The 57,671-nt window shown below is 72.3% G+C and carries 41 protein-coding genes and 1 pseudogene (2 of these 42 only partly in view); 23 read left to right on the top strand and 19 right to left on the bottom strand.

Annotation, left to right across the window (positions count from 1 at the left end; genetic code table 11):
• From WMF44_RS23150 to WMF44_RS23135, 4 genes are all read left to right on the top strand, one after another.
• A protein-coding gene (locus WMF44_RS23150) for a glycosyltransferase (protein WP_437301282.1) crosses the window boundary here: on the top strand, positions 1 to 1,244 show its 3' portion. Its footprint begins 22 nt before the window's first position; 1,244 of the gene's 1,266 nt are visible here — the last part of the coding sequence; its start codon lies beyond the left edge, outside the window; its stop codon occupies positions 1,242 to 1,244.
• Positions 1,245 to 1,575: 331 nt separating this feature from the next.
• Positions 1,576 to 2,847: a glycosyltransferase family 4 protein gene (locus WMF44_RS23145; protein ID WP_437301281.1), complete on the top strand. Its 1,272-nt coding sequence runs from the start codon at positions 1,576 to 1,578 to the stop codon at positions 2,845 to 2,847.
• An 89-nt stretch (positions 2,848 to 2,936) separates the two neighbouring features.
• The gene (locus WMF44_RS23140; protein ID WP_437301280.1) at positions 2,937 to 3,254 is read left to right on the top strand and encodes a tetratricopeptide repeat protein; all 318 of its coding nucleotides are present in this window, start codon (positions 2,937 to 2,939) and stop codon (positions 3,252 to 3,254) included.
• A gap of 31 nt (positions 3,255 to 3,285) precedes the next feature.
• A complete protein-coding gene (locus WMF44_RS23135; RefSeq protein WP_437301279.1) occupies positions 3,286 to 3,903 on the top strand; it encodes a thiamine phosphate synthase in 618 nt (205 codons plus the stop codon).
• A 34-nt stretch (positions 3,904 to 3,937) separates the two neighbouring features.
• Here WMF44_RS23135 and WMF44_RS23130 read toward each other — a convergent pair whose 3' ends face one another.
• Positions 3,938 to 4,531, bottom strand: coding sequence for a Uma2 family endonuclease (locus WMF44_RS23130; protein WP_437301278.1), 594 nt, complete (start codon positions 4,529 to 4,531; stop codon positions 3,938 to 3,940).
• Between the two features lie 97 nt (positions 4,532 to 4,628).
• On the opposite strand from WMF44_RS23130, the gene ileS reads away from it, so the two are divergent.
• Genes ileS through WMF44_RS23115 form a run of 3 tightly spaced genes read left to right on the top strand, consistent with a single transcriptional unit; the run spans position 4,629 to position 10,408 of the window.
• Positions 4,629 to 8,528, top strand: a complete 3,900-nt coding sequence (gene ileS / locus WMF44_RS23125) for an isoleucine--tRNA ligase (protein ID WP_437301277.1) — start codon at positions 4,629 to 4,631, stop codon at positions 8,526 to 8,528.
• Between the two features lie 34 nt (positions 8,529 to 8,562).
• The gene (locus WMF44_RS23120; protein ID WP_437301276.1) at positions 8,563 to 9,789 is read left to right on the top strand and encodes an AAA family ATPase; all 1,227 of its coding nucleotides are present in this window, start codon (positions 8,563 to 8,565) and stop codon (positions 9,787 to 9,789) included.
• Positions 9,782 to 10,408, top strand: a complete 627-nt coding sequence (locus WMF44_RS23115) for a DUF4276 family protein (protein ID WP_437301275.1) — start codon at positions 9,782 to 9,784, stop codon at positions 10,406 to 10,408. The genes WMF44_RS23120 and WMF44_RS23115 overlap by 8 nt, the downstream gene beginning before the upstream one ends.
• Positions 10,409 to 10,456: 48 nt before the next feature.
• Here the strand turns inward: WMF44_RS23115 and WMF44_RS23110 are convergent, their stop codons facing one another.
• Positions 10,457 to 11,542, bottom strand: a complete 1,086-nt coding sequence (locus tag WMF44_RS23110; protein ID WP_437301274.1) for an aldo/keto reductase — start codon at positions 11,540 to 11,542, stop codon at positions 10,457 to 10,459.
• Positions 11,543 to 11,675: 133 nt separating this feature from the next.
• Here WMF44_RS23110 and WMF44_RS23105 point away from each other — a divergent pair, with 133 nt between their 5' ends.
• Complete coding sequence (locus WMF44_RS23105; protein ID WP_437301273.1) at positions 11,676 to 12,524, top strand: helix-turn-helix domain-containing protein; 849 nt, start codon at positions 11,676 to 11,678, stop codon at positions 12,522 to 12,524.
• 618 nt (positions 12,525 to 13,142) lie between these two features.
• Positions 13,143 to 14,405 (top strand): AAA family ATPase, encoded by a 1,263-nt coding sequence (locus tag WMF44_RS23100; protein ID WP_437301272.1) that lies wholly within the window; start codon positions 13,143 to 13,145, stop codon positions 14,403 to 14,405.
• Positions 14,406 to 14,421: 16 nt separating this feature from the next.
• Here WMF44_RS23100 and WMF44_RS23095 read toward each other — a convergent pair whose 3' ends face one another.
• Positions 14,422 to 15,114, bottom strand: coding sequence for an HAD family hydrolase (locus WMF44_RS23095; RefSeq protein WP_437301271.1), 693 nt, complete (start codon positions 15,112 to 15,114; stop codon positions 14,422 to 14,424).
• 137 nt (positions 15,115 to 15,251) lie between these two features.
• Between WMF44_RS23095 and WMF44_RS23090 the strand changes: the two genes are divergently transcribed.
• Both WMF44_RS23090 and WMF44_RS23085 read left to right on the top strand, forming a co-directional pair.
• Complete coding sequence (locus WMF44_RS23090) at positions 15,252 to 17,087, top strand: ImmA/IrrE family metallo-endopeptidase (protein WP_437301270.1); 1,836 nt, start codon at positions 15,252 to 15,254, stop codon at positions 17,085 to 17,087.
• A gap of 33 nt (positions 17,088 to 17,120) precedes the next feature.
• Positions 17,121 to 19,601, top strand: coding sequence for a hypothetical protein (locus tag WMF44_RS23085; RefSeq protein WP_437301269.1), 2,481 nt, complete (start codon positions 17,121 to 17,123; stop codon positions 19,599 to 19,601).
• A 27-nt stretch (positions 19,602 to 19,628) separates the two neighbouring features.
• On the opposite strand, the gene WMF44_RS23080 is transcribed toward WMF44_RS23085, so the two are convergent.
• Positions 19,629 to 20,183, bottom strand: coding sequence for an exonuclease domain-containing protein (locus WMF44_RS23080; protein WP_437301268.1), 555 nt, complete (start codon positions 20,181 to 20,183; stop codon positions 19,629 to 19,631).
• A gap of 308 nt (positions 20,184 to 20,491) precedes the next feature.
• On the opposite strand from WMF44_RS23080, the gene WMF44_RS23075 reads away from it, so the two are divergent.
• Both WMF44_RS23075 and WMF44_RS23070 read left to right on the top strand, forming a co-directional pair.
• Entirely contained in the window at positions 20,492 to 21,559 is a 1,068-nt protein-coding gene (locus tag WMF44_RS23075; RefSeq protein WP_437301267.1) for a serine/threonine-protein kinase, read from the top strand.
• Between the two features lie 153 nt (positions 21,560 to 21,712).
• Positions 21,713 to 22,279: a hemerythrin domain-containing protein gene (locus WMF44_RS23070; RefSeq protein ID WP_437301266.1), complete on the top strand. Its 567-nt coding sequence runs from the start codon at positions 21,713 to 21,715 to the stop codon at positions 22,277 to 22,279.
• A 3-nt stretch (positions 22,280 to 22,282) separates the two neighbouring features.
• Here the strand turns inward: WMF44_RS23070 and WMF44_RS23065 are convergent, their stop codons facing one another.
• From WMF44_RS23065 to WMF44_RS23055, 3 genes and pseudogenes are all read right to left on the bottom strand, one after another.
• On the bottom strand, positions 22,283 to 22,666 hold the full coding sequence (locus WMF44_RS23065) for a DUF2752 domain-containing protein (protein WP_437301265.1): 384 nt from the start codon (positions 22,664 to 22,666) through the stop codon (positions 22,283 to 22,285).
• Positions 22,667 to 22,759: 93 nt separating this feature from the next.
• Positions 22,760 to 24,067, bottom strand: coding sequence for a hypothetical protein (locus WMF44_RS23060; protein WP_437301716.1), 1,308 nt, complete (start codon positions 24,065 to 24,067; stop codon positions 22,760 to 22,762).
• Between the two features lie 39 nt (positions 24,068 to 24,106).
• Positions 24,107 to 24,172 (bottom strand): annotated as a pseudogene (locus WMF44_RS23055) (zinc-ribbon domain-containing protein); the annotation flags it as partial.
• A gap of 601 nt (positions 24,173 to 24,773) precedes the next feature.
• Between WMF44_RS23055 and nuoE the strand changes: the two are divergent.
• From nuoE to WMF44_RS23015, 8 genes are all read left to right on the top strand, one after another.
• Positions 24,774 to 25,256 (top strand): NADH-quinone oxidoreductase subunit NuoE, encoded by a 483-nt coding sequence (gene nuoE, locus WMF44_RS23050; RefSeq protein WP_044965469.1) that lies wholly within the window; start codon positions 24,774 to 24,776, stop codon positions 25,254 to 25,256.
• Between the two features lie 4 nt (positions 25,257 to 25,260).
• Positions 25,261 to 26,613, top strand: coding sequence for an NADH-quinone oxidoreductase subunit NuoF (nuoF, locus tag WMF44_RS23045; protein ID WP_437301264.1), 1,353 nt, complete (start codon positions 25,261 to 25,263; stop codon positions 26,611 to 26,613).
• Positions 26,610 to 27,248: an NADH-quinone oxidoreductase subunit J family protein gene (locus tag WMF44_RS23040; RefSeq protein ID WP_437301263.1), complete on the top strand. Its 639-nt coding sequence runs from the start codon at positions 26,610 to 26,612 to the stop codon at positions 27,246 to 27,248. Before nuoF ends, WMF44_RS23040 begins: the two co-directional genes overlap by 4 nt.
• A complete protein-coding gene (gene nuoK, locus WMF44_RS23035; protein WP_272093012.1) occupies positions 27,248 to 27,559 on the top strand; it encodes an NADH-quinone oxidoreductase subunit NuoK in 312 nt (103 codons plus the stop codon). The genes WMF44_RS23040 and nuoK overlap by 1 nt, the downstream gene beginning before the upstream one ends.
• A 1-nt stretch (position 27,560) precedes the next feature.
• Complete coding sequence (nuoL, locus tag WMF44_RS23030; RefSeq protein ID WP_437301262.1) at positions 27,561 to 30,125, top strand: NADH-quinone oxidoreductase subunit L; 2,565 nt, start codon at positions 27,561 to 27,563, stop codon at positions 30,123 to 30,125.
• The gene (locus WMF44_RS23025; RefSeq protein ID WP_437301261.1) at positions 30,122 to 32,137 is read left to right on the top strand and encodes a complex I subunit 4 family protein; all 2,016 of its coding nucleotides are present in this window, start codon (positions 30,122 to 30,124) and stop codon (positions 32,135 to 32,137) included. The genes nuoL and WMF44_RS23025 overlap by 4 nt, the downstream gene beginning before the upstream one ends.
• Positions 32,134 to 33,660, top strand: a complete 1,527-nt coding sequence (locus tag WMF44_RS23020; protein ID WP_437301260.1) for an NADH-quinone oxidoreductase subunit N — start codon at positions 32,134 to 32,136, stop codon at positions 33,658 to 33,660. The genes WMF44_RS23025 and WMF44_RS23020 overlap by 4 nt, the downstream gene beginning before the upstream one ends.
• A 264-nt stretch (positions 33,661 to 33,924) precedes the next feature.
• Positions 33,925 to 34,899, top strand: a complete 975-nt coding sequence (locus tag WMF44_RS23015; RefSeq protein ID WP_437301259.1) for a hypothetical protein — start codon at positions 33,925 to 33,927, stop codon at positions 34,897 to 34,899.
• A gap of 36 nt (positions 34,900 to 34,935) precedes the next feature.
• Here WMF44_RS23015 and WMF44_RS23010 read toward each other — a convergent pair whose 3' ends face one another.
• Positions 34,936 to 36,144 carry a tetratricopeptide repeat protein gene (locus tag WMF44_RS23010; protein WP_437301258.1) on the bottom strand — a complete coding sequence of 403 codons (1,209 nt, stop codon included), beginning with the start codon at positions 36,142 to 36,144 and terminating at the stop codon, positions 34,936 to 34,938.
• Positions 36,135 to 37,238, bottom strand: a complete 1,104-nt coding sequence (hisC, locus tag WMF44_RS23005) for a histidinol-phosphate transaminase (protein WP_437301257.1) — start codon at positions 37,236 to 37,238, stop codon at positions 36,135 to 36,137. Before hisC ends, WMF44_RS23010 begins: the two co-directional genes overlap by 10 nt.
• Before the next feature lie 88 nt (positions 37,239 to 37,326).
• Between hisC and WMF44_RS23000 the strand changes: the two genes are divergently transcribed.
• Together WMF44_RS23000 and WMF44_RS22995 are read left to right on the top strand one after the other, a co-directional pair.
• Positions 37,327 to 38,256: a hypothetical protein gene (locus tag WMF44_RS23000; protein WP_437301256.1), complete on the top strand. Its 930-nt coding sequence runs from the start codon at positions 37,327 to 37,329 to the stop codon at positions 38,254 to 38,256.
• A 149-nt stretch (positions 38,257 to 38,405) separates the two neighbouring features.
• The gene (locus tag WMF44_RS22995) at positions 38,406 to 39,494 is read left to right on the top strand and encodes a hypothetical protein (protein ID WP_437301255.1); all 1,089 of its coding nucleotides are present in this window, start codon (positions 38,406 to 38,408) and stop codon (positions 39,492 to 39,494) included.
• Here the strand turns inward: WMF44_RS22995 and WMF44_RS22990 are convergent, their stop codons facing one another.
• The 10 genes from WMF44_RS22990 to mvk all read right to left on the bottom strand — a co-directional run.
• Positions 39,495 to 43,775, bottom strand: coding sequence for a PAAR-like domain-containing protein (locus WMF44_RS22990; protein ID WP_437301254.1), 4,281 nt, complete (start codon positions 43,773 to 43,775; stop codon positions 39,495 to 39,497).
• 137 nt (positions 43,776 to 43,912) lie between these two features.
• Positions 43,913 to 44,677: a phosphoenolpyruvate--protein phosphotransferase gene (locus tag WMF44_RS22985; RefSeq protein ID WP_437301253.1), complete on the bottom strand. Its 765-nt coding sequence runs from the start codon at positions 44,675 to 44,677 to the stop codon at positions 43,913 to 43,915.
• A gap of 309 nt (positions 44,678 to 44,986) precedes the next feature.
• Positions 44,987 to 46,690: a hypothetical protein gene (locus WMF44_RS22980; RefSeq protein WP_437301252.1), complete on the bottom strand. Its 1,704-nt coding sequence runs from the start codon at positions 46,688 to 46,690 to the stop codon at positions 44,987 to 44,989.
• A 332-nt stretch (positions 46,691 to 47,022) separates the two neighbouring features.
• The gene (locus WMF44_RS22975; protein WP_437301251.1) at positions 47,023 to 50,682 is read right to left on the bottom strand and encodes an RHS repeat-associated core domain-containing protein; all 3,660 of its coding nucleotides are present in this window, start codon (positions 50,680 to 50,682) and stop codon (positions 47,023 to 47,025) included.
• A 567-nt stretch (positions 50,683 to 51,249) separates the two neighbouring features.
• A complete protein-coding gene (locus WMF44_RS22970; protein WP_437301250.1) occupies positions 51,250 to 52,047 on the bottom strand; it encodes a hypothetical protein in 798 nt (265 codons plus the stop codon).
• Entirely contained in the window at positions 52,044 to 53,306 is a 1,263-nt protein-coding gene (locus WMF44_RS22965; protein ID WP_437301249.1) for an AAA family ATPase, read from the bottom strand. Before WMF44_RS22965 ends, WMF44_RS22970 begins: the two co-directional genes overlap by 4 nt.
• A gap of 119 nt (positions 53,307 to 53,425) precedes the next feature.
• Positions 53,426 to 54,313, bottom strand: a complete 888-nt coding sequence (locus tag WMF44_RS22960) for a hypothetical protein (RefSeq protein WP_437301248.1) — start codon at positions 54,311 to 54,313, stop codon at positions 53,426 to 53,428.
• Between the two features lie 528 nt (positions 54,314 to 54,841).
• On the bottom strand, positions 54,842 to 55,843 hold the full coding sequence (locus tag WMF44_RS22955) for a hypothetical protein (protein ID WP_437301247.1): 1,002 nt from the start codon (positions 55,841 to 55,843) through the stop codon (positions 54,842 to 54,844).
• On the bottom strand, positions 55,840 to 56,847 hold the full coding sequence (gene mvaD / locus WMF44_RS22950) for a diphosphomevalonate decarboxylase (protein ID WP_437301246.1): 1,008 nt from the start codon (positions 56,845 to 56,847) through the stop codon (positions 55,840 to 55,842). The genes WMF44_RS22955 and mvaD overlap by 4 nt, the downstream gene beginning before the upstream one ends.
• Positions 56,844 to 57,671: the 3' portion of a mevalonate kinase gene (gene mvk, locus WMF44_RS22945; protein WP_437301245.1), read on the bottom strand. The gene runs 201 nt beyond the window's last position; 828 of the gene's 1,029 nt are visible here — the last part of the coding sequence; the start codon falls outside the window, past its right edge — the gene reads right to left on this strand; its stop codon occupies positions 56,844 to 56,846. The genes mvaD and mvk overlap by 4 nt, the downstream gene beginning before the upstream one ends.

Below are 57,671 nucleotides of genomic sequence, written 5' to 3'. Positions count from 1 at the left end.
TGGTCGTGAACAACCTCGAGGTCGGCGGGCTCGAGAAGGTGGTGCTGAGCCTCCTCGATCGCCTCGGCGATCACGGCTTCGACCTCTCGTTGATCTGCCTCGACGGCGAGGGACGGCTGTTCTCGGAGGTCAAGCTCCCCCGCTCGAAGTGCCTCGTGATCACGAAGGACCTCCGGCCGGTGCTGCCGGGCCTCAAGAGCGATCCAGAGGCGCTGCTGTGGATCCGGCGCTTCTTTCACCAGCGCTCGGTCGATATCGTCCACGTCCACAACCGTGCTCCGCTCATCTTCGCTGGCTTCGCGGCGCGCCTGCTCCGCAATCGGCCGCTGGTCGTCTACTCGGAGCACAACCAGATCAACCGGGCGAAGGGCTTCGATCGGCGCAAGTTCGGCTACTACGCTCACCTCGCCGACGAGATGGTCGCCGTGTCGCACGACCTCAGGCGCATCCTTGTCGACGACGTGAAGGTCCGCGCGCCGGTCCGCGTCATTCACAACGGCATCGACGGGACGCGCTTCGCCCGCGCCCGCGAGAGCGGCGCGGGCGCGCGCGTCCGCGCGGAGCTCGGCATCGGCGAGCGGGAGTTCGTGTTCGGGTGCGCCGTGGTGCACATCGAGCAGAAGGGGCTCCGCTACCTCCTCGAGGCGGCGCCCGAGGTGCTGCGGCGCGCGCCGGAGGCGCGCTTCGTCATCGCCGGCGACGGCCCGCTCCGGCCGGAGCTGGAGCAGCGGGCCAGGGACGCGGGGCTCGGCGACCGGGTGATCTTCCCCGGGTATCGCTCGGACGTGCCGGAGCTCGTCTCCGCGTTCGACGCCTACGTGCTCCCGTCGCTCTGGGAGGGGCTGCCGCTCGCGCTGCTCGAGGCGCTCGCGCTCGGCAAGCCGATCGTGGCGAGCCGCGTCGGCGGCGTCCCCGAGATCGTCGAGCACGGCGTCGACGGGTTCCTCGTCCCGTCGAAGGACCCTGGTGCGCTGGTCGAGCACCTCTCGCGGGTCGCCCGCGACGGGGAGCTCCGCGAGCGAGCGCGCGCGCGCGGCCCCGCGAAGTTCACCGAGCAGTTCAGCCTGGAAGCGATGGTCGACGGGCACGTGCGCCTGTTCGACGAGCTCATCGCCAGGCGGCGCGGGGGCGACGCCCCGTCCCGGGCGCGCGCGTGGTCGACCCCCGCGGGGGCCTCCGGGCCGGCCGCTGGACGGGACGACGGCAACGGACGGGTCGGTCATCGGGTCGGTCTGGACGTGTAACGACATACGACACCAGGTGAGACTGAATCGAACCTGACCAGGGCGAATACGATGCTGAGCGAGGCAAAATGGGACATCGAACGATGCCGAGCGAGGCAAAATGGAACGCTGAGCCAGGCTGAGCGATGCTGAGCGATGCTGAGCGATGCTGAGCGATGCTGAGCGAGATGAGCGATGCTGAGCGATGCTGAGCGTAGATTGGCGACATTGACGAGACCGAGCGAGACTGGCGAGACTGGCTAGACCGAATACGAGACCGAGCGCGAGCGACGTCCTCTTTCGAGGCGCTCGCTGGTCCGGCTCGCTCGGAGAGGAGGAGCTCTTGCGGCGGATGCGCGTTTTGCTGATCACGAAGATCTTTCCGAACGCGGTTCACCCGGACGAGGCGCCGTACAATCGGCGGCAGTTCGCCGCGCTGTCGCGCTACTGCGACGTCCGGGTGCTCGCGACGATCCCGTGGTTCCCCGGGATAGAGCGCCTCTCGAAGTGGCCTATCGGCGCCAGCGCGCCGCGCGAGGAGGTCATCGACGGGCTGCCGGTCAGGCACCCGCGGTACCTGTACGTGCCGAGGATCGTGCCCGCCCTGAACGGCCCGCTGTATGCGGCGTCGATGCTCCCGGAGCTCATCGGGCGCGGTCCGTTGCCCGACGTCATCGTCGGGGCCTTCGCCTACCCGGACGGCTTTGCCGCGGTCTGCCTGGGGCGATTGCTCGGGGTGCCGGCCGTGATCAAGACGCACGGCTCGGACATCGACGTGATCCCGCGCGACCGGCGGATGCGGCGGCCGCTCGGCTGGGGGCTCACGCGCGCCGCCCGGGTGGTCACGGTCAGCCGCAAGCTCGCGGACGGGGTCGCGGCGCTCGGCGTGCCGCGCGATCGCATCGACATCGTCATGAACGGCGTCGACGTGAAGACGTTCCAGCCTCGCAACCGCGCCGAGGCGCGCGCCGCGCTCGGCAAGTCGCCGAGCTCGCGGCTGATCGTCTTCGTCGGCCACCTGAGCCGCGACAAGGGCGTGCTCGATCTGATCGAGGCGTTCGAGCGGCTCGCGCCGGTCCACCCGGACATCGAGCTGGCGCTCGTGGGCAGCGGCGCCGAGGAGCAGGCGTGCAGGGCCGCCGCCGCCCGTCTGGGCGGCCGGCTGACGGTGACCGGCTACTTGCCGCACGATCAGGTGTCGCTGTGGCTCGGCGCGTGCGACGCCCTCGCCCTCCCGAGCAAGCACGAGGGCACGCCCAACGTCCTGCTCGAGGCGCTCGCCTCGGGGCGCCGCGTGGTCGCGACGAGCGTGGGGGGCATCCCCGACGTCCTGCGCAGCGCCGAGCTCGGCGAGCTCATCCCGCCGGGGAACCAGGGCGTGCTGATGGAGGCGCTGCTCCGCGCCGCCCGGGCCGACTACGATCCGGCGCGGATCGCGGAGCTCGCCGGCAGGCGCGACTGGGATGACAGCGCGCGCGCCCTCCACGAGTCGCTCCTGCGCGCCTGCGGCGAGCCCCTGTCGAGCTCCGGCGGTCAGGACGCGAGCGACGCGCCCTTCGGCGCCCCGGCCTCGAAGGGCGGGCTCGAGAACGGCGCCGCCCGGACGGGCGCCTCCCTGAACTAGCCCCGTCACCGGCCGCCCGGCCGAGCGGGCCCGCGCGGCTCGGCCGGGGCCGCGGCGTCCTCTTGACGCTCGCGCTCGTTCATCGGCGAATGCCGCTCGTGTTCACCGGCTTCCGCGCGGCCTTCGGCTCGATCGCGATCTTCGCCGCCGTCGCACAGGCGCCTTACCAGTGCGCGAGCGAGGTCGACCCGGATCGTCGCGTGTACGAGGACCCGAGCGAGGCCCTGTATGCGCTGGCCGAGCGCTTCAAGGCGAGCGGCGATCGCCGCGCCCAGGTGGACACCTTGCGTTTCCTCGTCGAGCGGTATCCTTCCAGCCGGTTCGCCCGGATGGCCCGGCAGGATCTCGAGGCGCTCGGCGAGGCGGGCGCCCCGGCGGAGCGCCCCCCGGGCGACGGAGCGCGATGACGCGCCGCCGCCGGCGCGCTGGAGGACGGCCATGCTCACCCCGAGGTTGACCCTCATCACCCAGGCGGCGGACGTCCCGGAGCCGGTCTTGCTCGCGCGGCTCTCGGCGTTCGGCGCCCTGCCCCCCGAGGCCCGCGCCCGCGTGGCGGTGCAGCTCCGCGATCCCGAGCTCTCCGGCGCGGCGCTCCACGCGCTCGGCAGGCGCCTGCGCGACGCCACCGCCGCGCTCGGCGCCTCGTTCCTCGTCAACGATCGCCTGGATCTCGCGCTCCTCCTCGGCGCGGACGGCGTCCACCTCGGCCGCCGCTCGGTCGCGGTGGCCGACGCGCGCGCGCTGCTCGGGGCGGGCGCCTTCGTCTCCGTCGCGTGCCACGGCATCGACGAGGTGCTCCGGGCGGCCGAGGCCGGCGCGGACGCCGCCGTGCTCTCGCCGATCTTCGCGACGCCCGGCAAGGGCCCGCCGCTCGGCCTCGCGGCCCTGCGCGAGGCGCGGGCGCGCCTTGCCGCGGCCTCGCGCAATGTCGCGCTCCTCGCCCTCGGCGGCATCGACGCGGCGTCGGCGCCGGCCTGCCTCGCAGCGGGCGCGGACGGGGTGGCCGCCATCCGCGCCGACTTCTGCGGCGTGCTGCCGGCGCCGCGCGCTGGGTGAGCTGCGGCTCCGCGCCGCCCGGCCCGGCCGGCGGTTACCGCGCCCAGAGGTCGGCGAGCGGCAGCTCGATCGCGTCGAACGGCTCGGGCCGTACGATCTCGTCGCCTTCGTGCGTGTCGAGCAAGGACCACCGCCCGTCGTCGATCCGGTAGACCTCGAGCGTCTGCGCGACCGGGTTGAGCAGCCAGGCGTGGCGGACCCCTTCGCGCCGGTAGATCCGCGTCTTCTTGCCCCGATCGACGCGCTCGGTGCGCGGGGAGATCACCTCGCAGACCCAGTCCGGCGCGACGTTGTAGTGTGCGGGCGCGTCCTCGGGCCCGATCGCGTCGGGCATGCGCTCGCGGCGCCAGCCGGCGAGATCGGGCACGACCTTGTCGGGCCGCGGTCCGAGGTGGAGCTCGGGCTCGTCGAGGATGACCCAGCCGCCAGGTCCGCCTCTACCGCGATCGAAGGGGCCCGTGAGACTTGAGCCCAGGAGCGACGCCGTCCGCGTGTGCGGCCGCGCCGGCCGCGGGAACGTGTACAGCTCCCCGTCGAGGATCTCGGCGACCATCTCGTCCGGCACGGCCTGGAACGCGGCCTCGACCTCGGGCGCGTTGCCTGGAAATCGCGGGTGCTGCGCGCTCATCGGCAGATCCTAGCACCCCTGCCGTTCGTCGCGCGCGCTCCGCGCCGGCCAGCGCTTCCCTCGACGCTGGCAATGGGCCTTGCTACTAGGCCGGGCCATGTCCGAAGCGTCCTCGAAGAACCCGACCGACGGCCCGCCCGAGCCCCTGTTCGACAGGGTGGCGACCGAGCTGAACTTCCCCGCCGACGAGGCGAAGATCCTCGCCTTCTGGAAGCAGCGCCGCATCTTCGAGAAGACGCTCCGCGCCGAGACCCGCGCCACCGGCCCCTCGCGGGGCACGTTCGTCTTCTACGAGGGCCCGCCGACCGCCAACGGCATGCCGCACAACGGCCACGTGCTCACGCGCGCCGTGAAGGACATCTTCCCCCGGTACAAGACCATGCGCGGCTACGACGTGCCGCGGAAGGCCGGCTGGGACACGCACGGGCTGCCGGTCGAGGTCGAGGTCGAGAAGGAGCTGCGCATCCACGGCAAGGCCGACATCGAGCGGTACGGCGTCGAGCCGTTCATCTCGCGCTGCGTCGACTCCGTCTTCCGGTACACCGAGGCGTGGGAGAACCTGACCGACAAGATCGGCTTCTGGGTCGACCTCGACAGCGCCTACGTCACCTACCACCGGAGCTACGTCGAGAGCGTCTGGTGGGCGCTCTCCCAGCTGCACAGGAAGGGGCTGCTCTACCGCGGCCACCGCGTCTGCTGGTGGTGGCCTCAGGGCGGGACGGCGCTCAGCGCGGCCGAGGTCGGCTCGAACTACAAGACGGTCGACGACCCCAGCGTGTTCGTCGCGTTCCCGCTCGTCGACGAGCCGGACACCGCGCTCTGCGCCTGGACGACGACCCCGTGGACCTTGCCCTCGAACGGCTACGCCGCGGTCCGGCCCGAGTTCGACTACGTCGTCGTGGACGCGGGCGCGCCCGCGGGGGGCGCGGCGCCCGTGGCCGGCAAGCTCATCGTGGCCGCGGCGCTGCGCGAGGAGCTCGCCAAGAAGTTCAAGCGGGACCTGCCCGTCCTCCGCGAGCTCAAGGGGAGCGAGCTCGTCGGCAAGCGCTACCGCCCGCCGTTCGACGCCTTCACGAGGTCGCTCGAGGGCGCCTCCCTGCGCAGGAAGGACGGCGAGGCGGAGCCGCTCTACTGGGTCGTCCTCGGCGCGGATTTCGTCACGCTCGACTCCGGCACCGGCATCGTCCACGTCGCGCCCGCGTTCGGCGAGGACGACTGGAGCGCGCACCGGCGGCGGATCGCGGAGCTCGCCGAGCCGGGCGCCGACGTCCCGATGCTCTGCGCGGTGCGGCCGGACGGCACGTTCGAGCCGGGGCTCACGGCGTTCTCGGGCCTCTGGGTGAAGGACGCCGATCCGCTGATCATCAAGGATCTCGCGGCCCGCGGGCTGCTCGTCCACGAGGAGAAGTACCGCCACGACTACCCGTTCTGCTGGCGCGCGGACGACGACCCGCTGATCCAGCTCGCGCGGCCGGCCTGGTACATCAGGACCCGGGACAACATCGACAAGGCGATCGCCAACAACCGCGCGGTCCGCTGGCACCCGTCGCACATCCAGGAGGGCCGCTTCGGCGACTTCCTCGCCAACAACGTGGACTGGGCGCTCTCGCGCGAGCGGTACTGGGGGACGCCGCTCAACGTCTGGGTCTGCGCGAACGACGAGGAGCACCAGCTCGCCCCGGCCTCGGTCGCCGAGATCGAGGCGCTGAACCCGCGCGCCTTCGACCACTTCCGCGACGCCAAGAAGGCCGACCCCGGCCTGAACGATCACCTCATCGTCCACAAGCCGTGGATCGACAAGGTGACGTTCCCGTGTCCGACGTGCGGCGGCGAGATGCGCCGCGTGACCGAGGTCATCGACGCCTGGTTCGACAGCGGGAGCATGCCGTTCGCGCAGTGGGGCTACCCTCACGCGGAGGGCTCGAAGGAGCTGTTCGATCGCGCGTTCCCGGCGGACTTCATCAGCGAGGCGATCGATCAGACGCGGGGCTGGTTCTACTCGCTGCTGATGGTCTCGACGCTGGTCTTCGACGAGGCGACGCAGGAGAAGCTCGGGCTGTCGCGGGTCCGGAGCTACCCGCACCCGTACCAGACGTGCGTCGTGCTCGGGCACGTCTGCGACCGCGAGGGCAAGAAGGAGAGCAAGTCGAAGGGCAACTACACGCCGCCCGAGGTCATCCTCGAGCGCGTCCGGATGGAGTTCGCGGCGGCCGACGGCGGAGGCGCCGGCATCGGCGCGATGAAGGACGGCGTCGCCTACATCGCGCGCGAGGACTACGAGGGGCTCGATCTCACGGGCGACTCGGCGAAGGTGCGGGTCTACCGCGCCGATCGCGAGGGCGCGGCGGTGACGCTGGAGCTCAGGCCCACGACGGGCAACAAGCGCCTCCCGCGCCGCATCGTCGCGCTCTCGCGCGGAGACCTCGATCGCCTGGGCCTCTCGCCGGCCGACAAGGCGCTCTCGGTGATGCCCAACGACGTGCCCAGGCTGCCGCAGGACCAGCGCGTCTTCATCGAGGACCCGGCGACGCCCGCGCCCGGGGCCGACGCGTTCCGCTGGTTCTTCTACGCGTCCTCCCCGCCGTGGACGAACACGCGCCACTCGCTCACGAACGTGCGCGCGTACCAGAAGGAGTTCGCGGTCAAGCTCCGGAACGTCTACTCGTTCTTCACCATCTACGCGAACATCGACGGCTTCTCGCCCGCGGAGGGGAACCCGGGCGCGACGGACACGTCGCCCGCGGCGCTCGCGGCGAGCGCCGGTTACCGGCCGGCGCGGGAGCGGTCGCTCCTCGACCGGTGGATCCTGTCGGAGCTCGCGCTCGCGACGCGGGAGGTGACGGCGCACCTCGACGAGTACCGGCTGTACGAGGCGGCGCAGCGGCTGGTCGACCTCGTGGACGCGCTCTCGAACTGGTACGTCCGCCGGAGCCGCGCGCGCTTCTGGGCCCCTTCTCCGACGTGGGTCGAGGATCGGCGTTCGCCGTCCTCTCCCGGCGATACGCTGGAGGTTGCGCCGGGGACTGTGCGCGCTGCCCAGGACAAGCGCGACGCGTACTTCACGCTGTACGAGGTGCTCGTCGCGCTCGCCAAGCTGAGCGCGCCGTTCACGCCGTTCCTCGCCGAGGCCATGTACCAGAACCTGGTGCGGCGGCCGTGGCCCGCGTCGCAGCCGGAGAGCGTCCACCTCGTGGCGTTCCCCGAGGCGGACGCCGCCGCGGTGGACGAGCCGCTCGCGATCGAGATGCGCGCGGTGCGCGAGCTCGTCTCGCTCGGCCTGCAGGTGCGCACGGCGAACAAGCTCAAGGTGCGGCAGCCGCTCTCGCGGGCCGACATCGTGCTGTCGCAGCAGGGGCTCGCGGCGGCGCTCGCCGAGCACGTGCCGCTCATCGCCGAGGAGCTCAACGTCCACGAGGTGCGCTTCCTGAAGCCCGGCGAGGAGGGGAGCGCGGTCCGCTACGTGCTCAAGCCGAACTTCCGCGCGCTCGGGCCGAAGCTCGGCAAGAAGGTGCAGCTCGCGAAGCAGGTCCTGGCGAAGGCCGACGCGGCGGCGCTCCGCGCGGCGCTCGCGACCGAGGGCAAGATCGCGATCGCGCTCGACGGCGAGCAGGTCGAGCTCGGCCCCGAGGAGATCGACGTCGCGGTCGAGGCGGGCGAGGGGTTCGCGGCGGCCGGCGGCCGCGCGGGGGTCGTCGTGCTGCACACGGCGCTCACGGACGCGCTCCGCGACGAGGGGCTCGGCCGGGAGATCCTCTCGCGGGTGCAGGGGCTGCGCAAGGAGCTCGACCTCGGCTTCACCGAGCGGATCCGGCTGGCGCTCGACGGCGGCGAGCGGGCGCGCAGGGTCGCCGAGGCGGCGCGCGAGATGCTCATGCAGGAGGCGCTCGCCGCCGAGCTCGTGCTGGGCGCGGCGCCCGCGGCGTGGGGGCAGGCCGAGCGGCGCGAGGTCAACGTCGACGGCGAGGCGCTCGCGATAACGCTCGCGCGGACGGCGTGAGGGGGCGTGGACGAGCCCTCGCCATGAGCCAGCCATGATCACCAAGGTCTTCGCGAGAAACTACCGCAGCATCGGCGAGGTGGAGCTGCCGCTCGCGGAGCTCACGACGCTCGTCGGGCCGAACGCCTCGGGGAAGAGCAACATCGTGGACGCGGTGCGGTTCCTCGCCGATTGCCTACGGGCGCCGCTCGGATTCGCGATGACCATGCATCAGCGGCAGGGGTTCGGATCGCTCCTGCATCAGGGCGACACGGGCTCGTTGGGGCTGACCGTCGGTGCGGAGGTATGCACTGACGGCGGCCTGGGTGTCTGGGCCTTCACGCTTCAGCCGGCAGGCGGCGACGGCGGTTTCGAAGTGAAGAGCGAGCGAGCCGCGTGGGTACAAGGGGGAGCACCTGGCACCTGGGCAGGTCAGGAGCTGGAGAGACTGCTGCGCCTAGAGGACGTGCCCGATCCGCAGGAGGCCTTGAGGAGCCAGCAAGGCTCCGGTTTTGTTCGGTTCGGAGGACTTCATGTCAGCAAGGTCGGCGACATCGTCGGGCTGCTCTCCCCGCCCACCCAGGCGGCGCTGGCGCTGCCTCAAATCTCTCACGAGGCTCTGAGGCCGCTCGTAGACGAGCTCAATCGGGTGGCGATGTACTCGCTGTTTCCTAACGAGCTGCGCCCGCCGCGTGCGCCGAATCCCGAGCGGCCGATGATGGCGAACGGCGAGAACTGGGCCTGGACGCTCTCGTCGCTGGACAAGGAACGCTGGGGTGACGAGCTTCTTTGTTCCTTGAGCCGCATCGCCGGGGATGTCGACGACTACCGTGTCATTCGCGCCGGCGGGTTCTTGATCCCAGAGTTCCGCCACGGCGTTGATGCGTCGGGCGGCGGGCGCTGGCGCGGCGCCGCGCAGGAGTCGGACGGGACGCTGCGCGTCGCGGCGATCCTCACGGCTCTCTTCCAGGAGCCGCCGCTGTCGCTCATCGGCGTCGAGGAGCCGGAGCTTGCCGTCCACCCTGGCGCCCTTCCGGTGCTCTTCGATTTTCTGAGCGAGGCCTCACGCCGCAGCCAGATCCTCCTCACGACGCACAGCCCTGATCTCCTCGATCTGCTGCCAGTCGATAGTCTTCGCGTCGTGGAGCGGCGAGGCGGTGCGACCACCGTCTCGCGGGTGGACGAGCGGCAGCGCGAGCTCGTGCGCAAGCGCCTGATGTCGACGAGCGACCTTCTCCACGCCGAAGGACTCCGCTCCGAGGGATCCGTGGGCGATGGCTAAGGCCTACCTGGTCGTCGAGGGACACGGCGAGGTCGAGGCGGCGAGGAACCTGGTCATCCGGCTCTGGGCCGACCTCGGGCTGCCGCACGCCGTCTGGGGTGCTCCCAAGCGCGGCAAGGCGCTCAACACCCGCGCCGGCGTGCTGCAGGCCTGCGAGCTCCTGCGAAGCGAGCGCGATTGCACGTTCGCCCTGCTGCTCCGTGACGAGGATGACGGATGCCCGGCCACCGCCGGCCCCGAGACCGCGGCATGGATGGCGGCAGCGAGCCTTCCGTTCCCGGTCGCCGTGGTGCTGGCGCACCGGGAGTTCGAGGCGTGGTTCCTGCCGTGCATCCACCTCATGGCGGGGCGGGAGATCCGGCCTGGCGTGCTCATCGCCGAGGGCACGGCGTGCCCGGAAGATCCCGAGGGCATCCGCGACGTGAAGGGGTGGCTCTCGAAGCATTTCCCGAGAGGCAAGGCGTACAAGCCGACGCTCGATCAGCTCAAGCTCACCCAGTGGGTCGACTTCGGCGGGCTCCGCACCTCCGGGGCAAGGTCGTTCCGCACGCTCGAGAACGCGCTGCGGTTCCTCGCCGCGCCCGCCGCGCTCAAGGTCTATCCGCCTCCGCGGCCCTAGCGTCAGACGCCCCGTACGAGCGCCCCCGCCGGGGCGCTCGGCGCGTGTTCAGTACCGCTCGCCGTCGTTCTTCGGCGCCATCGGCCACGCCGGCGCGCTCTCGCCGTTGATCGTCATGCCGCCGTTCGTGAACGCGCCGGCCATGCGCAGGAAGCCGGCGGGGAAGTCGAGCGCCGGCGCCGAGAGCGCGTCGAGCGCGGCCACCTGATCGGGCGCGAGCTCGACCTCCAGGGAGGCGAGGTTGTCGTCGAGCTGCGCCAGCGTGCGCGCGCCGATGATGGTGGACGTGACGCCCGGCCGGGCCACAACCCAGGCGAGCGCCACGCGCGCGGGCGTGGTGCCGAGAGCGCTGGCGATCTCGACGAGCTTGTCGACGATGGCGTACGCCTTGTCGGTGAGCGCGGAGAGCACGAACGGGCCGCGATCGGCCTTGTGCTTGCCGGCGTTCTCCCGCGTGTACTTGCCGGTGAGCACGCCGCTCTTGAGGGGCGACCAGGGCGTGACGCCGAGGCCCAGCTCGCGCGCCATGGGGAGGAGCTCCCCCTCCACCGTGCGCTCGAGGAGCGAGTGCTCGATCTGCAGCGCGATGAACTGCGCCCACCCGCGGAAGCCTGCCAGGCCGTGCGCCTGCGCCACCTTCCACGCGGGCGTGTCGGAGACGCCGACGTAGCGGACCTTGCCGGCCGCCACCAGATCGTGGAGCGCTCGCACGGTCTCCTCGATGGGCGTGTGCTTGTCCCAGACGTGCATCCAGTAGAGGTCGATGTAGTCGGTCTGCAAGCGGCGCAGCGACTGCTCGCACTGCGCGAAGATGGCCTTCCTCCCGGCGCCGCCGCCGTTGGGGTCGCCGAGGTAGAGGTTCGCGGTGAACTTGGTGGCGATCACCGCCCGGTCGCGCTTGCTCGGGTGGCGGCCGATGTGATCGCCGATGATCTTCTCGGAGTGGCCCTTGGTGTAGGCGTTGGCGGTGTCGATGAAGTTGCCGCCGCGCTCGATGAAGCGATCGAGGATCGCCTCGGACTCCTTGACGCTGGATCCGAAGCCGTGGTCTTCGCCGAAGGTCATGGCGCCGAGGCACAGGGGGCTGACGCGCAGCCCGGAGCGGCCGAGGGTGACGTAGTGGTCGAGGTTCATCGTGGTCCTCCTGGGGGCTCGGGCTGAAGAGCCCTCGCTGGACCGCACCGTGCGCCCGTGCCGGCGTGCAATCTTGGAGGAAACGGCCGGGACGGGGCCGGCTGGGTTGATGGCGGCCCGAGGCGAGCGCACGATGGCGAACGTGGTGGGATCGATCGAACAGGCCGTCGCGCGGCGCGCCCCGCGCCCGGAGGCCGGCGCGCCGGCGTCGCGTGTGCTCCGCAACTTCGTCGTCGCCGTCCGCGCCATCGCGCCGCCGATCACGAACCTCGACCTGCTGCCCGACGGCACGACGTCGCTGGTCTTTCGCCTGCTCGACGCGGAACGCGCCGACCTCGTCGTCCTCGGGCCCAAGACGCGCGCCGTGTACAAGCGCGTGCCGCGCTTCCTGCTCGCGGTGCAGGTGGTCTTTCGACCCGGCGGCGCGTACCCCTTCTTCGGCGTGCCGATGCACGAGCTCGCCGATCGCATCGTCCCGGCGCGCGATCTCTGGGGCCGGCGCGCCGACGCCCTGCTCGAGCAGCTGGTGGCGGTCGGGACCGGCGTCACGCGGGACCCCGCGCGAGCTCGCCTGGAGGCGATCGAACGCGCCCTCGAGGGACGCATGCTCGGTCCCGACGTGTTCGAGCCCGCTTCGGCGGCCGTCGCGCGCGCCGCGCTCCGGAAGCTCTCGCTCGGAGGGATCACCGTGGAAGAGACGGCGAGCGCGCTCCACGTCAGCCCGCGGAACCTGCGGCGCGCCTTCGTTGCGACCGTCGGCGTCTCGCCGAAGCAGTACGCGCGCATCGCCCGCTTCCAGCGCGTCGTCTCGAACGCGCAGGTCGCCCGCGGGTCGTGGTCGGAGATCGCCCTTGCGAGCGGGTACTGCGATCAGCCGCACCTGGTCAGGGAGTTCCGCGAGCTCGCGGGGCTCTCGCCGGTGGCGTTCATGAAGCGACGCTCGACCGGCGAGCTCAGCGGCTCCGGCGGAAGCCGTGGGTGAACGCTCCAGGGGCTCCAGGGCGTTCGAAGAGAGCGCGTGGGTCGCGGGGCTCCGGCGCGACTACGTGCCGGGCCTTACGATCCTGCGCGGGTGACCGCCTTGCATCGCGGGGCGGTGCTGCTTCCGCAAGGATCTTGTTGCGGACATCGCTGGCGAGGCGTTCGATGATCTTCGTCGGGTGGGGCGCATCGGAGATTTTCAGGACGGTACCGAGACCGAGGGCCGCGCATCGCCGGCCCGTGACGGGCGACAGCCTGCCCGGGCGGCAGGATCTCTCCGTGGCGTGAAGGAGATGGCGCTTCCGGGACCTCTCCCACGCCGTCCGGGTGTCCCTGGAGCCCGGCGTGCTGTCCCTGGAGCCCGGCGTGCTGTCCCTGGAGCCTGGCGTGCTGTCCCTGGAGCCCGGCGTGCTGTCCCTGGAGCCTGGCGACACGTCCCGGAAGCACGGTGCCATGTCCCGGAAGCGCGATGCGACGCGCCCCAGGAGTGCAGCGGCGTGTCCCGGGGGCTCGTTCGAGCGTCCCGGGAGGTCGTTCGAGCGTCCCGGGAGGTCTCTCCAGCGTCCCGGGAGGTCTCTCAGGCGCGCCTGGCCAGCGGACCCGCGGCGCGGGCAGGGGGGTGGACGTCCTCGAAGCGAGGCTCCGCGCCGCGATGATCACCCACGTCTACGTCAGCAACTACGGCAGCGTCGGGGCTGGGCTCGAGCTCACGCTCGGGTCGCTGACCGCGCTCGTCGGTCCGCCCGGCTCGGGCAAGGGTTGCCTGCTCGACGCGGTGCGGTTCCTCGCCGAGTGCGCCAACGGGGCGTTCGATCTGGCGGCGGCGAACCGGCGCGGCGGCGGCGCGCTGGGGGGCGCGCGCGGCGACGGCGCGCTCACCACGCTCGGGGTCGCGGTCTCCAGGACCGAGGGCCACGGGTTCTGGCTCGTGCAGCTCGCGCCGGGAGAGCGGGAGGGCGAGGCGCGCGTCAAGAGCGAGACGGCCGCGTGGTGGCAGCGCAGCGCGCTCACGCGGCTCGTCAAGCCGGGCCTGCGCGAGGTCTTCGACGCCGGCAGCGACGCGCCCGAGGTCTCCTTCGACCGGCTGAAGGGCAGCCCGAAGGGGTTCTCGCGCAAGGACAAGGGGCGCAGCGGCACGCTCGCGTACCGCGGCGTCGCCCCCATCGCCGTGAGCGGCACGAAGCTCGTCCTGCCGCTGCTCTCCGATGGACCGCTCACCCCGATGCTCGACGAGCTGCGCCGGGCGGTCCTCTACTCCCTCGCGCCGCGCACGCTGCGCTCGCCCCAGAAGCTCAGCGCTTCCCGGCGCCTCAAGGCGAGCGGCGACAACTGGGGCTCGGTCCTCCGCGCGCTCGCGAAGGAGCGATGGCAGGACGAGTTCCTCGCGGGGCTGTCCCAGGTGATCGGCGACGTCGACGGCGCCCGCGCGTCGTCGTCCGGCGGGTTCCTCGTCCCGGAGCTGCGCCACGGCGTCGACGGCGACGGGCGCGAGCGCTGGCGCGCCGCCGCGGACGAGCCGGACGCCACGCTGCGGCTCGCCGCCATGGTCACGGCGCTCTCGCAGGAGCCCCCGCTCGTGCTCGCCGGCTTCGAGCACCCCGACGCGGGCGTCGATCGCGCCGCGCTCCCGGCGCTCCTCGAGTACCTGCGCGGCGCGTCCGCCCAGCGCCAGCTCCTGCTCACGACCGAGAGCCCCGCGCTCCTCGACCTCCTGCCGCCCGACGCCGTCTACTCGGTGGAGCGCCGCGACGGCGCGACCGCCGCGTCGTCCATCGACGAGGCGCAGCGGAGGGCGCTCCGGGATCGGCTCGGCGCCCCGGAGAGCCAGCGCTCCGTGGCCGCGCGCGCGGCGCGCGCCGGGCGCCCGCCCGGCGCCCCCTGAGCCCGCCCGAGCGCCGCTACGACGCGAGCCGCTCTCCCGGCGGCGCGAGCGGCGACGCGCCGTAGCGCGCGAGGAGGTCCTCCGGATCGAGGTAGATCGCCGCGCACCCGGCCTCGAGGAGCTCCATTTCAGGGAAGCCTCCGCAGAGGAGCCCCACCGAGAGGAGGCCGAGCTTCGCCGCGGCCTCGGCGTCCGACGGCGCGTCGCCGACGAGCACGACCTCGCGAGGATCGACGCTGCCGAGCCGGTCGAGCGCCGCCTCGATGACGTCGGGGCGCGGCTTCGACCTGTCCGCGTCGTCGGCCGAGACCGTCCACGAGACCAGATCGCCCACCCGGGCGAGCTCGACGCTGGCGTCGAGCTCGCCGCGCGGCGTCGGCGAGGCGAGCACGATCCGGCGCCCGTCGCGCGCGACGCGCTGGAGCAGCTCGCGCACGCAGGGGAACGCCCGGGCACCCGGGAGGAGCTCGCGCCCGTAGATCTGGTCGCGCAGCGAGGAGATCCCGGCGCCGATCCAGCCGAGCTCCTCGGGCGAGAGGAACGTCTGCAGCAGCTCGTCCGCGCCCTTGCCGATCTGGCCGCGCAGCTTCTCCCGCGGGACCTCGCGGCCGAACCGCCGGAAGGCCTGCTGCCAGGCGGCCGCGTGCAGATCGACGGTGTCGAGGATCGTGCCGTCGACACCGAAAATGACGGCGCTGACGCTGACCATGGCGCGACACGTGGCGCAGGGCGGGACGCACCGCCATCGGAGGGCTCCCGACGGCCCCTCCCGCGCCGCGCCGGCTGCGCTCGGCCGGAGTCGCGATAGACTGGCCGGGGAGGGCGAGCGGGCAGGGTGATGACGACATGAACAGGCGGCTGTCCGCACTCGCGGTCCTCCTCGGCGGGCTGCTCGGCCCGGCCGGCGCCGCGGCGGCCGAGCCGGCGCTGATCGCGGTCGATCTGGACGACGACGACGCCGACGGCGTGCCGGACGGCGAGCAGCCCCGCGCGCCGTCCGCCCCGGAGCTCTTGGCGCTGCGCGCGCCGCGCGGCGCGAGCCAGGCGCCCGCGGCGATCCCCGCCGGCCTGCGGCTCCTCGTCGACGGCAGCCCGGTCAAGCCCGGCGCGGCGATCCCCGCGGGCGCCCGCCGCGTCGAGATCCAGGCGGTCCGCGCCGGGCGCAGCGAGATCGCGCTCTTCGGCGAGGCGCGGGCGATCAGCGCGTTCGAGGTGCGCGCGATCGACGGCGCCGGGCGGCGCATCGACATGGCGCGCTCCCACGCCTCGCTGCAGCGCACGCCCCCGGACCGGCTCGGCGACGATCCGTTCGCGAACCTCGACGATCCCGACGCGATCCGGCTGTTCGTCATCGGCGCGCCGGAGGATCTGCCGCTCACCCTCGACGTCCACGCCGCGGCGCCGTCCGGCGCGGCGATCGATCGCCTCTCCGACGTGCCGCTCGGCCACGTGCTGTGCCCGGAGGACGTGCCGCCGGGCCTCGTGTGCGGATCGACGCGCCCCCTCCGGGTGGTCGCGGACGACATCGATCGCAACCACCCGATGATCGCCGATCGCTCCGTGAAGGGCGAGGTCGGCGGGGCGCTCGTCGTCGCGCTGCCCGGCGGGCCGAAGGTCCAGATGATCCGCGTCGCCGGCCCGCGCGCCTCGCCGCTCGGGCCGCTCGGGCGCACGCGCGCGCGCCTCCGGATCGTCATGGTGCGCCCCCGCGCCGGCGGCCCGCCGCCGATGGGCGGCGACGACGCGGGCGCGCTCGCCATCGCGCGCGCGGAGGTCGAGCGGGCGAACGCCCTGTGGGGCGCGTGCGGCGTGAGCTTCGGCCCGCCCGAGGCGCTCGACGTCACCTTCGTCGATCCGCCGCGCCCGCACCTGCTCGCGATCGGCTGCGACCACGGCCTGCCGGCCAGCGGCGGCGCGATCCGGGTGCGCGTCGACGGCCACGAGGTGACCGCGGCGATCGCGCCCCGCGCGCGCCCCGACGCGGCGGCCCGGGCCGTCGCCGCGGCGATCGGCGCGGCGGGGTTCTCGGTGCGCCTCTCCGACAACCCGGCCATCGGCGCGGGCGCCTTCGGGACCACCGACGTGCTCGTGCGGCGGCCGGGCGGCGCGCTCGCGACCATCGAGCCGCCGGCGGCGGGCGCCCTGAGCACCGACGCGACGCTCACGGCGTGCATCGGCGCCGTGGACCTCGACGACGGCCTCCAGCACTTCAGCGACACGGACGCCATCGCCGGCACGGTCGAGGAGCGGGCGCTGCTCAAGGCGTTCGACGACGGCGATCCCTCGACCGTCGACGTCGTGATGGTCCCGAGCTTCGCGGGCGGCGGGCGGATCGGCGAGTCGTTCATCTTCGCCGACGGCGGGGCGATCCGGAACACGATCATCGAGGATCGCGCCGGCCTGCGCGCGGATCGCGCGTCGTTCGCGCTGGCGCACGAGCTCGGCCACGTGCTGCTCGACGAGCCGGGGCACCCGGACGATTTCGGGATCGACACGCCGACCCGGCTGATGGACGCCGACGCGGCCAACGCCTCCGCGTACGGGCCGCGCCGCCTGACCGTCGACGAGTGCGCGCGCGCGATCCGACAAAGCGGCGCGGCGGAGCCGCGTTTGGGCCGACAGCGCGCCCCGGTGCCGCTGCTCGCGCCGTGGCCGCTCGCCCCGCTCGGTCGAGAGAGGTGAAACGCCGCTTCGCGCTGTGGTAGGAGCGGGCCCATGCGGGTCCCCCAGCGGAGCGGCCTCTTCAGCGGCGTCGCAGCCCTCGCGTGCGCCTCGGTCCTGCTCGAGATCTCGCTCGCGCGGATCTACGCGGCGCTGTTCGGCGAGATCCACGCGTTCCTCGCGCTCTCGCTGTCGCTCGTCGGCGCGGGCGTGGGCGGCGCGCTGCTCTACGTCGTGCCGTCGCTCGCCCGCCCGCCGGCGCTCTTCGCCCGCATGGCGACCCTCGCCGCGCTCGCGTCGGGCGCGACCCTCGCCGCGGTCATCCTGCTCGCGCACCGCGAGCCCCTGTCCGTCCCCGCGCCGGGGTCGCTCCCGTGGCTCGCGCTGTGCTACGCGGCCTCCACCGTCCCGTTCGCGCTCGCGGGCCTCGCGCTCGCGGCCGCGATCCGGCACGCGGCGCCGGAGATGCCCCGGCTCTACCTGCTCGATCTCGTCGGCGGCGCGCTCGGCGGGCTCGCCGCGGCCGGCGCGCTCCGCGCAGGCGCGCCCCGCGCCGCGCTCGCGGCGGCGATCTTCTTCGCGGTGGCGGGCATCTTCTTCTACCTCGGGTCGCGCTGCTGCGAGGGCGAGGAGCGGGCGCCCGGCGGCCTCGTCGCCACGTTCGTGCTCGGCTCCTTCGTGCTGCTCGCCGGCGACGTCGGCGCCCCGTGGCTCCGGCTCGCCGGCATCCGCCGGCCGTCGCCCGATCGGACCGAGCACGAGGCCTGGACCGAGCGCTCGCTGATCTCCGTCGATCGACCGAAGGCCGGCGCGGCGCTGATGCGGCTCGGCGGCGCCGCGGCGAGCCCGATCCTCGACGCGAAGGCGACGCCCCCGCCGCAGCCCGAGGACATGGCGTACGCGCTGCACAAGGACCAGGGCCCCGCGCTCGTCGTCGGCGCCGGGGGCGGGCGCGACGTGCGCGCCGCGCTCAAGGCCGGGCAGAAGGACGTCGTCGCCGTCGAGGGCGACCGCGGCGTCCTCGAGGTGATGCGCGGGAGGTACGCCGCGTTCAGCGGCAACCTGTTCGACAAGCCCGAGGTCCGCCTCGAGGTGGGCGACGGGCGGAGCTTCGCCCGGCGCACGCCGCTGCTCTTCAGGAACATCGTGATCCCGTCGGCCGACACGGTCGAAGCGTCGGCGACCGGCGCGCTCGCGCTCTCGGAGAGCCGGCTCCACACGCTGGAGGGCGTCGGGGACTTCCTGTCGCGCCTCCTGCCCGAAGGCACGCTCGTCCTGGCCCGCGCGGACGCGGACTTCGATCGGCTGCTCTCGCTCGTGACCGCGGGGCTGCGCCGCGCGGGCGTGGCCGCGCCGAAGGACCACCTCTTCGCGTGCAGCGCGGCGCAGAGGACCGCGCTGCTCGCCCGGCGCACGCCGCTCGCGCGCGAGGACGTCGACGCGCTCCGCCGCCACTGCCGCAAGCACAGGTTCTCGGAGGTCCTCGCCCCCGACCGCCCGGCGACCCCGGTCCGCAGCCGGCTCGTCGCGGCGGCCGCGCCCTCGGCCTCCGCGGCGGCCGCGCGCGTCGCCGACGGCGCGGCCGCGGAGGCCGATCTGACGCCGCCCACCGACGACAGGCCGTTCTTCGCGTACACCGTCCCGGCGCGCCGCCTGCCCGCGGTGCTCGGCGACGTCGGGGCCCTCCGCGCCGGCCACACGGCCCTCTTCGCGCTCGCGCTGCTGCTCGCCGTCGGCGCGCTCCTCTCCGCGCTCGGCGTGCTGCTCCCGGCGCTCGCCGCGCGCCGTCGGCGCGGGCGCCTCGCGCCGCAGGACGTGCCCGCGCAGACCGCGCGGGCGTCGACCGCGCCGTCGACGCCGCCCGCCCGAGCGCTCGCGTTCTTCGCCGCGATCGGCGCGGGGTTCGCGCTCGTCGAGCTCGCCGTGTTCCGGCACGGTCTCCTCCTGCTCGACCTGCCCGCGCACGAGCTCCCGGCCGTGCTCGTGATCCTCCTCGTCTCGGCCGGCGTGGGCGGCTACCTCACCGCCCGTGTGGCCCCGGGCGCCGCGACGGAGGTCTCGGCGAGGGTGGCGGAGGCGCTCGCCGTGGCCGCGGCGCTCTCGGCGGTGGGCCTCGTGCCGCTCGCGCGGTGGGGCCTCGGGCTCGGGGCCTTCCCGCGCGCGCTGCTCGCCATCGCGATCCTCGTGCCGTTCGGCCTGCTCGCGGGCTCGCTCGCGCCGCTCGGGGTCAAGATCGTGGACTCGGTCTCGTCGGCGCTGCTGCCGTGGTGCTGGGCGCTCGGCGCCTTCGCGGGCGCGACCGCGATGGCCCTCGGCGCCCTGTGCGCGCTGAACCTCGGCTACAGCGCCCTGCTGCTCGGCGCGGGCCTCGCTTACCTCCTCGCCGCGGTGACCGTGCCGCCCGCCGCGGCCGGGGCGATCGCCGCGGGAGACGACGAGCGAGCGGCGTCGCCCGGAGGCGCCGCCAGCGAGCCACCGTCCCGGGACGCCGCAGGGGCGCAGCCCGAGGCCCTCGAGGCGGCGCCGATCGCCTGAGCGCGCGCGTCGCCGGCGCCGCTGGCGTCACCGCCGCGCGGCCAGCAGCAGGTGCGCGAGCAGGCCCGCGATGTTGTGGGCGTCGTCGATGCCGCGGTGGTGCGTGCCCGCGAGCGGCAGGCCGGCGCGCTCCAGGGCCTCGGCCATCCCCACCTCCCGCGACAGCGCGTGCGTCACCGCGAAGAGGCTCTTCACGTTGAGGTGGCTCGGCCCGAACGGGAGCGGCACGCCGCGCGACTGGCACTGCCGCTCGAACATGCGCCGGTCGTAGTCGCCGTAGCTCGCCCAGAGGCGATCCTGCGCCTTGAGCTCGCTCCGGAGCGTCGCGCACGCCTCCCTGAACGACACGCCCGCGTCGACATCCGCCTGCGTCAGCGTCGTGAGCGCCGTACAGAACGGGCTCACGCGCGAGCGCTCAGGGCGCACCAGGATCGAGCGCCGCTCCCGGCGCCGGCACGAGGCGACCTCCAGCGGGCACACGCCGATCTCGATGATCTCGTTCTCCTCGCCCGGCGGCGGGTCGCCGTCCCAGCAGGTCGATTCCACGTCGATCACGAGAATGAGATCAAGACGCTTCGCCACGTCGTCGCCCTCGGCATGTAGTGAGGAGTGCGCCGCGAAGGTAACGGGGATCGGGACGCAATTTCCTTCAGGATTTTCCCGACCGTCCGAAAACGCCTTGGGCGGTTCGCTTCGTCCGGGCAAAAACTGAGTAGAAACGGGACATAAGCCGGAGGTGCACCCACACGACGTTGGTCGTTTCGGCACCCAATCCGCTTGCTTGGCGGGCCTGGTCCATGGACACTCGTCAGGTAATTTCCGACGAGGTTCTCTACGTGGATCCTGGCTCCCAACTGCGTTGCTCCTCCGGTTCGGCCAGGGAGAGATCCGTGATCGCTGAGGCGTTGCCTGACGCTGCCGACCCGGGCCGCGGTCCAGCCGAGGAGCGACGGCTGCCGCCTCGTTCCGGGATCGTCCGCCACGCGGGCCGCGAGCGGGGGGCGCCGAAGGGGCTCCCGCCGGGGCATGGCGCCGGGGCGGTAGGCGGGATCACCACGGGGGCCCCGGCGTGTGGGCGGCTGGCCGTCGACCCGCTCGTCGGTCGTACAGAGCACGGACTGCACATCGAGCGGCTCATCGCCGAGGGGGGGATGGGCGCGGTGTACGCGGCCCGCCGCGCCGCGACGGGGGAGCCGGTCGCCCTCAAGGCGCTCCGGCGCGTGCACGCGGGGGACTCCGGGATCGAGAGCCGGTTCGCCCGCGAGGTGCGGCTCGCCCGCCGCATCGACCACCCGAACGTCTGCCCCGTGCTCGGCGAGGGGCGCCTCGAGGACGGGCGGCCGTTCTTCGTGATGCCGCTCTTCGACGGCGTGACGCTGAGCGAGGAGGTCCGGAAGCGCGGCCCCTTGCCGATCGGCCGCGCGCTCGCCCTCGCGGACCAGATCCTCGCCGGCCTCGCGGCGATGCACGCGGCGAAGGTCGTCCACCGCGACCTCCAGCCCGGCAACATCCTGCTCGTCCCCGGGGCGCGGGGCGCCGGGGCAGGGGAGGGCGCGACGACGGTCAAGCTCATCGATCTCGGCTTCGCGCACGAGCCCGGCGTCGACACGGGCGACGGCGTGACGCCGGACAGCCCCGGATCGCTCGTCGGCACGCTGCTCTTCATGTCGCCGGAGCAGGCGATGCGGAGCCGCGCGATCACCGAGCGGAGCGACCTGTTCGCGGCCGCGCTGCTCATCTACTACGCCCTCTCGGGCAAGCTCCCCTTCCGGGGCCGGGGCGATCTCGACGTGCTCGTCGCGATCGTGCGGTCCGCGCCCGTGCCCCTCCGGCGGGAGCGCCGTGATGTCCCGCGCGTGCTCGACGAGGTGCTCGCGCGGGCCCTGTCGAAGCACCCCGACCACCGGTTCCCCAGCGCCTCGGCGATGCGCGACGCCCTCGCCGGCGTGCCGGTGTAGCCAAGGCCGCGCTCCGCGCGCCCCGGCGCCGGCCCGCTCCTTGCCACGACGGTGCCGCCTGCACCGCGCCGCCCGGCACCGCGATCCGGGGCTGTGCACGCGCTGCTCAAGCGCGGCGGCGCGGGGCGGTGAGCTTCACGCGAGGGGAACCCCATGGACGCACTCGATCTCTTGGAGCAGCAGCATCTCGAAGTCAGCGCCCTGATGGCGCGCATCGCCGCCGAGCCCAGCCCGGGCCTCCGGACGGCGATGGTCGCGCGGCTCTCCCGGATGATCGACGCGCACGTACGCATCGAGGAGACGTACCTCTACCCGGTGTGTGCCGAGCGGATGGCCGGCGACAGGAAGCCGCTCCACGACGCGTACGAGAAGCATGGCCTCGCGCGCTTCGCGGCGGACAACCTGCTGCGCACGCGCGTGACCGATGTGCGCTTCGAGGCGCGCCTCCGGCTCCTGCGGGACATTTTCGCCCACCACGCCGACGAGGAGGAGGACATCCTGTTCCCCAAGGCGAAGCGGGGCCTGACGGACGAGCAGCTCGACGTGATCGGCAGCGACTTGGAGCGCGCTTACGAGGTGCTGCTGCGCGTCGGCGTGCCCGCGGGCGCCCCGCTCGCGCGCTCGGAGCGCGGCTGGCCCCGGCGCGGCGCCCACGCCGTGCGCGCCCTGCGCCCCGTCTCACGGCGCCGGGGCGAAGCGCTCCGTGTCCGCGGCTGCTAGCTGCTAGACCGGCACGGGGCCGCCGAACGCGCCGAGGAAGCGCGCGATCCAGACGGCGAGCATCAGGGCCGCCAGCGCGATGCCGAGCCGCGTGATCCACGCGCCCTGCACCCCCTCGGCGGCCGCGATGCGGCCGTCCTTCACGTAGATCGCCGCGTTGTACGCGAGCGCGGCGATCACGAGCGGCGCCATGACCGGGGAGAGCGGGTGGAGGCGCAGCGCGTCGGCCAGGTGGCCCTGCGCGAGGGCGAGCGTCGCGCGCGTGAGCCCGCAGCCGGGGCAAGGGTGGCGGGTGACGATCGCGAACGGGCAGAGCGGGGCGCCGCACGCGACGAGGAGCCCGAGCACCGCCGCCGCCGTGCCCAGGCGCGCAGCGCGGCCGCGCACGTGCGCCGCGCTCCATCGGGACAGGGCCGACGGAGCGGGCGAACGGGCTTCGGTCGAGCTGGACGGCGACACGGCGGAGGACCGCGGCGCGGGTCAGGCGGCGTTCGGGTCCCAGACCTCGTTGAGGTCCTTCGCGAGGGCGTAGAGCGGGAGGAAGACGTAGAGCACGATGCCCTCGGCCTGCTGGTTGCGCGAGCCGGCCATCTGCTTGGCCCGGGTCACCTGCTCCGGCACCTTCACCCAGAGGAAGTAGTAGTTGAGGAACGGGACGAAGAGGTACCAGGGCTTGAACTCGGGGTCCTTCGTCGCCTGCTGGAGCTCGTTCAGCATCGCCCACATCTGCCAGAGGGCGTAGAGGAAGCAGACCATCCCGATCACACACACCGTGACCGGGTTGCGGATCTCACCCTTCGCGCCCGGGGCCATCGAGCCGCCGCCGCCGTACACGCCCAGGTTGCTGGCCGCCTGGCCGAACTGGCCGGGCGCCGACATCTGAGCGCCGCCGGGCGACCCGCCGTAGCCGGGATCGCTCACGCCCGGAGGGCTGCCGTAGCTGCCGCCGGGCGACCCGCCGTAGCCGCCGCCCGGAGGGCTGCCATAGCCGCCAGCCGGCGATCCGCCATAACCGCCGCCCGGAGGGCTGCCGTAGCTGCCGCCCGGGGGGCTGCCGTAGCCGCCGCCCATCGGATCCTGGCCCGGAGGCGGCCCGTACCCGCTGGCGCCGTGCTGCGGAGGCTGCCCGTAGCCGGGAGGCGCGCCGCCAGGCGGCTGCCCGTAGCCGGGCGGCTGCCCGTAGCCAGGCGGCTGCCCGTAACCGGGCGGCTGCCCGTAGCCGGGAGGCGCGCCGCCGGGGCCGCCCATCGGGTCCTGGCCCGGAGGCGGTCCGAAAGGATTCCCACCCGGGCCGCCCTGCGGGGGCTGCCCGTAGCCGCCGGGCGGGGGCTGCCCGTAGCCGCCGGGCGGAGGAAACGCGCCGGGCGGCGCGCCCGCGGCCCCGCCCATGCCGCCGGGCGGCTGGCCCGGAGCGCCGTACCCGGGCAGCTGGTCGATCGCCATGGTGCCGCCGAGCGGGTTCACGCCCTGGGGCTGCTGGCCGAACGGCGCATAGCCGCCCGACGGGCTCGCGGCCGCGCCGCCGAAGGCCGGGCCAGACGGCTGCTGTCCGCCGGGAGACGGCGAGCCGTAGCCCATCCCGGGAGGCGGCGGGGCAGGGGGAGGCCCCGCCGAAGCGCCGAGCCCCGCCGGCGGGACGCCGACCACCGTGCCCGCGAGGCCCTGCGGCGGGCTCGGGATCGCGGCCATGCCCGGCGGCGCTCCGGCAGGAGGCGCCGGAGGCGGAGGCGCCCCCGGCGCGCGCGGACCCGCCGCGCCCGCCCCGGAGGACGGCTGACTCATCAGCATGGTGCCCTTGAACTTCGGCGCGGCTGCGCTCTTCAGGTTGTAGCCGCACTTCGTGCACGTGGACGCCGTTTCCGAGTTTTGCGTCCCACAATTCGGACAGAACACGCACCACCTCCGGCGGGGGGTTCGCTGCTACGGATGTCCGCGCCCCTGCGCGTCGTAATGGGCGCCGAGGGTAGTTGAAGCGCGTTCCGGTTCTCAAGTGAAAGACGAAGAACGCTGCGGACTTCTCGGCAGGCTACGCGGTCTTCGTCAGAAAACCCAGGGAGTACCGCGTGGCCACGTGCTCCAGGCGGAGGGAGGGGGGACGTTTAGGACCACGTCCACGTCCACGACTAGGAGAACGATCGAGGGGACGGGCACCTCGGGGGGAGAGGTCCGGTTTCTGGGCAGGGGCAGGGTTTGTGTGGTCCGCTTTATGTTTCCCCCCCGGCGCGCCTTGACAGTGACCACCGTCGCTCACTAGCGTGCCCGCGCCTCGGGACGGCTCCGTACGACGGACAACCGAATGCCCGGCCGCCGGTGCGCGGGGCTGTCCGCCTCCGGCAGGCGCCTCCAGATCGGAGGCGCACGAGGGTGCGCCCGGTCTGCCGGGCGGACCCTCGCTGAAAGGGACCCGCGTTGCGGGGTCCCGACTGCATGTGGAAGCGGGCACGCCGCGAGCGCGGCGCGCCCAGGGAGCCAGCGGACCGTGCCAACAGCCGACATGACCGAACAATTTGCTCTGACCGCCGAGCGGCGAACCGAGTTCGAGAAGATCCTCGCGCGCTACCCGAACCGCCAGGCCGCGTGCATCCCCGTGCTCCACCTCTGCCAGGAACAGGAGGGGTGGGTGTCCGAGCGGGTGCTCCGCTGGGTCGCCGAGCAGCTCGGCCTCTCGGCGGCGCACGTCCAGGGGGTCGCGACCTTCTACACGCTCTTCAACAAGGAGCCCGTCGGCAAGCACCAGGTCTGGGTGTGCCGGACGCTGAGCTGCGCGCTGAACGGCGCGGACCAGGTGCTCCACCACTGCGAGAAGCGGCTCGGGATCCACGCCGGCGAGACCACGAAGGACGGGAAGATCACGCTGCGCACCGCAGAGTGCCTCGCCTCGTGCGGCACCGCCCCGATGATGCAGGTCGATCGCGACTACCACGAGGGCCTCACGCTCGAGAAGGTGGACGCGATCCTCGATCGGTTGACGAGGTGACGAGATGCTCCGGCTGACGCGCTATCTGACCAAGAACTACGACACGCCCGACGGCCACAGGCTGTCCGTCTACGAGAAGGGCGGCGGCTACCAGCAGGCGAAGCGCGCCCTCGGGATGACGCGCGAGGCGCTCGTCGAGGAGATGAAGGCGGCGAACATCCGCGGCCGCGGCGGCGCGGGCTTCGCGATGGGCGTGAAGTGGAGCTTCATGCCGTGGCCCCCGAAGCCCGAGCGGCCGCACTACCTCGTCATCAACGCGGACGAGGGCGAGCCCGGCACCTTCAAGGACCGCACCCTGATGGAGAAGAACCCTCACGCCGTCGTCGAGGGGTGCATCATCGGGTGCTTCGGGATCGGCGCCCACGCCGCGTACATCTACGTGCGCGACGAGCTGCACCTCTCGAAGGCGCGGCTCTGGGGGGCGATCGAGGAGGCGCGCGCGAAGGGCTACCTCGGCAAGCGCCCGTTCGGGATCGACTACCCCGTCGAGGTCTACGTCCACACCGGCGCCGGCGCGTACATCTGCGGCGAGGAGACGTCGCTCCTCAACTCGCTCGAGGGCAAGCGCGGCGAGCCGCGGCTCAAGCCGCCGTTCCCCGCCCAGTTCGGCGCGTTCGGGATGCCGACGACCGTGAACAACCTGGAGACGATCGCGGCCGTGCCCACGGCGCTCGAGCTCGGGGGGGAGAACTTCTCGAAGCTCTCCTCGCTGCACCACCTGAAGGACGGCGGCTGCCGGCTCTTCGGCGTGAGCGGCCACGTGAACAACCCCGGGATCTTCGAGGCCGCCGTCGGGGTCACGCTCCGCGACCTCATCTACGAGTACGGCGGCGGCGTGAAGCACGGCAAGCTCCTCGCGGTCATCCCGGGCGGCTCGTCGTGCCCGATCCTGCGCGCCGACGAGGTCGTCAACGCGCCGAGCGACAAGTCGCCGCTCCACCCGTGGCACGGCCAGAGCGTGCTCGACGTGCCGCTCGGCGTGGACACGTTCCGCGCGCTCGGGACGATGCTCGGGACCTGCTGCGCCATCGTGCTCAGCGACAAGGCGTGCCCCGTCCTCGCGATGCACAACCTGATGCGCTTCTACCGCCACGAGTCGTGCGGCCAGTGCACGCCGTGCCGCGAGGGCAGCGCCTGGATCCACCGGATCCTCGATCGCATCGTGCACGGCGAGGGGACGATCGAGGAGCTCGATCGGCTGCACGAGATCGCCGACAACATCATGGGCAACACCATCTGCGCCTTCGGCGAGGGCACGGCGATGCCCGCGCTCGGCTTCCTCCGGAAGTTCCGCAAGGAGTTCGAGGCGTACATCCAGACCAAGGGCCGCTCGTCGACAGGGGTGCTTACGCCGTGAAAATCTTCGAGTTCGCCTTCTTCGGGCTGGCGTCGCTGCTCGTCCTGCTCGGCGGCCTGGCCACGGTCGCGGCCAGGAACCCGATCCGCGGCGCGATGGGCCTGCTCACGTCGATCGTCGGCATCGCGGGGCTCTACCTGATGCTCTCGGCGGAGTTCCTCGCCGCGATCCAGATCCTCGTGTACGCGGGCGCGATCGTCATCCTCTTCCTCTTCGTGATCATGCTCCTCGGCCCGTCGGCGACGTCGCCGCGCGACGCCCGCACCGCGGTGCCGCGCTACGTGGGCGCCGGCGTCCTCGGGGCGAGCAGCGTCGGCGCGCTCGCCCTGGTCGCGAGCGCGTCGAAGCCCGGGGTCGTGGCCGTCCCGGCCGCCCCCGAGTCGCTCGGGACCATCGAGGCGCTCGGGCACGAGCTCTTCACGAAGGGGATCGTGCCGTTCGAGCTCTCGGGCGCGCTGCTCCTCGTCGCCGTGATCGGCGCCGTCGCCGTCGCCCGCGGCAAGCAGGTCGACCCGACGCTGCTGCCCGCCGGCGAAGGCCCGGACACCGCGCCGCCCGAGCCGGGCGATCAGGGGGCCGCGCAGCCGGGCGCCCTCGCGGGACACGCCACCCTGTCGGCGAAGGAGCCGCGCTGATGATCTCCGTCCCCATCGAGTACTACCTCGTCGTCGCGGCGGTGCTGTTCGTGATCGGGTCGATCGGCTTCCTGCTGCGCAGGAACCTCCTGGTCCTCCTGATGAGCATCGAGCTGATGCTCAACGCCGTGAACCTCACGCTCGTCGCGTACAACCGGGTGCACCCGCACGATCACGCCGGGCAGATCTTCACCTTCTTCGTCATCGCCATCGCGGCGGCGGAAGCCGCAGTCGGTCTCGCGATCGTGCTCGCGTTCTACCGCATCCGGAAGACGATGCGCTCGGACGACGCCGATCTCCTGAGGAGTTAGCGTGGAAGCCCTGAGAGTCTTATTCCCCGCGTCCGAGTTCGCGCTGCTCGCGGTCATCCTCGGCCTGCCGGCGCTCGGCGCGTTCGTGAACGGCCTCTTCGGCAAGCGCCTCGGCAAGGACGCGGTCCGGCTGATGGCGCTCGCCGCGCTCGGCGGCGCCTTCCTGGCGGCCGTCACGACGTTCCTGATGCTGCCGCACGAGGGCGGCAAGCTCACCTGGACGGCCTGGCGCTGGTTCTCGATCACCGGCCGGATGGGCCAGTCGATCCCGATCGACGTCGCCTTCAGCGTCGACGGCCTGAGCGGGACGATGATCCTCGTCGTCACCGGCGTCGGCTTCCTCATCCACCTCTACTCGTCCGCGTACATGCGCGAGGACCCGGGGTACTACCGGTTCTTCGCGTACCTGAACCTCTTCATCTTCTCGATGCTCGTGCTGATCATGGGCGACAACCTCGCCGTCCTCTTCGTGGGATGGGAGGGCGTCGGCATGTGCAGCTACCTGCTGATCGGGTTCTGGTTCAAGGACGACAAGAACGCGAGCGCCGGCAAGAAGGCGTTCGTCGTGAACCGCATCGGCGACTTCGGCCTCCTCGTGGCGATGGCGATGCTCGCCTACTACACGGGCACGCTGAACTTCGACGGCATCGCGGCGAACGCGGGCAACCTGCTCGCCGCGGTGAAGATCTGGCCGATCGGCAACATGTCGGCCGACACCGTGCCCGGCTTCCTGAGCTTCCTCATCCCGTCGCAGCCCGTGCTCGTGTACGCGGGGACGCTGGCCGCGCTCGCGCTGTTCCTCGGCTGCGCCGGCAAGAGCGCGCAGATCCCGCTCTACGTCTGGCTGCCCGACGCGATGGCCGGCCCGACGCCGGTCTCCGCCCTCATCCACGCCGCGACGATGGTGACCGCGGGCGTCTACCTCGTGGCCCGGCTCTCGGCGGTGTTCGTGCTGTCGCCGTTCGCGATGGCGGTCGTCGCGGTGACCGGCGTGGCCACGGCGCTGTTCGCGGCCTCGATCGGGCTCTTCCAGAACGACCTGAAGAAGGTGCTCGCCTACTCCACGGTGAGCCAGCTCGGGTTCATGTTCATCGGCGTGGGCGTCGGCGCGTTCGCCGCCGGCTTCTTCCACGTCCTCACGCACGCCTTCTTCAAGGCCTGCCTCTTCCTCGGCGCCGGCTCGGTGATCCACGCGATGCACGCCCGCATCCACGACACCGACCAGTCCCAGGACATGCGCAACATGGGCGGCCTCAAGAACTACATGCCGCTCACGCGCTGGACCTTCCTCCTCGCGTGCCTCTCGATCGCGGGCTTCCCCGGGTTCGCCGGGTTCTGGTCGAAGGACGAGATCCTGTGGCGCGCCTTCTCCGGCCGGATCGCGTCCGTCTCGACGCGCGGGCAGCCGGTGTGGCAGTGGCCCGAGTGGCTCGGCCCGGCGATCTACTGGGTCGGGATCCTGGCCGCGACGATGACCGCGTTCTACATGTTCCGCGCGTACTTCCAGACGTTCCACGGCGAGTTCCGCGGCTGGACGATCGTGCGCGGCTGGAAGGACCCGCACCCGCACGGCCACCACGACGATCACCACGGGCACGCGCACGGCGAGAAGCTCGAGGGCCCGGAGCCGCACGAGTCGCCGCTGCCGATGACGATCCCGCTGATCGTGCTCGGGGCGCTGTCGGTCTTCGCCGGCTTCCTCATGGCGGAGCCGCTCGTGCACCTCACCCACAACCACGCGTTCGCGCCGCTCGCGCACCTGCTCGAGCCGGTCTTCTCCCTGACGGAGCGGGCGGTGAAGGCGCGCGAGGGGGTGGAGGGGCTGCTCTTCCCGATGATGCTGCCCGGCGTCGCGGCCTGCTTCACCGGCATCGGCCTGGCGATGCTCGTGTACTGGAACAAGCGCGGCGAGCCCGAGCGGCGCTTCGCCGAGGGCTTCCCGGGGCTCTACCGGCTCATCTACGACAAGTGGCGGATCGACGAGCTCTACAACGCCACGGTGGTGGGCATGGTCGACGCGATCGCCGACATCTTCACGATGGCCGACAAGTGGATCATCGACGGCATCATCGCGAAGCTCTCCGCGGCGCTTGTCGGGTTCTTCGGCACGGTGCTGCGCGCGCTCCAGACGGGCCGCGTGCAGGTCTACGCCGCGTCGATGGTCATCGGCCTCGCCGGCGTCGGCTGGTTCCTCGTCAAGCCGCACGCGGACGCGAACGTCGACGACGCGGAGCTGCGCCGGTCCGGCGAGGTGAGGCTCTCGGCCGCGCCGGGGCTCGGCTACCGGTACCGCTGGGAGGCGCCCGGCCTGCCGGCGCGCGACTTCTCCGAGGCGGCCGACGTCACGGTGAAGCTCGAGCCCGGCGAGACCAAGGACGTCGTCCTCCGCGTGCGCAACGCGTTCGACCGCGAGGCGACCGAGACCTTCTCGTTCTCCAGGCCGACGGGGCGCAAGGCCCCCGCGGGCCCGACCACCATGCTGGGCCCGGACGTGCCCGCGCTGCCCTCGGGGGCGACCCCGGCGGAGCAGATCCATGACCTGATCCAGCCGAGAGGCCTGCAATGAGCGCGCTCGACCTCGTAACGCAGTACTGGCCGGCGCTCGCAGCCGGCGTCGTGGGGGCGATCCTCCCGCCGGGCGACGCGCAGGGCGCCGGCGGCGCCCACGCCGGCGACGATCACCACGGCGGCCACGGTGACGACCACCACGGCGACGACCACCACGGCGACGAGCACGGCGAGGCCCACGCCGCCGCGGGGTACACCCCGTGGCAGCGGGCTGGCCTCGGGCTCATCGCGGCGCTCACGGTGCTCTTCGTGCAGTGGCTCTGGCCGTCCGGCGCCGCGGCGGAGGCGGCGGGAGCGACAGACGAGTGGTCGTCGCTGCTCAACGTGCTCATCGGGCTGCCCTTCGTGGGCGCCGCCGCCGTGCTGTTCATGCCGCGGCAGCTGCTCTCGGTGCTCCGGGGCTTCACGCTGGCCGTGCTCGGCGCGGGCTTCCTCGCCTCGCTGTGGCTGCTCACCGTGCCGATGACCGAGGGCTGGCACTTCCAGTCGATCAAGGAGTGGATCCCTGCGCTGGGCATCCGGTGGCACGTCGCCATCGACGGCATCAGCCTCTGGCTCGTCCTGCTGACGACGTTCGTCGCGCCCATCGCGGCGTACGCGTCGTTCGGCTCGATCAAGAGCCGGATCAAGGAGCTCTGCTTCTGCCTCCTGTTCCTGCAGGGGGCGATGCTCGGCGCGTTCGTCGCGCTCGACCTGTTCCTGTTCTTCCTCTTCTGGGAGCTGATGCTGGTGCCGATGTTCGTGATGATCGGCATCTGGGGCGGCGTCGAGAAGATCAAGGCGGCGATCAAGCTCTTCGTCTACACGATGGCGGGCTCGATGCTGATGCTCGCGGGCATCGTGTACCTCGTGTGGGCGAACCAGAAGCTCACGGGCGCCTACACGTTCGATTACCTGGCGCTGTCGCGCGTCGTGCTGCCCCGGGGCGCGCAGATGCTCTGCTTCTGGGCGTTCTCGATCGCGTTCTTCATCAAGGTGCCGATGTGGCCGGTGCACACGTGGCTGCCGGACGCCCACGTGCAGGCGCCGACCGGCGGCTCGGTGATCCTGGCCGCGGTGATGCTGAAGATCGGGACGTACGCGTACCTGCGCTTCTCGATGGGCCTGTTCCCCGGCCCGGCCTCCAGCCTCGCGGCCAACCTGGCCGGCATCGCGATCCTCGGCGGGGTGATCTACGGCGCGCTCGTCGCCTGGAAGCAGTCCGACGTGAAGCGCCTCGTGGCGTACTCGTCGGTCGCCCACCTGGGCTACGTGATGCTCGGGCTCTTCGGCGTCACGCCGAGCGGGATCCAGGGCGCGGTGATCCAGATGGTGAACCACGGCGTCTCCACCGGCGCGCTCTTCCTCCTCGTCGGCGTGATCTACGACCGCCGGCACACCCGGGAGGTCTCGGAGTTCGGCGGCCTGGCCAAGGTGATGCCGGTCTACGCGACGCTCTTCCTGATCGTGACGTTCGCCTCCGTCGGCGTGCCCGGCACGAACGGGTTCATCGGCGAGTTCATGATCATCATGGGGACCTACGCCTCCGAGCGCCTCGGGACGTTCAGCGGGATCCACACGATCGGCGCCGCGGCGGGCGTCATCCTCGCCGCCGTCTACATGCTGAGCGTGGTGCAGAAGATGTTCTTCGGGCCGCTCACGAACCCGAAGAACAAGCACCTGCCCGACGTGACGCCCCGCGAGGGCCTCGCGCTCGCGCCCCTGATCCTCATGATCTTCGTGATCGGCCTGTTCCCTGCGATCTTCCTCGATCGGATGAAGGAGTCGGTCCTGTCTACTTACAACCAGTTCAAGGTCGTCTCCGGGCAGGCGATCCTCTTCGCGGACGAACGGAACGCGAAGCTCCTGCCCGAGGACACGTTCTCCCCCGCCTTCCTGAAGGGGGCCCCCTCGCAGGGCTCCGGTGAGGGCGCGGCGGGGGCGGGTGAAGACGAGCAGGCTCGGCGCGATCGGGGCGCGCGCGGAGGAAACGGCGCGCTCGCGGCGCGCGCGGGGGAGGCGGCGCGATGATCCTCGGACCGTACATCGCTGTATCGCCGCTCATCGTCGTCTCGCTCGGCGGCGCGCTGCTGATGCTCGCGGAGGCGTTCTCGCACCGCCGCGAGGAGTCGCACGATCGCCGCTCGGGCCCCTCGTCCGACATGGCGCTCGGGACCGCGATCACGCTCCTCGCCGGGGCGGTGTTCTCGGGCGCTGTCGGGTTCGTCGGCCCCGAGACGCTGGAGGGGTTCGACTCGCTCGCCCCGTACCTGGTCATGGACCGGTTCACGCTGTTCTTCTCCTTCGTGCTCTGCCTGGGCGGCGCGCTGGCGGCGCTGCTCGCCGGGGGGTACCTCCCGGAGCACCGGCTCGATCGCGGGGAGTTCTATCCGCTGCTGACCTTCTCGACGGTCGGGGCGATCATCCTCGCCGGCGCGGGGGATCTGCTGACGCTCTTCCTCGGCCTGGAGACGATGTCGCTCGGGGCGTACGCGCTGACCGGGTTCCGCCGGACGTCGCCGCGGAGCACCGAGGCGGCGATCAAGTACTTCCTGCTCGGCTCGTTCGCGGCGGCGCTGCTGCTGTACGGCGGCGCGCTGATCTACGGGGCGACGGGGCACACCGACCTCGCGGGGATCGGCGAGGCCATCGCGGGCGCGAAGGGGGCGGCGGCGCCGAACCCGGCGCTGCTGCTCATCGGGGCGGCGCTGGTGCTCGTCGGGCTCGCGTTCAAGGTGAGCGCGGTGCCGTTCCACATGTGGACGCCGGACGCGTACGAGGGCGCGCCGACGCCGGCCACGACGTTCATGGCGGTGGCGGTGAAGGGCGCGGCGTTCGCGACGCTCCTGCGGGTGCTGCTCGGGGCGTTCGGTGGCCCGGCGCTCTCGTCGTGGGCCGCGGGCTGGCCGCCGGCCGTGGCGGTGATGGCGCTGCTCACGATGACGGTCGCGAACCTCATCGCGGGCCGGCAGGAGTCGGTGAAGCGCATGCTCGCGTACTCGAGCATCGCGCACGCCGGGTACCTGCTCGTGGGCGTGGCGGCGACGGTGCGGGCGAGCGAGGACGCGCAGGCGAGCGTGATGTTCTACCTGCTCGCCTACACCGTCTCGACGGTCGGCGCCTTCGGGACGCTCATCCTCTGCGGCAGCCGTGGGGCCGAGGCGGTGAGCTACGAGGACCTCTCCGGCATCGGCAAGCGGCACCCGGTAGCGGCGCTCGCGTTCTCGCTCTTCCTGCTGTCGCTGGCCGGCGTGCCGCCGACCGCGGGCTTCTTCGGCAAGCTCTACATCGTCAAGGCGGCGATGGGCGCGGAGCTGTACACGCTGTCCGTGGCGCTGCTCCTCAACAGCGTGCTGTCGGCCTACTATTACCTGCGGGTGCTCGTGTACATGTACATGCGCGAGCCGGCCCCGGGCGCTCCGATCGCGCGGCCGATGCGCTCGGGCTACGTCAACGCGGCCCTGGTGGTGTCCGCGGTGCTCGTGATGGTCCTCGGCATCTGGCCGACGACCTCGCTCGGGATCGCAGTCCGCGCCGTCCTCGCCTCCCGCTAGAGCGGGGGGCCACCCGCTTCGGATACGGGCCCACCTCGACGTTTTCGGTGCTCAGCGCACAGGAGTGCGCTTGCGCGCCGAAAACGCCGATCTGGGCCCGTCTCCTGTGCGGGTGGACCCCCGCTCGGCAACGCGGGTGCGGGTCTGGAACAGGGCTGCCAACTCGTGTGGCAACGGAGCGCTGGCGATCGAGGCGCTCGCGCTTCGTTCGGCCGTGAAACCGGGGTGCTGCGCGGGGCGCGCGAGTTGCTAAAGTCGGCGCCGATGCGAACCGGCGAGAAGCTGCAGAGAAGAGCGGGCGATGCGAGGATGCGAGCGGCGTGCGTGGCGCTGCTCGGGGCGCTCGGGTGTCAGGGAGGGAACGCGAGCGGCGGCGCAACCGCAGGGAGCGCGACACCGGCGGGGAGCACGGCGCCGGTGGTCGCGGGGAGCGCGGCGCCGGTGGTCGCGGGGAGCGCTGCGGCGGCGGGGAGCGCGCAGGCCGGGGCGGGCGAGGCGCGCGAGATCTCGCTGACGTCCGAGGACGTCGCGAAGGTGATGAACCCGAAGCGGCGGGCGCCGTACAGCGGGCCCACGGGGACGCTGCGAGGACGCGTCACCATCAAGGGCGACCCGCCGCCCGATACAGGGCTCAGCTTCCCCATCGGCAAGTGCGGTGAGGCCGCCGCGACCTACGGGCGGCTGTTCCGCGTGGGACAGCAGAACGGGGTCGCCGACGCGCTCGTCACCGTCGTCAACTACAGCGGCTACGTGCCGGAACGCGAAGAGGCGGAGAAGGTGACCATCCACGGGTGCGCGTTCTCGAAGCGGACGGTGGTCATGACCTACGGCCAGCGGCTCGAGGTCGCGAACCTCGATCCCCTGGAGCCGTACATGCCGAACCTCGAGGGCGCCCCCTTCATGGCGGTCCTCGTCGCCGTGCCGCAAGGCGACCCGGTGAAGTTCTACCCGCCGCAGCCAGGCTACTACCACCTCGTGGACAAGCTGCCGAAGCCGTTCCTCAAGGCCGAGGTCTTCGTGCTCAAGTTCGCGACCCACGACGTGACCGGGCTCGACGGCAAGTACGAGATCAAGGGCATCCCCGTGGGCAAGGTGCTCACCGCCGCCCTGCTGCCGGCCATCGATCAGGACGTGAAGAGGGAGATCGAGATCAAGGAGGGCGAGAACACGCTCGATTTCGAGCTCAACTTCGACCTCAAGAAGTACAAGGAGAAGCCGCACACCAAGCGCGCGCCTTGAGTGATGACGGCGAGGCGCGTGCCCCCGCCGTGTAGCTCAGCGTGCGCCGCCCATGAGCTCTCGGTGGACGCGCCGCTCGACCTCCTGGGACAGCGCGTCCGGGGCGCCGAGCGCAGGCGGCGGCGGGCCGAGCCAGGTGAGCGCGGCGTCGCGGCCGACGCGACGGAAGAGCAGCTCGGCGAAGAGGAGCCGGGCGAGCCGCGAGGGGGCCACCGTCGGGCCGCCCGCCGCCGCGGGCAGGTCGAGGGCGTCGCAGGCCCGGGCCAGCGCGTCGAGATCACCGCTCAGATCGGCCGCCACCGCGAGCGCCACGAGCGCCTCGGCGCTCGCCGGATCGGCCGCCGAGACGAGCTCGGCCTGCTCGCGGGCCTCGCCGAGGCGGCCCAGCGCGGCCGCGCGCACCGCGACCTCGGCGGGCGTCAGGTCCGCGTCGCGCGCAAGGCGGCGGGCGCGGCGCAGCTGGCCCAGGACGAGCGCCTCGTCGACCTCGGCCAGCCGCCCCCCTGACGGCATCCGCCGCCCCAGGACGGCCGCTCCCGGCGCAGCCAGCTCCCGCAGGCGCCGCGCAGCCTGCTCGGCCACCGCGCGATCGCCCGCCTCGACGGCCGCCGCGTGCAGCGCGCGCCACGCCTCCGTCGACCAGGGGCGCCGCACCACGAGCGCCCGCAAGGCGAGGCGCGCGTCGTCCGTGCGGCCCAGCCGCCGCAAGATCTCGGCCCGGAGCAGGGCGCCGTCGTCACGATCCGGATCGAGCAGGATCGCCCGATCGATCCGCCCGAGCGCCGCCTCGAGCCGCCCCGCCGAGAGATCGCAGCGCGCCTGCTCGCGGTAGGCCGGCTCGTAGTCGGGCTCGATCGCGCGGGCCCGATCGAAGGCGGCGCCCGCCGCCTCCCCGCGCCCGAGCCGGCAGCGCACGGACCCGATACGCGTCCAGATGTCCGCGCTGTCGGGGTCTCCGTCCTCCGCCAGCTCGTACGCCTCCAGCGCCGTCGCGAGATCGCCGCGCGCCTCGGCCTCGGCGCCGATCGCATACAGCGCATAGGCGTGCGCCGCGATGGTACGCCCCTCGATGATCTGGCCGTCGATCGAGCGCGCGACCCGGGGCGCGGCGCAGCCGGCAATGGACGTCAATGCCGTCAATGCCGTCAATGCCGTCAACGCCGTCAATGCGGCGAGCCCCGCGAGCGTCGCGAGGAACACGCGCGGCGCGCGCCGCGCGGCGGAGAGCGGCACGGCTACGCGCACGCGGCGATCTCGGCGAGGAGGCGATCGTTCTCCTCCGGGAGGCCGACGGTGATGCGGAGCCGGTGCGCGAGGCGCCCGCCGGCCGCGTGGAAGCTGCGCACGAGGACGCCGCGCGCCGCGAGCGCCTCGAAGACCTCGCCGGCAGGGCGGCGCGTGCCGATCCAGAGGAAGTTGGCGTGGCTCGGCGCGACCGAGAGGCCGAGCTCGGCGAGCCCGGCCGCGAGGCGCTCGCGCTCGGCCGTCACGGCGGCGGCGGCGCGGCGGAGCTCGCCGCCGAGCTCCCGCAGCGCGAAGGCGGCCGCGCGCAGCGACGGGGTGGGCAGGTTGTAGGGCTGGCGGACCTTGTCGAGCTCGGCCACGAGCTCCCGGGCGCCGATGAGCCAGCCGATCCGCAGCGACGCGAGGCCGATCTTCGAGAGCGTCCGCAGCACGGCGACGTTCGGGTGCTTGCGCAGGAGGGCGAGCTGGTCGCGCGGGGCAAAGTCGATGTACGCCTCGTCGACGATCACGAGGGCGTCGCTCGCCGCGGCGACGACCGCCTCGAGGCGGTCCTCCGACATGAGCGCGCCCGTCGGGTTGTTGGGCGAGGCGATGAAGACGACGTTGGGGCGCGCGAAATCGACGGCGCGCCGGAGGCCCGCCACGTCGAGATCCCAGCCGGCGTCGAGCGGGACCTCGACGACGCGCATCCCGCGCGCGCGCGCGCTCAGCTTGTACATGACGAACGTGGGGCTGACCGTGACGACGCTCGCCGCGTCCGCGCCCTGCCGCGGGCGGCTGAGCGCGGTGAGCACGATCGAGATCACCTCGTCGGAGCCGACGCCGGCCACGATCTCGTCGGGCTCGGCGCCGCAGTGGGCGGCGATGGCCTCGCGGAGATCGAGGGCGCGCGCGTCGGGGTAGCGGCCCCAGTCCTCGGGCGCCGCGGCGCGCGCGAGGGCCGCCCGCGCCTCGGCCGAGAGCAGCGGCGGGCTCTCGTTGGCGTCGAGGCGCACAGGGAAATGCCCCGCGACCGGGGTGTAGGCGTGGAGCTCGGCGAGCTCCGGACGAAGCAGCGCAGGGAGGAAGTCGGGCAGCGGCATGGCTCGGTCCATGGTCGTCGCGGGCGCGGCGAGGAGGGGAGGCGGAGGGGAGCGGTATACTATCCGCCTCCTTCCAGGACCAGAGGACCTCATGCCCACGATGAGCCCTGCGACCGTGCTCGTGCCGTCGCTCTCGTCCCCCATCGTTCCAGACCTGAACCTGCTCTTTTCGCCAGACTTTCCCTTCGAGGAGCGAGCGGGAGAGGCGTTCCCCGTGCCCCACGCCAGCGGGTCGCCCTGGTCGGTCACGCGCGTCGGCCCCGCAGGAGAAGCGCTCCGGGACATCGAGCAGGAGATCGCGCGTCGGTTCGGCCCCGTCCCCGAGGGCGCCCTGCCGGAGAGCGCGCCGGGTGACGCCCTCGGGGCGTACGCATTCTCGTTCGTGCGTCCGTCGTTCGTATCGCCCTTCGCCAGCCAGCTGGAGGCCATCCGCTTCGGCGAGCACGTCGTGCCTGTCTTCGGCCTCTGGAAGGATGTCGACGATGTGACGAGGTCGATGGCCGCGGCGCAGCTCCTGGTGCATCGTCACCGCGGCCTCGACGACTTCGTGATCGAGATCGACGCCAAGGACGATGAGCGGGTCGTGGTCGCGCGATGCCCGCGCCCTGCGACGCTCGGGGCGGCTGTCGCGGAGGTCGTCGCGTCCGTGCGGAGGTCGCGGAGCTGGCTCCGGAGATGGTTCGGACAGAAGCCTTTCGATGGGAGCTGTGCGCTGAGGATCCCCCCGCTCGATCTGTGCGCGATCCGCGCTCATGAGGAGCTCATCGGCAAGCCGCTCGCGGACGGGGATGGCCGCCGGATCGGCGACGCCCGCCATGTGGTTCGCTTCCGCCTGGGCTGGGACGCGCTCCCGCCGATCGGGCCCGGGCCGATCACCCTCGGGCGCGGCGATGCGTACGAGCGCCCCTTCGTCTGCAACGGCCCGTTCCTCGTCGTCGTCCTGGGCGCGCCGCCGCAGGACGAGGTGCGGCTCGCCGCCTGGATCGCGGCACCGGAGGCGCTGGAGGGCGCGACCGCCGGCGCATCCTGAGGGTTCGGCGCGCCGAGCCAAGGGAAACCAACGTGCGGGAGAGGGAGATGACCAGGCAGGAACGTCGGGCTGATGCTTCTTCCTGGCGCTGGCGGCGCGGGCTCGCTCGGTGCGAGGCAGGCGTTCGCGATTAAACTCCCCTTGTCGCCATGCCGCCCACCACCTTCGCCGTCTGTCACCACGACGCGCCGCACGCGTTTGTGCGCGTCTGCCCTCACCTCGACGTCGAGCACCGGCCGGGCGTGAGCCTCGTGTGGACCGGCGTGAGCGCGATCGCGTGGCAGCGGCTCGCCTCGCTGGCAGGGGCTCCCCTCGAGATCGCGCTTGCTGGGACCGGCGAGCCGGCGGCGTCGCTCGCGCAGGCCACGCGCGAGAGCTCGATCGACGAGACGACCCTGGACCCGGCGTACTGGGCCGCCTGGGCCGGGCCGCTCGCCGAGAGATCGGCCGAGGCGCTCCAGCGGGAGAGCTGCCGTCTCTTCGGCGTGGACTGGCCCCTCGGCGCGCCGTCCGGCGCGGACCCGGACAGGATCGCCCTGTGGAGCGGCTTCGCGATGCACCCGCGCTTCGATCCTCCGCTGGCCCGCGCTCCGTTCCCTCGATCGCACCACGGCGTTCAGGTCCCCTGCTTCGGCGTGTGGTCGAGCCCGGACGAGCCCGAATCCGTCTGGCAGTCGCGGGCAACGCAGGCGCTCGTGCATTTCCCCCGCTACACGGACGCCGAGCTCGTGGGCCTCTCGGACGAGGAGATCGACGCCGCGTACAACCAGTTCGTCGTCGAGCTCCGCGCGGCTGATCCCGAGGTCAGGATCATCGTGGCCACGTTGCCCGCCGGATCGACGCTGGCGCGCACGATCAACCGCGCGCTCTCCCTTCTTCAGGAAGACGACGCGCACCCGCGCGCGCGCTTCTCCGCCGACGAGGGCCTGTTCATGCCGGTGATCGACATCGCGTGCGCCGCTCGCTCGAGCGAGCTCGCCGACCGCGTGATCGAGAGTCCGTCGCTCGGGCGCGTCCGCCTGGGCCCTCTCGAGCAGGTCATCCGCTTTCGCCTCGACGACGGGGGCGCGACGGCACCCTCGCCGTCGCGCTCCTTCGGCCTGATGTCACCCCCGCGGCGCTTCAGCTGCGCCATGCCGTTCCTGGTCCTCGTCCTCGCCCGGCGCAGCAAGCTGCCCGTCTTCGCCGCGTGGGTCGAGAACGCCGAGGTCCTCGCGAAGGCGAAAGCGCTCCGGTGATCAGTCTTCGTGCGGCGGCGCGCCGGGGAAGCCGCCGCCGTGCGACCCGCGCCCGGTCGGCGCCGTGGGATCGTTCCACGAGCCGGCGTGCTGCGAGCTGGGCGCGCTGACCTGGCTCACCGTGGGCGTGCCACCGCGCGGACCCGTCGCGCGGTCCCAGTGCCCATCCGTGAGATCCACCGAGCCCGCAGCGCCCGGCGTCGGCGGGCAAACGCCGCAGTATTGCTGGTTGTAGGGGCGGACATAGGCGATCCCCGAGGGCCCCGAGGTCGGGCAGCCCGTGGCCTGGTTGACGCCCGCGATGACGCTCTGCCTCGGTCGCTCCGTGGGGGTCGTGGACGCATTGCAGGCGACGACAACGACCTCCGAGCTTGGCTGTAGCCCTGCCTGGTTCAGCGCCTCGCCGAGCTGGCGGCCGGTCGACCAGTTGCGCTGCCCGTTCTGGAACGTGACCTGGCCGCCGCGGGTCGAGCCGTGCGTGACGACCTCCACGTGCGTCTCGCCTTCGAGCGAGATGCCGCCCGGGTTGTGGGGACCGCGCAGCTCGTCGGCGCGCACCACCCGCTGTCCGGTGGCCGCCCCGCGTTCCTGCGCGGCGCGGAGCGTCTCGCCGCGCCCCTGCGCGTCGGGATGATCGTCGTTGGCCGTGTAGCCGATGATGACGATGAGCCCCAGCGGGTCGATGTACTCGGTCGCGTTGGGGACGAAGCCGATGTCGTGCACCGAGCCGGCCTGTCCGAGCGGGTCCGGCGTAAGAAAGGTCCCGAGCTCCGGCGAGTAATACCGGTGCCGGTTGTACCGGAGACCTGTCTCCACGTCGGCGCGCTGGCCGGCGAACCGGAGCAGCCCGATCCGCCCCTCGATCCTCGCCTCGTTGCCCAGAGGGTCGAGATCGAGCGACGCGACGGCGCCGTCGGCGCTCAGGTAGAGCCAGGGCGTCGCGGCCGCGTCGGTCGCCACGAGCCGCCAGCCTGCCTCGTCCGCGAGCTCGGCGAGAGGTGTATATCCGTCCTCCCGGAACACCCGGCGCACCGCGTGCCCCGCGCTGGGCCGCTCCTCGACCATCGAGTCGCCATCCCATCCGAACCAGGTGCTCGTCCCGTCGCTGCGCAGGAGCGCAAGGCGCCGCCCGAAGGCGTCATAAACGAAGCGGACCACGAAGCCGTCGTGCCGCTGCGCCTCGATCAGCCGGTTCTCGCCGTCGTAGGCGTACGTCCACGAGCTCGCCGGCGAGTCGCCGAGGCGCTGCGCGAGCCGTCCGCTGGTGTCCCACAGGAAGCGCGCCGAGCCGGCCGCGCGCTTGCGGCCGCCGCGGCCGACGGAGGCGGTGCCCTCGCTGCCCGCGATCGGCGTCCCCTGGGCCGCATACTCGTATCTCTCCTCGACCCCGAGGCCGCTCGCGCGGCGGACACGACCGATCGCGTCGAGCGTGTAGCTGCGGCGACCGTGGGCGCTGTCCACGACGGTCGCGATGCCCGGCTGGGGCGCCCACTCGAACGCGCGCTCGCGGATCGACGCGCCGCCCTCGCCGAGCGCGCGGACGCGCACCGGCCTGCCGAGGCGGTCGCGGGTGATCGCGATCCCGGTCCGCCGATCGGAGCGCCGCACGATCTCCTCGGGCCCATGCTCGAACGTCAGCGCCTCCTCGATGGACCCGTCGGCGCCGTGCACGGTGAGCTGCTCGATGACACCGCCTTTGCCCCTGCGGCGCGAGACGTACCAGCCGGTCGAGTAGCGGGTCCCGACCTCGTGGCCGAGAGAATCGAACTCGTGCTGCACCGAGAAGGACCACCCGCCGCACCGCTGCGTCTCGCGCACGACGCGACCCGTCTGGTCGCGGACGAGCTCGACGCTCGCGATCCCGGCGAGGGCGCGCGTGACGAAGCCGCGGACATCGCGCTCGAGGACGACGCTCGTCCCCTCGTGGTGCTCCCGCCGAACGACCTGCCCCGCGGCGTCGAGCACGAGGCGCAGCGCGCGCCCGTCTTCTCCTGTCCTTGCGACGCACCGACCGAGGAGGTCGTACTCGTAGTGATGCTCATGTCCGGCGAAGGTCCGCTCGCGCACGAGCTGGCCCGCCACGTCGTACTCGAACAGGTGGCGCTCTCCGGCGGCGTTCTCGATCCACACGGGGCGCAGCATCGCGTCGTAACCCCATCTGAGCCGGGAGCCATCCGCGAAGGCGCGCTCCACGAGCGCATCTCCCACGAAGCGCGATCTCGTGATCCCGCCTCCCGGGTGCCGCTCGGCGACGACCCGCCGGCGCGCGTCAAACTGGCGCTCGGCACGGCGCCCGTGCGGCCCAACGACCTCCACGATATCGCCCCGGGAGTCGTACGAGAGCTCATACACCGCGCCCGTGGGTGTCTCGAGGCGCACGGGGAGGCCGAGGAGATCCCACGTGTAGCGCCATGTCTCGCCGCGCACGCCGATCCGCTCGATCAGGTTCGCGTGGGCGTCGTAGCGCGTCTCTTCCGTCCCTCCCGGCCCGGTGGTCCGTACCGCGCGCCCGCAGGCGTTGTACTCACACCGCGTTGCGGCGCCTGACGGATCGGTGCGCTGCACCAGCCGGCCAGCGGCGTCGTGCTCCATCTTCCAGACCGCGCCGGCCGGGTCGGTCAACTCGACCGCGTTGCCCTGCGGGTCCCGGCGAAAGCGCAGCCGGCGACCGAGGACATCGGTCGACGTGAGCGGTCTGCCCATGGCGTCGTGACGCGTGTGGTCGACGTAGCCCATGGCATCCTGCACGCTGGCGAGGTGGCCGCTCGCGTCGTACGACAGGCGGGTCGCGCGGCCGAGCGGATCGACGTACCGCTCGACCAGCCCGAGCGCGTTGCCGTGATAGCGGTGGACGCCGCCCGTGGCGTCGGTGACGGTCGACTCGAACGGGCTCGGGCCGTAGGCGATCTGCACGTGGAAGAGGCCCTTCGCCGCGGAGGCGCCGCGGTCGCCGATCTCCGCGAGGATGTCGCGGCCGGGCAGCTCGCCCCACGTCTCGACGCAGCGGCGCTTGCGGTCGGGGCCGTCCTCGTAGCGGAAGCGGTAGACCATGCCGTCGGGCAGCCGCTCCTCGATGAGGAAATGCTCCTCGTCATAGCGGTACTCGACGGCAACGCCGCCCGAGTCCACGACCTTGACCAGGTCCCCCCGCGCGTCGATCTCGTACGCGACCCCGAGCCGGCGGTGCTGCGCGCCGTTCTCATCGGTCATCAGGATCCGCCACAGGATCACGTTGCCCGCCTGCTCGCGCTCGATCCGTCGCCCCACGGAGTCCGTGAGCGCGACGAGCTGGCCGCCCTCCCACGAGAGCTCGATCTCGTTGCCGGAGCGGTCACGGACGGCGTGCAGGCGGTACCGCCCCTGCGATTCACGCTGCAGCACGCGCTCCACCCCGTCCCGCGTCGCGAGCACGAGCGCTGCGCCCCTCCGCTCAAGGCTCCGGCCGAACGGCGCATAGGCGATCTCGCCGTCGTTGACGGGTGGAAAGTGGAGGGGGCTCCCCTCGCTGTCGAAGACCGTGACGATGGACTCGCCGACCTCGGCGGTCCAGCCGAACGAATGGGTCCATCCCCAGCCGAGCCCCGATCGGCGGTGAACAGCGGACGTGCGGTACTGGCGCACCCACTGCAGCGGGAGCGGCCCCCCGAGCTCGAAGTCGACGGAAGGCACCGTGAACATCGCGCCGGTGATCACGTCGACCGGGTGCCCAGCCTTGCCTTGACCGTCGGCGCCCGGCGGCGCGGGCGGGCTCGGCGGCGCGGCGCCGCTGTTGCTCCCGCCGCCGCCTCCGCCGCCGTTGCCGCCGCCTTGCGGGCTGGCGCCGCCCGGGCCCCCGGCGCCGCCGCCGCCGCCCCCACCGCCGCCGCCGCCCCCGCCAGCGCCGCTCGCGCTGGCGCCGGCGCCGACGGTGATGCTCTTGTTCATCTGGCCCATGCTGCCGGTGATGCCGGCCATGCCGAGCTCGATGATGACGTTCGGCGCGCCGAGCCAAGGGAAGCAAGGCCCGCCGGTGTTGAGGCTGACGACCTCCTTGAGCGTGCCCGGCTCGTTGCCGTGGCACGCCTTCATGCAGCCGCCGACGGTGAGGATCTTCGCGCCCTCGATCTTCGTGCGCATGCACGGGTCGATGATCCCCTCCGCGACGGTGCCCATGGTGGGGTAGGGGATCGGCAGCGGGCTGGGCGCGGCCGGGGTCAGACACACGCTCACCGCCAACCCGGTCATCTGGTGACCGGATTTCTCGGTGATGGTGTCCATATGGAGGGCGGTGACCTTACCCATGGTGACTGGATGGTCCCACGGTCCCGCGAATGTGTGCAATCGCGGCAATCGCGAGCCCACCGTCCGGCGGCCCGGGAAAGCTACATGGCTCGGACGGCCTCGCCGGGGGCGCGGCTGACGTGCGGGAGAGGGGATGATCAGGCGGGAACGTCGGGCTCGTGCTTCTTCCTGGCGCTGGCGGCGCGGGCCCGCTCGGTGCGCCGCTCCTCTTCCGCCGCGTCCTCGTAAGGCGACAGGAGGCGGTCGCGGAGGAGCGCATGCGCCTCGTCCTTGTCGTCGTCGTACTCGGCGTGGACCTGGACCAGGAGCGTGCCGTAGGCCTCGTGCCACGCCTCCACCGCCTGGATCGCCGGGGCCGCGCTCTTCGCCTCGGTGACGCCGAGCTTCTGGCCGTAGAGCGCGGTCCAGCGCCGGAGGCGATCGACCTCGGCCGCGAGCCCGAGGCGCTCCACCGCCGCCTTCACGTCCTTGCCGTCGAGCGCCTTGATCATCGCGCTCATGCGCACCCACTGCTGGGAGTACACGAGCTTGACGAAGCCCGTGCCGGACGACAGCACCTCCGACCGCACCCGCGCGGCGTCGGCCCGGCGCGCGGCCTCGTCATCGCTCAGCGGCACGATGTCGTCGTGGTCGAACGAGCGCTCGATGCCGTCGAGCTGGGCGCCGAAGGCGGAGATGCACCGGTCGGCGCCGCGATCGATCTCCGTCATGGTGGCGTCGGTGCTCCCGAGCGCCTCGACGTCCTCGGTGCGCGCGATGACGGACTGGACGGCTGCGTCGACCCTGGGGGCGAGCTTGATCTTCTTCGATTTCAGCGCCTCTCGGTGAGACGCGAGCCTCGTACCTGCGACGATGCACCCGCTCGGCGTGAGCCGGCGGGCGAGAAACGCGGCATTTCCCATGATGGCGGGGGTAGCACGGTCGCGCGGGCGCGAAAGGGGCGGGCAGGATTCCGGCCATGGGAGGCAGCTTTGCGACGTGGGTGGCGGCGGCGATCCGGAGCGCGTCGGCGACGCGGCGCGGGCTCCCCGGGGGGCGTCGGCGACGCGGCGCGGGCTCCCCGGAGGGCGTCGGCGACGCGGCGCGGGCTCCCCGGAGGGCGTCGGCGACGCGGCGCGGGCTCCCCGGAAGGCGTCGGCGACGCGGCGCGGGCTCCCCGGAGGGCGTCGGCGACGCGGCCGGCCTCGACGCGGCCTGGGCCCGAGGCGCCGCTACGGCAACCAGCGGCCCACCTCCGCGATCGCGGAGGCAGCGCCGACGATCGCCGCCGAGCCGCCCAGCCTGCGCAGCAGCGGCGCGAAATCCGTGAGCCCGCCCCAGCCGATCAAGAGGTTCTCGAAATCTTTCTGCCACCGGTTCCCCAGCACATCGCAGAGCACGCATGAGGCGTCGTCCAGCGCCATCCACGGCGCACATGCGAGCACGGATCGCAGCGTGTCGTCGTCCCCATGCTGCCAGTAGGCGTCCATGACCTCGGCCACGGCTCGTTCGCGGAGCGCTTCGGGCAGGTGCGGCACGATCGCCGCGAAGGCGGTCACGCGGAGGACACCCTCCGTGCTGCCGGCCAGACGCAACGCTTCTTCCGGCTCAAGCCCCGCGCACGCGGCGGCAGCCTCATGATAAGGACCGGAGAGAAGAGACCCGAATTTGTTGGGAGCGGCGTCGCGCAACCGGCGCGTGAGCTCCGGATCGGCCTCTGTCGGGATACCGGAGAACGAGGGGATTGGACACGGCACAAGCTCGCTGGCCTCACCGAGCGCAGCCCGCGCCTCGTCCGCCCATGCCTGCACCGTTTCCCGTTCGGCCCCGGTGAGGGTGCCTGCCAGCGTGACGAGCGCCACCGCCCGCGCGCGCGCCGCGCCGGTCGGCTTCGCGAGATCCACGCTCGGCTCCTTGTAGGGGTGGGCGCGATCGTCACGCGGCCCGTGCCGGCTTCCCTCCTTGGCGAACAGCGCACCCTCGACGACGGCGCACCGCGCGATGTGGTTCAACGCCGCCGCGCGCTCCGGTTCGGTGGACGCGTTGAACAGCACCTCTTCTGCCGTCGTGCGCGCGCGGCGCGCGTCCGTGACGAACCCCACGAGCCCTCCCGGTCTGTCCATCCACGCGGCGAGCCACGCCGGTGAGACCAGCTCCATGAAGGCGGACAGCGCAGGCGCTCGCCGCGTCATGTGGGCTCCCAGATATTCGACGAGGTAAGCTGGCCAGGCGAGAGGAGAACGCTCGGGGGTGCCGGCAGCGCGCAGGCTGGTTAGGCCCCGCGCGACGATGGCAACTTCGATCGACGCAACATCGACCGATGCAGACCAGCGCGCGCGCGTCGCATCGTCGCGGAAGCGGTAGGTCCCGTCGTCCGCATGGACCACGAGAGCACGCGCCGGACGCGGCGCGCGGTGGAGCGCCTCGATCGACGCGCTGGACAGTTCGAACGCAGCCATCAGGTCGTTCTTCGATACCGGCGCGAGCGCCGTCGCCAGGGCGTCGAGGCATCGTTCCGCCGCGCGCCCGACATCTCCGCTCCCGGCCAGGGTGTCTCGCGCCTGTTGCACCGCCTCTTCTGCGGCGGTGGCCTCCCCTGGTAGGTGCAGCACCGCGGAGGTCTCCTCCGTCCATTCGAGATGCTGACGCCAGTCCGAGCTCCGCGCCGAAGGACCTTCCACGCCCACGGACACGAGGAACCGCACCCTGAAGCCGGCTTCGTCCAGAAACGGTACCCCCTTCTCAGGCTCCCAGTCCGCCGCGCGCTCGAGGCCGTCGACGATCACGAGCAACACAGGATCTTCCATCTCCAGATCCCACCGCAATGCTCCGGCGATCGACCACCGGAGCTCATTAGGGCTGCGTGGTCGAGAGAATGCTGCTGACCACGAGCTTCGAAACAGACCGAGCAGCACCTTGAGCGCCTCGCGTTCCACCGCGGTTCCGAAGCACGAGCTCACCGGGAGAAAGATCACCTCTGCTCTATCGCGTGCCGCCATAGAGAGAGCCCATCGCGCGAGCACCTCGGTGCGCCTCTTCTGATCTGCGCCGACGACGAGTGCACAGCTCGGCCCTTCCGCGAACCATCGGTCGAGCGCCGTGAGGAGATCGGCGTCTTGCTCGGAAGCGGACCGGGCCAGGACATCTTCAGGGAGGCATCGCCAGAACTCGGCCAGGCCAGCGTGCGACCGCGCGTACCCACCGTCCGGGCCACGCAGTCGATCCACAGCACCTCTGGGAGGCTTTGGGCCGTCAATCATTCGATCGCTCATCGTCGTCTCTTTCGTGCCTGCTGCAGTACCCCCTTGGAGACAGGGGTGTAGGTCGTTTCGCCGTCCCAAGGTTTGATTTTCTCGGATTTTCTCGGCGCATGTCCTATGATGCCCTTCGTGATCCCCATGTCGTTGAACATCTTCTTGCACGCTGGACAGGGGTTGGCGCCGTAGCGGATGCCCGTTTTGTAGTCGTCCCTCGTCCCTTCATAGGTCTCGATGGTGTACCCCTCCTCATTGAACAGCTTCGCGATGTCCTCCTTCTTCGTTTCGGGCCCCATCTTGTGAGCAAGACTTGTGAGCGCCGTAATTTCTGCGCATGAAGTCCGTTCGCTCGTCGCCCCACGGTGGGGTTTAACACCGCTGCCGCCGACGCCGCCGCCCGGAATATCCTGGTTGTGCCCTTCGGCAACGACGTTGCCCCGCGCGTCCTTGATGACGGAGTACATCAGCCCGTCGGGGTCGACGGCGGACGTGGGGCAGTTGGCGGCGTAGGCGAACGGGTTGAGCCCGCCCTCGATGCCGATGGGGTCGGGGCTGATGTACCGGCCCAGCTTGGGGTCGTAGTAGCGATGGCGGTTGTAGAACAGCCCGGTCTCCTCGTCGGCATACTGGCCGCGAAAGCGGACGGGCGTGCTCGTCGAGGCGCCGTCGGCCACGGCGGCCGCGCCCCACGGGGAGCGCAGGAGCTCGCAGCCGAGCCGGCCGTCCGGGCCCACGAGCGCCTCCGGGGCGCCGGCGTCGTCGTTCACGTAGTGCCACCACGGCGACACCGTGCGCACGCCACCCTCCGTGCGCGCGTCGCGGTGCGCGAACGGGATCGTCGAGCCTTGCTCGAAGACGTAGGTGCGCTCCTCGACGACGGGCGCGCCGCCGGCCGCTGCGCTGTGCTTGATCTCGTGGACCAGCGCGCCGCCGTCCCACACGAAGCGCGTCGCCTCGAGGAGCGTGCGCCTGCCGTCCACCTCGCGCCGCCACAGCCGCTTGGCCACCCGGCGCGCGAAAGGATCGTACTCGAACGAGACCACCGTCCCATCCGGCCGCTCCACGGCGTCGAGCCGGCCGGCGGCGGACCAGCGGTAGCGCGTCACCGCCTCTTCCCCTGAGGAGCGGCGCTCGCGTCGCGCGACGAGGCGCCCTTCCGCGTCCCAGACGTAGCGCTCGGCGCCGCAGCGCTCGATCCGGTCTCCCGGCCCGTACAGGCGCCCCGGCGCGCCGGACGTGACGTCGTGCACGTTGCCTGTCTCGTCGTACCTGAACGAGGCCTCCTCTCGGCCCTCCCGCAAGACACGCACGAGCTGGCCGATCGGATCGTAGGAGAACTGCGTGGTGCCCCGCCGCTGGTCCCAGCGCATCGCGAGGAGCCCGTCGCTCGTGTAACGGAACGCCTCGGCGCGGACGGTGGATGGCGGCACCGGGCCGACCCATGCGGGCTGTCCCGGTCCGACCGCGGGCGCCGCCGCGCGCGCGATCACCCTGCGCTCCGAAAGCCGCCCCAGCGCGTCGTACGCCGCCTCGAGCCTCGCCCCGCCCGGGAGCACGCGCGCGACCTCGCGGCCGAGGACGTCGTTCTGGGACACCGAGGCGACCTCGCCGTCGAGCGCGAGCTGCACCTGTCCGCGCGCGAAGTCGTGGGTCCATTGCGCCGCGTGCCCGAGCGACGTGCGGCGCCCGGCGACCTCGCCCGTGAGGCGGTAGTCGATCCGCACGTCGGCGCGCTCGCCCGCGACGTGCTGCTCTTCACGCACGATCCAGCCGTTCGCGTTGCGCTGGAACACGAACAGCCCGGCAGGGCACGCCGCGGCCACGATGTCTCCGTTCTCGTCGTGCTCGAACGACTCCTCCGTCCCGTCGGCGAACACCCGCCGCACGAGCCGCCCGGCGGCGTCGCGCTCGTACTCCGTGCGTTCGCCCAGGCCGTTGCTCGACCACACGACGCGGCCCATCGCGTCGTGACCGTAGCGCGTGACGCGCCCGTCGAACGTGTGCTCCTCCACGACGAGCCCCGCCGGATTCCTCGTGAAGCGGTAGATCTCGCCGCGGGCGTTCTTGACGTAGGAGAGCCACCCTTCGCGGTTGTAGCGGAGCTCCACGACCTCGCCGTTCGGCTTCTCGATGCGCGAGAGCTTGTGGAAGCCGCCATAGGACAGGCGCGTGGTGCGACCCTCGGCGTCGGTGATTGCAATGATGTTGCCGGCGCCGTCGTGGGCGTACCGCTCGATGGCCCCGTCTGGCGAACGCACGGAGAGCAGGCGGCCGGCGTTCGAGTACGTGAACGCCGTCCTCCCCCCGCGCGCGTCGAGGATCTCGACGCACCGGCCCCACGCGTCGTACCTGGCCTGCGTGCGTGCCCCGAGCTCATCGACGCGCTCGATCACGTTGCCGTGCGTGTCCCGCGCGAAGACGATGGTCCTGCCGTCGGGCCACTCCGCCCGGACAGGCTGCCCTCGCGCGTCGAAGCGCACGATGCACGTTGCGCCGAGCGGGTCGGTCCAGCTCAGCTCGTCGCCCGCGCGGTGCACGCGTGTCGAGGCGCCGTCAGGCCCGAACACCTCGAGGATCTCGCCCGCCGGATCGCGGCGGATCGTCGTCACGCGCCCGAGCGGATCGACCACCCTCGTCTCACGCCCGAACAGGTCGCGCTCCCAGGTGGTGGTCGCCCCGAGCGCGTCCGTGAACGAGGTGAGGAAGCCGCGGTCGTCGTAGCTGCGCAGGAAGACGCCGAGCGGCGTGACCGCCTTGGCGACGAGGCCGTGCGCGTCGCCGAAATAGCGGTGCAGTCCGACCGAATCCACGGCCTCGGAGTAACCGTCATCCCCATACTCGAATTTCGTGTGGAGGACCCCTCGCGCCTTCGTCTCATGATCCGCAAGGACCGCGGGGACATCCTCCGCGAGGCTGATGTCCGTGGCGCCTGGAACCTCTCCCCAGGTCTCCACGCATCGGCTCGCCGCGTCGTAGCGGAAGAAGAAGGTGAGGCCCGTCGAGGCCGTGGTGGACGTCAGCAGGTTTCGCTCGTCGTACGCGTACGTCGTGAGCTCGCCATCGGCGTCCTCTGCGCCGGTCAGCCGCCCGTGTGCGTCGTACGAGTACCGGACGAACGGGACCCACCTCGCCTGTTCGAGCGCGTTCTTCGCCTCCAGAGCGGCAATATGGCCATCGCGCCCGCGGACGACGCGGACGACCCGTCCGACGGCGTCGGTCACCTGAACGAGATGGCCTTGCTCGTGGTCCAAGACGATGCGGTTGCCCCAGCGATCGGCGATCGCCGAGAGGCGGTAGGTCATGCCGTCGTCCGACGGCACCTGAACCTCGAACGAGAAGCGCGGACCGTCCGGTAGATCGAGCCGGAACCCGAGGCCCTCGCGGTGCAGGAGCCAACCATGGGGGCCGATCGCACCGGCGCCCGGTTCGATCTTGCCGAAATCGTGCTCCACGCCGTCGGACGTGATGACGCGGACCGACCGCCGGCGCTCGATCACCTGCCACGCGAGCGAGAAGGTCCACCCCGGTCCGAGGCCTATGTCGCGGTCGCGCGACGTGCTGGAATACGTGCGCTCGATCCGGAGCGGCAGCGGGCTCGGAAGAAAGAGGTCGACGGCAGGCAGCGTGAACACCCGGCCGGTCACGACGTCGACCGGATCGCCACGCGACATCGTGCCGCTCGTACCGGGGCCGTGGTGGTTGGGGCAGCCGCCGCCGTCGGCCGAGCCGGTGCCGCACGACCCCGCGCTCTTCCCGCCGCCGTCAGCGTCGCTGCCACCGCCCTTCCCGTCGGCTCCCCGCGCGCCTGTCGAGCCTCCGCCGCCTTTCCCCCCGGCCCCTCCGCCGCCTCCTCCTCCGCCCATCACGAAGACACCCGGGTTCATGCCGGGGATCGCGGGGATGTTCGGCACAGGCGCTGTTCGCATGCGGCCATCCTCGACGGCGCGGCGCGAAAGGGCAACGGCGTTTGCGACCGCATGGCTCGGACGGCTTCTCCGGGAGCGGCCGACGTGGGGGAGGGGGTGGATCAGACGGGAACGTCGGGCTCGCTCTTCTTCCGACGATGCACCCGCTTGGCGTGAGCCGCCGGGCGAGAAACGTGGCTTGTCCCATGATGGCTGGGTATCACGGCCGTGCGCTCGCGGAAGCGCGTGGCAGCTTTGCGGCCGTGGCGCCGTCGACGCGGTGCGCCCGAGGTCCTCCTCGCCCTCATCAGCGCCGCTGGTGCAGCGGCCGCATCATCCCCAGCCGCATGTGCGCTCGAGCGCGGCGCGCAACGCGCCGCACCGACCCATGCGATCCACGCTCTCGGCGAACGATTTCCCGACGTCATAGGCGAGGTGTGTGGGAAATCCGTTGGATGCGAGCTCTCTGTTGTATGCCTTCTTCAGGCACAGCGCTTGGTCGGGCGCGGGCAACTCATCGAGCTCCGCACGTTTTCCCTCCCATGCCGCGATCTCCCCGACGTGGCGGCCCCCGTGCTCGCGGCGGCATATCTCGCTCGCGCGCTGAACGTTCTGGTAGAGCCATGCCTCGATGCTCCGGAACGGGCAGACGAGAAGGAGACGCTCCATCGGCAGCGCGGGCGCAGGCGGCTCGGCGTCGTCCTTGGCTCGCAGCCTGGTCCGAGGAGCGTTCGCGCGACCCCGCTCGGCGACCTGCGGCAGCTGCGTCAGGACCCGTCGATCGAACTTGTCGAGGTTCTCGCTGGTGTTCCGCTCGGCCCACGGCCGATCGCCGTCGAGATGGAAAACGACGAAGGTGTTCGGCGATAAGAGCTTGCGCGCGATGTACCTGAGCAGCCGGACGCGTCGCTCGTGCTCGCGCGGGTTCTTCCCGTCGGTCTTCCAGACGTTGCCGCGCATTGCCTCCTCCTCCTTCGGCTCGCTCGGAAGGAAGTCGACCCGATGGCGCCCGTAACCGGGAACGACGAGCTCCAGCATCCGGCCGACGAGCGCCTCGACGGTCGCGCGACCGTCCTCACCGCTGTCTTCCGTGAGGATCACGATCGCGAGGCGGGCTGCCTCCTGGCTCACCACAGGCCCCGCGACTGCAGGATCTCGCTCACGTGCTCGACGCCGACCTCGTAGGCCGCGAAGAACTCCGCGGCGTCCTCGTCGCTCATGTTCGTCCAGGTCCAGGCCGGTCTGCCGCCGCGCCGCTCGCCGCGACAGAGCACGAAGCTATGGTGGACCTGCTCGGCCGAGGTGATGGGGACGTAGTCGAGCAGGAGCGGGTTCTGGCTCGTCAAGAACGCCTGACGCTCTCCGATGGCGTCGACGCACGCCGTGATCCAGTGGTGATGCAGACCGTTCACGAGCTCGTCGGCGATGACGATGTCGTCGTTGCAGGCGAGGTAATAGAAGAACGTGAGCAGGCGCTTCTGTCCGTAGCTCAGGCGCGCGTGGGTGATGAACTCGCCGCCCTCCCACCAGAACCGGAATACGAAGTTCCCGAGCGTCACGTCCTCGTAAGCTTCACCCCACGGGTGCCGTTCGGTCACGTCCACCTTCAGCTCGGCGGCGTCGAACCCCATAATCCCCTTGATGGTGGCAAGGAACTCCAGCTCAGGGTGCTTGAAGGTGTAGTCAGACCTTGACCGTTCATACAACGGCTCCAGTTGTCGGCGGAGGGCATTCGGTAGGAGAGGGGACTTGATTCTGGAAACCAGCACCCTCTCTTGACGAACGACGACCACGCGGTGAGCATCGCTCGATCCGGTGAGCCACGTGAATAGCTCCAGCGACTCGTCGAAGCGTCTCGCCGAGCTTGCACCAAGAACCGTGTTGTAAATGGGGGTTGGGATGAAGTCAGGATCCTGCATCATGTAGATCCAAAGAAATCCTGGGTTGAGGCATGAAAGCTCCCGACCCGCTCCGATCGGCTGGTCGTCTCCGATCGTAAGTCCACGCTCGCTGTCGTACCGAATGTGGCGGCGAGGTCTAGATGGCGAGTCGTCGAGCGTGACGTCTGCAGCAGATCGCCAATACTCCGACAAGTCGATTATTGCGCGGGGCTTCGCTTCTACTTGTAGAAGGCTCGTCTGATCTTTGTTGCTGATAACGACGGTCGCTGTCGCCTCTCCTGGGATCGTGAGCTCGTACTCGACGGCGAACTCTTCTCTGGCCAAGCTGCTGAAATCCGACCTCACCACCATCGAGATCAGCTCGAGCAGCGTCGTCTTTCCGGTCCCGTTCTGGCCGAGCAGCACGTTGAGCCCGTCCGAGAACCGGAGCTCCGTGCCCGGCGCCACGCCCCGGAACTTCTCGATCCGCAGTCGCCTGAGCTTCAGCATCGCGCGCCGACGTTAGCCCGCCGCGCTGCGCCGTCAACCGCAGCGGCCCGAGCGCAGCGCGGCGCGCTCCCCCGCGTCGCCGAGCGATCGCGCCCGCCTGCGCCGCCGACCCGCGCCCCTCAACGCGCGACGAGGCGCATCGGGGGGCGGCTGTGCTGGATGTGCTCGGTCTCGAGCTCCTCGAGCTCGAACGCCCTGTCCATGTCCATGTCGAGCTCCGCGAGCTCGCGCTGCGTGCTCTCGCCGTTGTCGATATCGTCGAGCTCGCGCATGAACCTGTCGATCTCCACGCACGTCGCCGGCGAATCCACGGGCGTCATCGATTGCTCGTGCATGAGCTGGATGAGCTCCAGGATGGTGGCGAGCTTCTGCGACACGACCTCCAGGCCGTCGCGGGTCTGGCTCCAGCACTCGGCGCGCCGGTACGCGATCGAGAGGCGCCGCTCGGACAGCCCGCGGGTCCGCCCCGCGGACGTGCTCCGGACCGCCTCGAGCGAGCGGATCGTGTCCATGAGCTCGCCGTGGTTGGTCATCGCGAGCGACTCCTGGCCGGCCTTGTGCGCGATCGCGAGGCGGATGTAGCTCATGATGAGGCGGCTCAGGCCGAAGCCCTCGTCGAGCAGGGGCGGGACCGATCCGCCGCGGCGCCGGATGTTCTCGCGGGTGCGATCGATCAAACGATCGAGCCGCGCGAGCTCCTGCTGGTGCCGGATGTCCATCTGCCGGATCAAGGACTCGCGCGCCCTCGACCAGGCCGCCCGATCCACCTCGTCGAGCTGCGCGTCGATGCTGCGCCGGAAGATGCCGCGCCAGGGGATGACGCACAGGATCACGAGCTCCGCCCCGAGCCCGAGCAGCAGGAGCAGCGGGCTCCAGCCGATGAAGCTCAGGAGGAGCGCGCTCCCCACGACGAGCAGGTTGTACGGGTGGACCAGCACCCGCCCCAGGTACGTGCTCGCGGTGCGCTTCCGCAGCGGTGCGACCTGGACGCCGAACGCTGCCAGCATGGCCCTCGACTCGGCCATGCTGGCGCCAAGCACATCCTCCAATCGGCAAAGCTCTCGATCGCACGTCGTCATGGAGCCCCCCTCCTCACCTGGTCCTCTGGTCCTCGTGCCACCTCACCCCGTTCACCACCCCCCGCGGCCGAACCGCGACCGACGGCCGGCGGTCCGGCGCGCCTGCGCGCGCCCCCGCGCCGATCCGTCACCGCGCTGTGAACGCAGGTCACGCCCGCCGAGCCCGCGCCGGCAGCCTCCTGCCCGCGGAGCCCGCCTTGGAGGACCGAGCGCCCACCGCGCTCATCGGCCGTCCAGGCGGTATCACCATGAAAACTCAAGCTTTCATGGCGGCGCTGCAGCATCGCCGGCTCCACGAAGTCCATGCTTTCCCTGCTGTTCGCGTCCCGAAGGCCTCATGAAGGACCGCGGTGCGTCGCCCGAGCGCAGCGCCGCGGTCGATCCGGGAGCGAGCAGAGCGGGCTCCGTGCCAAGCGCTCCGGCACCGCGCGGCGCACGATCGGCGAGGGGACGCGCTCAGGCAGGGAGCGGAGGGGCTGCGTCCAGCACGTGGACGCCGGGGGCGCCGAGCGACATCGGCACGCGCTCGAGGCCGGCTTCACGCGCCGCGGCAAGCCATGCCGTCGAGGGCGGCGCGCCGCCGACGAAGAGGGAGACGTCGCCTCCGCCCGCGCCGCTCGGCGTGATCGCCGCGCCCTCGGCGGCCGCGGCGGAGCGGAGGCGCCTGAGCGCGGGGGTGACGATCGGCGCGCCCGAACGGTCGCCGAGCTCGGCGAGCGCGTCGACCTGCCGATCCAGCGCGGCCACGAGCGCGCGGGCGTCCGCGGCCTCGATCGCGGCGCGCGCCCCCTCGGCGGCCGCGCCGAGCAGCGCGCGGTGCACCTCCGGCTCGCGGGCCGCGAGCGCGCGCACGCGCTCGAGCATGGCGCTCGTGCGCGCCGAGGCGTCGCTGGCGAAGACCTCGATGACGAGGCCGCCCGGCAGGGCGTGCGGCGCCACGTCGAGCTCGCCGCCCGGCCCAAGCCGGCAGCAGAGCACGCCGCCGTAGACGCTCGCCGCGACGTCCACGCCGCTGCCTCCGCCCTGCGCGCGCCGGTGCGCCGCGAGCGCGTCGAGGAAGAGCGCGCGGGGGTCCCACGCGGGCGCGCGCCGGTCCTCGGTGGACGCGCGCGCCGCCCGCGCCTCCGAGGCCGCCGCGGCGCGCGCGGCGAGCGTCGCGACGAGGATGGCGGCGCTCGATCCGAGGCCGAGCTTGCGGCTCGCCTCGCGGGGCGGCGCGCCCGGCGAGGCCAGCGGCGGCTCCGGCGCCGCCGAGCGGAGCGCGGACGCGTCGAACCACGCCGCCGCGTCGAGCGCGCCGGCGTCGATCGCGGCCTGGACCTCCTCGGTGACGAGCGCGGCGGGCCGCGCCGGGTCGGCGAGGACGTACCGATCGACGGCGGCGACCAGCGCCGGCGCGCCCTCGAGCACGGCGTAGGCGCCCGAGAGGACCAGCTTGCCAGGCGCCCGGACGATCACGCGCCCCCGGACGAGGGCGCGAGGCGGGCTCCGCCGCCGGGGATCGCCGTGATGGTGCGGAGGACGCCAGGGACGGCGAGCAGCGCCGCGCCCACGGCGGCCTGCGCCTCGGGCGTCGTGAAGACCTTCACGTGCGGGCCGGCGTCGATGGTGAAGAACGCCGGCGTCCCCTGGGCGCGGAGCCTCCGCACCGCGGCGATCACCTCGACGGTGGCGCCGGTCCAGTAGAGCAGGCCCGGCGAGGCGGCGATGCTCGAGGCGTGCATGCACAGGGCGCTCGCCTCGGCCGCGGCGCCGAGCGCGGCGAGGTCGCGCGCGAGGACCGCGGCGCGGACCGCGTCGAAGAGCGACGGCGCCGCGTCCACCCACGCGGGGAAGTACGGGCTCGTCATCGCGGTGTGCCGCATGCCGTCGCTCGAGCCCACGTCCTTCGGGCCCTCGCGCGTCACCGCGATCACGACCGCGAGCGGCCAGTGGTCCTCGGGCGCGAGCGGCGTCGCGGCGAGCGTATCGTCCCCGGGGCGGCCGGCGCGGAGCTCGACGAAGCCGCCGAACGCGGAGCGCGCGGCCGAGACCGAGGTCTTCCTCGCGAGATCGCTCACCAGCGCAGGCGCGGTGGGCAGGCCCGCGGCGGCGCTCGCGGCGAGCGCGAGCGCGGCGAACGCCGACGCGCTCGAGGCGAGGCCCGCCGCGGTGGGGAAGTCGTTCCGGCTGACCACGCGGGCGCGCTCGCGCCGCCCCGAGGCGGCGCGGACCCGGTCGAGGAGCCCGGCGACCCGGCGCGTCGCCTCCGCGTCCGGCGGCAAGGCCGCGCCGCCGAGGTGGAGCTCGTCGCGGTCGAGCGACGCGTCGAAGGCGACCTCGGTCGTCGTCTCCATCCCGGCGAGCGTCACCGAGAGGCTCGGGACGGCGGGCAGGTTGTGGCCATCGGCCCGCTTGCCCCAGTACTTCGCGAGGGCGATGTTCGGATGGGCGATCGCGGTCGCCCGGCTCACGACGCTCATGCTTGCTCCTGTGGCTCCGTCCTCGTCATGCCCGCTTTTACCCGGGTGACGAAGCCGCTGTAGCCCGCGTCGCGCCACGCGGCGAGCACGCGGTCGGCGGCGCTGTTCGACGCCGCCGCCCCGCCGTCGCCCGGCGGAGGCGGCGGGAGCAGCGCGATGACCGAGCCGCCGCCGCCGGCGCCGGTGAGCTTGGCGCCGAGCGCGCCGGCCTCGCGCGCGAGCTTGCACAGGGCCTCGATCGCCTCGGTCGAGACGAACATGCCGGCGAGGAGCATCTGGTTCAGGTCCATCAGCCGGCCGAGCGCGACAGCGTCGCCCGCCTCGATCGCGAGGGCGGCGTTCTCGACGAGCGCCGTGATGCCCGCGATGGACGTCGCGGCCAGCGTGGGCTTGCGCTCGAAGAGCCTCGCCACGAGCTCGACCATGCTGCGCGTGGACGACGACACCCCGGTCGAGCCCACGCAGAGCCACAGGTCGTCGCGCGGGGAGACGGAGGTGGCGCCGTGCGCCCGGGTGAAGCGGAAGCAGCCGCCGCGGGCCGCGGCCGCCGTGTCGATGCCCGACGGGTTGCCGTGGAACACGCGCTCCCAGGCGGCGGCGGCGTCGGTCACGGCGGCGGCGTCGGCCGCTGTGTGCGCGGCGGCCGCGCCTTCGGACGCGGTCCACGCGGCGGCCGCGGGCGCGCGCGCGAGCGCGGCCACCGACCGGGCGATCGCGACCCCGAGCGCCGCCGAGCTGCCCAGGCCGCCGCCGGGCGGCAGATCGCTCTCGGCCTCGACGCGCACCGGGCCGACGTCGGGCAGCGCCCGGAGGAGCGCCGCGAA

Origin of the sequence: Sorangium sp. So ce426 (assembly GCF_051475585.1) — a bacterium.
GTDB classification, from domain to species: domain Bacteria; phylum Myxococcota_A; class Polyangia; order Polyangiales; family Polyangiaceae; genus Sorangium; species Sorangium cellulosum_B.
The sequence above is the reverse complement of the archived record's forward strand: the minus strand, read 5'-3'. Positions and strand labels throughout refer to the sequence as shown.

Bases quoted from the DNA above. Each gene is read 5' to 3' on its own strand.
- WMF44_RS23145 (WP_437301281.1), top strand. From the start codon at position 1,576: ATGCGCGTTTTGCTGATCACGAAGATCTTTCCGAACGCGGTTCACCCG.
- WMF44_RS23140 (WP_437301280.1), top strand. From the start codon at position 2,937: ATGCCGCTCGTGTTCACCGGCTTCCGCGCGGCCTTCGGCTCGATCGCG.
- WMF44_RS23135 (WP_437301279.1), top strand. From the start codon at position 3,286: ATGCTCACCCCGAGGTTGACCCTCATCACCCAGGCGGCGGACGTCCCG.
- WMF44_RS23130 (WP_437301278.1), bottom strand. From the start codon at position 4,531: ATGAGCGCGCAGCACCCGCGATTTCCAGGCAACGCGCCCGAGGTCGAG.
- ileS (WP_437301277.1), top strand. From the start codon at position 4,629: ATGTCCGAAGCGTCCTCGAAGAACCCGACCGACGGCCCGCCCGAGCCC.
- WMF44_RS23120 (WP_437301276.1), top strand. From the start codon at position 8,563: ATGATCACCAAGGTCTTCGCGAGAAACTACCGCAGCATCGGCGAGGTG.
- WMF44_RS23115 (WP_437301275.1), top strand. From the start codon at position 9,782: ATGGCTAAGGCCTACCTGGTCGTCGAGGGACACGGCGAGGTCGAGGCG.
- WMF44_RS23110 (WP_437301274.1), bottom strand. From the start codon at position 11,542: ATGAACCTCGACCACTACGTCACCCTCGGCCGCTCCGGGCTGCGCGTC.
- WMF44_RS23105 (WP_437301273.1), top strand. From the start codon at position 11,676: ATGGCGAACGTGGTGGGATCGATCGAACAGGCCGTCGCGCGGCGCGCC.
- WMF44_RS23095 (WP_437301271.1), bottom strand. From the start codon at position 15,114: ATGGTCAGCGTCAGCGCCGTCATTTTCGGTGTCGACGGCACGATCCTC.
- WMF44_RS23090 (WP_437301270.1), top strand. From the start codon at position 15,252: ATGAACAGGCGGCTGTCCGCACTCGCGGTCCTCCTCGGCGGGCTGCTC.
- WMF44_RS23085 (WP_437301269.1), top strand. From the start codon at position 17,121: ATGCGGGTCCCCCAGCGGAGCGGCCTCTTCAGCGGCGTCGCAGCCCTC.
- WMF44_RS23070 (WP_437301266.1), top strand. From the start codon at position 21,713: ATGGACGCACTCGATCTCTTGGAGCAGCAGCATCTCGAAGTCAGCGCC.
- WMF44_RS23060 (WP_437301716.1), bottom strand. From the start codon at position 24,067: ATGCTGATGAGTCAGCCGTCCTCCGGGGCGGGCGCGGCGGGTCCGCGC.
- nuoE (WP_044965469.1), top strand. From the start codon at position 24,774: ATGACCGAACAATTTGCTCTGACCGCCGAGCGGCGAACCGAGTTCGAG.
- nuoF (WP_437301264.1), top strand. From the start codon at position 25,261: ATGCTCCGGCTGACGCGCTATCTGACCAAGAACTACGACACGCCCGAC.
- nuoK (WP_272093012.1), top strand. From the start codon at position 27,248: ATGATCTCCGTCCCCATCGAGTACTACCTCGTCGTCGCGGCGGTGCTG.
- WMF44_RS23025 (WP_437301261.1), top strand. From the start codon at position 30,122: ATGAGCGCGCTCGACCTCGTAACGCAGTACTGGCCGGCGCTCGCAGCC.
- WMF44_RS23020 (WP_437301260.1), top strand. From the start codon at position 32,134: ATGATCCTCGGACCGTACATCGCTGTATCGCCGCTCATCGTCGTCTCG.
- WMF44_RS23015 (WP_437301259.1), top strand. From the start codon at position 33,925: ATGCGAACCGGCGAGAAGCTGCAGAGAAGAGCGGGCGATGCGAGGATG.
- hisC (WP_437301257.1), bottom strand. From the start codon at position 37,238: ATGGACCGAGCCATGCCGCTGCCCGACTTCCTCCCTGCGCTGCTTCGT.
- WMF44_RS23000 (WP_437301256.1), top strand. From the start codon at position 37,327: ATGAGCCCTGCGACCGTGCTCGTGCCGTCGCTCTCGTCCCCCATCGTT.
- WMF44_RS22995 (WP_437301255.1), top strand. From the start codon at position 38,406: ATGCCGCCCACCACCTTCGCCGTCTGTCACCACGACGCGCCGCACGCG.
- WMF44_RS22990 (WP_437301254.1), bottom strand. From the start codon at position 43,775: ATGGGTAAGGTCACCGCCCTCCATATGGACACCATCACCGAGAAATCC.
- WMF44_RS22985 (WP_437301253.1), bottom strand. From the start codon at position 44,677: ATGGGAAATGCCGCGTTTCTCGCCCGCCGGCTCACGCCGAGCGGGTGC.
- WMF44_RS22975 (WP_437301251.1), bottom strand. From the start codon at position 50,682: ATGTCGCGTGGCGATCCGGTCGACGTCGTGACCGGCCGGGTGTTCACG.
- WMF44_RS22965 (WP_437301249.1), bottom strand. From the start codon at position 53,306: ATGCTGAAGCTCAGGCGACTGCGGATCGAGAAGTTCCGGGGCGTGGCG.
- WMF44_RS22960 (WP_437301248.1), bottom strand. From the start codon at position 54,313: ATGCTGGCAGCGTTCGGCGTCCAGGTCGCACCGCTGCGGAAGCGCACC.
- mvaD (WP_437301246.1), bottom strand. From the start codon at position 56,847: ATGAGCGTCGTGAGCCGGGCGACCGCGATCGCCCATCCGAACATCGCC.